This window comes from Streptomyces sp. 796.1 (assembly GCF_047525675.1).
GTDB lineage: Bacteria > Actinomycetota > Actinomycetes > Streptomycetales > Streptomycetaceae > Streptomyces.
In genome coordinates, this window is sequence record NZ_JBLIWA010000005.1 from 164,156 (window position 1) to 215,829 (window position 51,674).

The 51,674-nt window shown below is 73.8% G+C and carries 44 protein-coding genes; 9 read left to right on the top strand and 35 right to left on the bottom strand.

Annotated features, from left to right (window positions below; genetic code table 11):
- Window positions 1–156 precede the first annotated feature (156 nt).
- Complete coding sequence (locus ACMA1D_RS05755; RefSeq protein WP_414722766.1) at window positions 157–810, bottom strand: dienelactone hydrolase family protein; 654 nt, start codon at window positions 808–810, stop codon at window positions 157–159.
- A 498-nt stretch (window positions 811–1,308) separates the two neighbouring features.
- Between ACMA1D_RS05755 and ACMA1D_RS05760 the strand changes: the two genes are divergently transcribed.
- Window positions 1,309–2,817: an FUSC family protein gene (locus tag ACMA1D_RS05760; protein WP_414722767.1), complete on the top strand. Its 1,509-nt coding sequence runs from the start codon at window positions 1,309–1,311 to the stop codon at window positions 2,815–2,817.
- Window positions 2,818–3,023: 206 nt separating this feature from the next.
- Here the strand turns inward: ACMA1D_RS05760 and ACMA1D_RS05765 are convergent, their stop codons facing one another.
- Entirely contained in the window at window positions 3,024–3,413 is a 390-nt protein-coding gene (locus tag ACMA1D_RS05765; protein ID WP_414722768.1) for a YciI family protein, read from the bottom strand.
- A gap of 187 nt (window positions 3,414–3,600) precedes the next feature.
- Between ACMA1D_RS05765 and ACMA1D_RS05770 the strand changes: the two genes are divergently transcribed.
- A complete protein-coding gene (locus ACMA1D_RS05770) occupies window positions 3,601–4,713 on the top strand; it encodes a lactonase family protein (RefSeq protein ID WP_414722769.1) in 1,113 nt (370 codons plus the stop codon).
- A 466-nt stretch (window positions 4,714–5,179) separates the two neighbouring features.
- On the opposite strand, the gene ACMA1D_RS05775 is transcribed toward ACMA1D_RS05770, so the two are convergent.
- From ACMA1D_RS05775 to ACMA1D_RS05835, 13 genes are all read right to left on the bottom strand, one after another.
- On the bottom strand, window positions 5,180–6,151 hold the full coding sequence (locus ACMA1D_RS05775; protein ID WP_414722770.1) for a hypothetical protein: 972 nt from the start codon (window positions 6,149–6,151) through the stop codon (window positions 5,180–5,182).
- 178 nt (window positions 6,152–6,329) lie between these two features.
- Window positions 6,330–7,538: an N-acetylglucosamine kinase gene (locus ACMA1D_RS05780; protein ID WP_414722771.1), complete on the bottom strand. Its 1,209-nt coding sequence runs from the start codon at window positions 7,536–7,538 to the stop codon at window positions 6,330–6,332.
- 4 nt (window positions 7,539–7,542) lie between these two features.
- The gene (locus ACMA1D_RS05785; RefSeq protein WP_414722772.1) at window positions 7,543–8,358 is read right to left on the bottom strand and encodes a phospholipid scramblase-related protein; all 816 of its coding nucleotides are present in this window, start codon (window positions 8,356–8,358) and stop codon (window positions 7,543–7,545) included.
- A gap of 132 nt (window positions 8,359–8,490) precedes the next feature.
- The gene (locus ACMA1D_RS05790) at window positions 8,491–9,168 is read right to left on the bottom strand and encodes a uracil-DNA glycosylase (RefSeq protein ID WP_414722773.1); all 678 of its coding nucleotides are present in this window, start codon (window positions 9,166–9,168) and stop codon (window positions 8,491–8,493) included.
- Window positions 9,169–9,252: 84 nt separating this feature from the next.
- Window positions 9,253–9,546 (bottom strand): helix-turn-helix domain-containing protein, encoded by a 294-nt coding sequence (locus ACMA1D_RS05795; protein WP_414722774.1) that lies wholly within the window; start codon window positions 9,544–9,546, stop codon window positions 9,253–9,255.
- Between the two features lie 161 nt (window positions 9,547–9,707).
- The gene (locus ACMA1D_RS05800; RefSeq protein ID WP_414722775.1) at window positions 9,708–10,814 is read right to left on the bottom strand and encodes an NADH:flavin oxidoreductase/NADH oxidase; all 1,107 of its coding nucleotides are present in this window, start codon (window positions 10,812–10,814) and stop codon (window positions 9,708–9,710) included.
- A gap of 221 nt (window positions 10,815–11,035) precedes the next feature.
- Entirely contained in the window at window positions 11,036–12,208 is a 1,173-nt protein-coding gene (locus tag ACMA1D_RS05805) for a lysophospholipid acyltransferase family protein (RefSeq protein WP_414722776.1), read from the bottom strand.
- A complete protein-coding gene (locus ACMA1D_RS05810) occupies window positions 12,205–13,782 on the bottom strand; it encodes a lactate racemase domain-containing protein (protein WP_414722777.1) in 1,578 nt (525 codons plus the stop codon). Before ACMA1D_RS05810 ends, ACMA1D_RS05805 begins: the two co-directional genes overlap by 4 nt.
- Complete coding sequence (locus tag ACMA1D_RS05815) at window positions 13,779–16,097, bottom strand: HAD-IB family hydrolase (protein WP_414722778.1); 2,319 nt, start codon at window positions 16,095–16,097, stop codon at window positions 13,779–13,781. Before ACMA1D_RS05815 ends, ACMA1D_RS05810 begins: the two co-directional genes overlap by 4 nt.
- A 409-nt stretch (window positions 16,098–16,506) precedes the next feature.
- Window positions 16,507–17,742, bottom strand: a complete 1,236-nt coding sequence (larC, locus tag ACMA1D_RS05820; RefSeq protein WP_414722814.1) for a nickel pincer cofactor biosynthesis protein LarC — start codon at window positions 17,740–17,742, stop codon at window positions 16,507–16,509.
- Window positions 17,743–18,209: 467 nt separating this feature from the next.
- Window positions 18,210–18,935: a nickel pincer cofactor biosynthesis protein LarB gene (gene larB / locus ACMA1D_RS05825; protein ID WP_414722779.1), complete on the bottom strand. Its 726-nt coding sequence runs from the start codon at window positions 18,933–18,935 to the stop codon at window positions 18,210–18,212.
- Window positions 18,932–19,879, bottom strand: coding sequence for an asparagine synthase-related protein (locus ACMA1D_RS05830; RefSeq protein ID WP_414722780.1), 948 nt, complete (start codon window positions 19,877–19,879; stop codon window positions 18,932–18,934). The genes larB and ACMA1D_RS05830 overlap by 4 nt, the downstream gene beginning before the upstream one ends.
- 169 nt (window positions 19,880–20,048) lie before the next feature.
- Window positions 20,049–20,306 (bottom strand): acyl carrier protein, encoded by a 258-nt coding sequence (locus ACMA1D_RS05835; protein ID WP_414722781.1) that lies wholly within the window; start codon window positions 20,304–20,306, stop codon window positions 20,049–20,051.
- A gap of 355 nt (window positions 20,307–20,661) precedes the next feature.
- Here ACMA1D_RS05835 and ACMA1D_RS05840 point away from each other — a divergent pair, with 355 nt between their 5' ends.
- Entirely contained in the window at window positions 20,662–21,027 is a 366-nt protein-coding gene (locus ACMA1D_RS05840; RefSeq protein ID WP_414722782.1) for an ArsR/SmtB family transcription factor, read from the top strand.
- Between the two features lie 254 nt (window positions 21,028–21,281).
- Here the strand turns inward: ACMA1D_RS05840 and ACMA1D_RS05845 are convergent, their stop codons facing one another.
- Together ACMA1D_RS05845 and ACMA1D_RS05850 are read right to left on the bottom strand one after the other, a co-directional pair.
- A complete protein-coding gene (locus tag ACMA1D_RS05845) occupies window positions 21,282–22,652 on the bottom strand; it encodes an FAD-dependent oxidoreductase (protein ID WP_414722783.1) in 1,371 nt (456 codons plus the stop codon).
- Window positions 22,653–22,839: 187 nt separating this feature from the next.
- On the bottom strand, window positions 22,840–23,478 hold the full coding sequence (locus ACMA1D_RS05850; protein ID WP_414722784.1) for a TetR/AcrR family transcriptional regulator: 639 nt from the start codon (window positions 23,476–23,478) through the stop codon (window positions 22,840–22,842).
- A gap of 393 nt (window positions 23,479–23,871) precedes the next feature.
- Between ACMA1D_RS05850 and ACMA1D_RS05855 the strand changes: the two genes are divergently transcribed.
- Window positions 23,872–24,129, top strand: a complete 258-nt coding sequence (locus tag ACMA1D_RS05855; RefSeq protein WP_414722785.1) for a hypothetical protein — start codon at window positions 23,872–23,874, stop codon at window positions 24,127–24,129.
- Between the two features lie 226 nt (window positions 24,130–24,355).
- Here ACMA1D_RS05855 and ACMA1D_RS05860 read toward each other — a convergent pair whose 3' ends face one another.
- From ACMA1D_RS05860 to ACMA1D_RS05880, 5 genes are all read right to left on the bottom strand, one after another.
- A complete protein-coding gene (locus tag ACMA1D_RS05860; protein ID WP_414722786.1) occupies window positions 24,356–25,051 on the bottom strand; it encodes an HAD family hydrolase in 696 nt (231 codons plus the stop codon).
- Between the two features lie 391 nt (window positions 25,052–25,442).
- On the bottom strand, window positions 25,443–26,237 hold the full coding sequence (locus ACMA1D_RS05865; RefSeq protein WP_414722787.1) for an SAM-dependent methyltransferase: 795 nt from the start codon (window positions 26,235–26,237) through the stop codon (window positions 25,443–25,445).
- A 208-nt stretch (window positions 26,238–26,445) separates the two neighbouring features.
- A complete protein-coding gene (locus ACMA1D_RS05870) occupies window positions 26,446–27,513 on the bottom strand; it encodes a protein kinase family protein (protein WP_414722788.1) in 1,068 nt (355 codons plus the stop codon).
- Between the two features lie 260 nt (window positions 27,514–27,773).
- Window positions 27,774–28,055 carry a hypothetical protein gene (locus tag ACMA1D_RS05875; protein WP_349990160.1) on the bottom strand — a complete coding sequence of 94 codons (282 nt, stop codon included), beginning with the start codon at window positions 28,053–28,055 and terminating at the stop codon, window positions 27,774–27,776.
- A gap of 25 nt (window positions 28,056–28,080) precedes the next feature.
- Window positions 28,081–28,548, bottom strand: coding sequence for an ATP-binding protein (locus ACMA1D_RS05880; protein WP_414722789.1), 468 nt, complete (start codon window positions 28,546–28,548; stop codon window positions 28,081–28,083).
- A gap of 119 nt (window positions 28,549–28,667) precedes the next feature.
- Between ACMA1D_RS05880 and ACMA1D_RS05885 the strand changes: the two genes are divergently transcribed.
- Entirely contained in the window at window positions 28,668–29,543 is an 876-nt protein-coding gene (locus tag ACMA1D_RS05885; RefSeq protein ID WP_414722790.1) for a Scr1 family TA system antitoxin-like transcriptional regulator, read from the top strand.
- Window positions 29,544–29,794: 251 nt separating this feature from the next.
- A complete protein-coding gene (locus ACMA1D_RS05890; protein WP_414722791.1) occupies window positions 29,795–30,562 on the top strand; it encodes an SAM-dependent methyltransferase in 768 nt (255 codons plus the stop codon).
- A gap of 182 nt (window positions 30,563–30,744) precedes the next feature.
- Here the strand turns inward: ACMA1D_RS05890 and ACMA1D_RS05895 are convergent, their stop codons facing one another.
- Both ACMA1D_RS05895 and ACMA1D_RS05900 read right to left on the bottom strand, forming a co-directional pair.
- Window positions 30,745–31,398, bottom strand: coding sequence for a response regulator transcription factor (locus tag ACMA1D_RS05895; protein ID WP_414722792.1), 654 nt, complete (start codon window positions 31,396–31,398; stop codon window positions 30,745–30,747).
- A 179-nt stretch (window positions 31,399–31,577) separates the two neighbouring features.
- Window positions 31,578–33,248, bottom strand: a complete 1,671-nt coding sequence (locus tag ACMA1D_RS05900) for a sensor histidine kinase (RefSeq protein WP_414722815.1) — start codon at window positions 33,246–33,248, stop codon at window positions 31,578–31,580.
- A gap of 524 nt (window positions 33,249–33,772) precedes the next feature.
- Here ACMA1D_RS05900 and ACMA1D_RS05905 point away from each other — a divergent pair.
- A complete protein-coding gene (locus ACMA1D_RS05905; RefSeq protein WP_414722793.1) occupies window positions 33,773–34,549 on the top strand; it encodes a hypothetical protein in 777 nt (258 codons plus the stop codon).
- 5 nt (window positions 34,550–34,554) lie between these two features.
- Complete coding sequence (locus ACMA1D_RS05910) at window positions 34,555–35,757, top strand: hypothetical protein (RefSeq protein ID WP_414722794.1); 1,203 nt, start codon at window positions 34,555–34,557, stop codon at window positions 35,755–35,757.
- A 95-nt stretch (window positions 35,758–35,852) separates the two neighbouring features.
- Here ACMA1D_RS05910 and cas2 read toward each other — a convergent pair whose 3' ends face one another.
- The 10 genes from cas2 to ACMA1D_RS05960 form a co-directional block, all read right to left on the bottom strand.
- Window positions 35,853–36,116: a CRISPR-associated endonuclease Cas2 gene (cas2, locus tag ACMA1D_RS05915; protein WP_414722795.1), complete on the bottom strand. Its 264-nt coding sequence runs from the start codon at window positions 36,114–36,116 to the stop codon at window positions 35,853–35,855.
- A gap of 6 nt (window positions 36,117–36,122) precedes the next feature.
- The gene (gene cas1b / locus ACMA1D_RS05920; protein ID WP_414722796.1) at window positions 36,123–37,103 is read right to left on the bottom strand and encodes a type I-B CRISPR-associated endonuclease Cas1b; all 981 of its coding nucleotides are present in this window, start codon (window positions 37,101–37,103) and stop codon (window positions 36,123–36,125) included.
- Entirely contained in the window at window positions 37,103–37,624 is a 522-nt protein-coding gene (locus ACMA1D_RS05925) for a CRISPR-associated protein Cas4 (protein ID WP_414722797.1), read from the bottom strand. The genes cas1b and ACMA1D_RS05925 overlap by 1 nt, the downstream gene beginning before the upstream one ends.
- Window positions 37,621–40,044: a CRISPR-associated helicase Cas3' gene (cas3, locus tag ACMA1D_RS05930; protein WP_414722798.1), complete on the bottom strand. Its 2,424-nt coding sequence runs from the start codon at window positions 40,042–40,044 to the stop codon at window positions 37,621–37,623. Before cas3 ends, ACMA1D_RS05925 begins: the two co-directional genes overlap by 4 nt.
- On the bottom strand, window positions 40,026–40,721 hold the full coding sequence (gene cas5, locus ACMA1D_RS05935) for a CRISPR-associated protein Cas5 (protein WP_414722799.1): 696 nt from the start codon (window positions 40,719–40,721) through the stop codon (window positions 40,026–40,028). Before cas5 ends, cas3 begins: the two co-directional genes overlap by 19 nt.
- Entirely contained in the window at window positions 40,721–41,776 is a 1,056-nt protein-coding gene (gene cas7i, locus ACMA1D_RS05940; RefSeq protein ID WP_414722800.1) for a type I-B CRISPR-associated protein Cas7/Cst2/DevR, read from the bottom strand. Before cas7i ends, cas5 begins: the two co-directional genes overlap by 1 nt.
- Complete coding sequence (locus tag ACMA1D_RS05945) at window positions 41,776–43,194, bottom strand: hypothetical protein (protein ID WP_414722801.1); 1,419 nt, start codon at window positions 43,192–43,194, stop codon at window positions 41,776–41,778. The genes cas7i and ACMA1D_RS05945 overlap by 1 nt, the downstream gene beginning before the upstream one ends.
- Window positions 43,182–43,868, bottom strand: coding sequence for a CRISPR-associated endoribonuclease Cas6 (gene cas6 / locus ACMA1D_RS05950; protein ID WP_414722802.1), 687 nt, complete (start codon window positions 43,866–43,868; stop codon window positions 43,182–43,184). The genes ACMA1D_RS05945 and cas6 overlap by 13 nt, the downstream gene beginning before the upstream one ends.
- A 484-nt stretch (window positions 43,869–44,352) precedes the next feature.
- Window positions 44,353–45,213 (bottom strand): DUF3592 domain-containing protein, encoded by an 861-nt coding sequence (locus ACMA1D_RS05955; protein ID WP_414722803.1) that lies wholly within the window; start codon window positions 45,211–45,213, stop codon window positions 44,353–44,355.
- 316 nt (window positions 45,214–45,529) lie between these two features.
- Window positions 45,530–46,621: a hypothetical protein gene (locus tag ACMA1D_RS05960; RefSeq protein ID WP_414722804.1), complete on the bottom strand. Its 1,092-nt coding sequence runs from the start codon at window positions 46,619–46,621 to the stop codon at window positions 45,530–45,532.
- A 436-nt stretch (window positions 46,622–47,057) separates the two neighbouring features.
- On the opposite strand from ACMA1D_RS05960, the gene ACMA1D_RS05965 reads away from it, so the two are divergent.
- Entirely contained in the window at window positions 47,058–50,822 is a 3,765-nt protein-coding gene (locus ACMA1D_RS05965; protein WP_414722805.1) for a WD40 repeat domain-containing protein, read from the top strand.
- 114 nt (window positions 50,823–50,936) lie between these two features.
- On the opposite strand, the gene ACMA1D_RS05970 is transcribed toward ACMA1D_RS05965, so the two are convergent.
- Window positions 50,937–51,674 (bottom strand): glycoside hydrolase family 16 protein (locus ACMA1D_RS05970; RefSeq protein ID WP_414722806.1); only part of this gene is annotated, 738 nt, incomplete at its 5' end.

Sequence of the window (51,674 nt, forward strand, 5' to 3'; positions counted from 1 at the left end):
GGAGCTGGCCGCCGGGTTGGTTGCGCGGGCGCGCCGTCCGTGTCGGCCGCGGTACGTGCTGCCTGTCGTACGGGTCGGGCTAGCGCCGGCCGTCGTAGGGGGGCTATCCCGCGGCCCCTTCGCCGACCCCGGCCGCGTCCACCCGCCGCGCCCGACCTACGGCCCGCGCATCGCGAGGAACCAGTCCCGTGCCGCATCGGCCACCTCTTCGAGGGCCCCGGGCTCTTCGAAGAGGTGGCCGGCGCCCGGTACGACGTGGAGTCGGCACACGCCCGTGAGCTGCTGCGCCGCCGCCTCGTTGAGGCGCAGCACATGCCGGTCGGCGCCGCCGACGACGAGCAGAACCGGGGCCCGTACGCCGCCGAGCGCCGCACCGGCCAGGTCCGGGCGGCCCCCGCGGGAGACCACGGCGGCCACCTGGTCGGGGCGCTCGGCCGCCGCGGTGAGGGCCGCGGCGGCGCCGGTGCTCGCGCCGAACAGGCCCACGGGGAGCGCCGCCGTCTCCGGCCGGTCGCCCATCCGGTCCACGACCGCCGCCACCCGGCGGGCCAGCAGCGGGATGTCGAAGCGCAGCTCGCCGCCGGCGCGGTCCGCCCGTTCCTCGTCCGCGCTGAGCAGGTCGATGAGGACGGTGGCGAGGTCGGCCCGGCCCAGCACCGCGGCCACCGCGCGGTTGCGCGGGCTCCGCCGCGAGCTGCCGCTGCCGTGCGCGAAGACCACCACGCCGCGCGCCCCGGCCGGCAGCGCGAGGTCACCGGTCAGGGTGGTGCCTTCGACGTCGACGGTGATCGTCTCGCTGGTCGTCGCCATGGTGGGCTCCCGCGGCTCGTCGGGTTCCGGCCCCTTCTGCCGTACCGCTCCCTGTCGTACGGACCGGGGCCGGTGCGGCCGGTGGAGCCGGTCGGTTCGCATCCTGCGACGGTGCGTCGGAGCGGAGCCGGCTCGGCCCCGATCGCCGGCGGCCCTGACTGGCCCCGACCGGACACGCCCGTCGAGTACCCCTGGATGTCCGCACTACGACTGTTCGCGACCGCCCGCGGGCCGCTCCCCGGGCCGGGGCGCGACCGCAGACCGGGCCCGTACGGACCACTCGGTGGCGGACCTCCCGCGCGGGCGGAAGGTGGTGATCCATTGGCCCTTCCCGGATGGCCGGTAATAGGTCTTGACGATGCCATTGGCCCAGTGATTCGGGATCGTGTTGAGCCAACGGTCGTCCAGGTGTTCAGATGGGTGTGTCGATGGCGCTGCGGGTCTCCGCGGCGCCATTTCCATGTCATGGCGCATCGGCGCGGAAAGGGGCGGGGGAACTTGCTGAAGAAGGCGTTCGTGGCGCCGGACCCGGGGCGGCTGCGGCTACGGTTCGCGCTGCGGGCCGTGGTCGGCATCGGGCTCGCCGTGGCGGCGTGCGGGGCGGTGGGGCACTCGCTGGTCGCCGCGATCACCGGCGGTCTCGCCGCGCTCCTCGCCCTGTTCACGGTGACCGACGCGACGGTGCGCGGGCAGGCCGTGACCACCGCGCTGCTGCCCGTCGTCGGGCTGCCGGTGCTCGCCGTCGCGGCCCTGCTGCACGATCTGCCGCTCGGCCGTGACCTGGCCTTCCTGGCCATCGTCGGAGCCGGCGTCTACGCCCGTCGCTGGGGCCCGCGCGGCCACTCGCTGGGCGTCTTCGCGTTCATGATGTTCTTCGCGACGCAGTTCCTGCACACGGTGCCCGGGCAGCTCCCCGAGCTCTACGCCGCGGTCCTGCTGTCGCTGCTCGCCGCGTTCGCCGTCCGCTTCGGCCTGTGGTGTTACGAGCGGGGGCTGCCGCCGGCCGCCGTCCCGGCGCCGCCGACCGGCACCGGCCTGGCCCGCACTACCACCCGGCAGGCCATCCAGGCCACCGCCGGCAGCGCGTTCGCGCTCGCCACGGGGCAGGTGCTCTCGCACGAGCGCTGGTACTGGGCGGTCGGCGCCACCTGGTGGGTCTTCGTGAACACCGCGTCGCGCGGCGAAACGCTGGTCCGCAGCTTCCGGCGGGCGCTCGGCACCGTGATCGGCGTCGTCGTCGGACTGCTGGTCGCCGTGCCGCTGGACGGGGCCGCGGTGCCCACGGCCGCGCTGGTCGCCTGCTGCGTCTTCGGCATCTTCTACACCGCCGCCGTCTCGTACACCTGGATGATGCTGGCGGTCACGCTGATGGCCGGGCTGCTCTACGGCTCGCTCGGCGTGCTCGACCCCGACCTGCTCGTCCTGCGGGTGACCGAGACGACCGTGGGCGCACTCGGCGCGGCGCTGGCCGTGCTCCTCGTCCTGCCGGTGACCACCCACGCCACCACCGACGCCTGGATTCAGCGCGCGCTGCGCTGCGTGCACGCCTGCACCGCGGAGGCGGCGGCGCGGCTGGCCGGCTCCGCCACCGCCGACCCCGCGCCGCGGGTGGCCGAGCTCGAAGCGCTGCTCGGCCGGGTGCGGATGTCGCTGGCCCCGCTCGTGCACCCGCTCAGCCCGCTGCGCGCCCGCAAGGCCAGGGCCCGCCAGGTGCTCGCGCTGCTCGACGACTGCGCCCGCCAGGTGCGCGGCCTCGCCTCCATCGCCGCCGACCCGGAGGCGTCCCACGACGCCCGGCTCACCGCGGCCTGCCAGCGCGTCGAAGCCGCCGTCGAGGCCCTGACGGCGCCGGGGGAGCCGGGCGAACGGGCCACCGTGCTGTCGGCCGCGCCCCAGCCGCCCGCGGCCGAACCCGCCCTGGTCCACCTGCACGGCCTGGAACGGGCCCTGGCCGAACTGGCCACGCCACTGCGCAGTTCCCCCAGGGCGCCGCTCGCCGACGCCTGACACCCAGCCGGCCGGGCGGGGGCGAAAGCCTCCGACCCGGCCGCTTCGTTGTGGGCCGTCGTTGTGGGCCACTCCGTCTTGGCGGGGCGGCGGGACGCATGGTCCCTGTCGGCCGCGTCCCGGCCACCTCGCAGGCCGGTGCCCCGGAGAGACCGGCCCCTGTCCAGGCGAAGTCCAGCCGCTTTTCCGTGAGCGGTGGGGTGCGGTCAGCGCGGGAGGTCGGTGGGGAGTTCGTGCACCTCCACCGGGAAGTTGTGGGCGTCGCCGGGGCCCGGGGCCGCCGAGGCGCGGGCGGCGATCTCGACCGCGCGGTCGCGGTCCGCGACCTCCACCACCCAGTAGCCGGCCAGCAGGTTCGCCCGCTCGTCGTGCAGGCCGTCGGTGACCTGCGGCGGGCCGTCGTCCTTGGCCCGTACGGTGGTCACCAGCGCCGGGCCGCCCAGGCCCCGGGCCTCCACCAGCTCGCCCGATGCGGTCAGCTCCTCGTTGAGGGCCTCCATGTGATCGACCATCGCCTGGAACTGAGCCGGCGAGTACGCGGCGATCTCCTCGTCCCAGCGGGTGGCGCTGCCAAACAACTGCACCATGTACTGCATCGTTGACGCCTCCTCCAAGCCCGAGCACACTGCCCTCGGTGACTCATCCGCCTCGTCGCCCCTGCCCCCGTCCTACCGGAGGGTGCCGGGGCACGCACGCCCCTAGAGGCGGATGAGCGAACCGGGCACCATGGTCTAGACCTACTGCTACGGTCGGTCCCCACATCAGAGCCGAGGAAGGGGCGACATGGTGAGCGGCACCAACGACGAGAACAAGGTGGGCGACGGCGCGGCCAGCGGTGGCCAGCGGGCGTACATCGGTTCGTTCACATCGGCGGGCGGCTGGGGTGTCAGCGCCGCAACGGTCGAGCCGGACAGCGGCGCGCTGACCATCAAGTACTCGACGGACCTCGTGGAGAACCCGTCGTACCTGGCGATCCACGAGCACGGGGTGCTGTACGCGGTCAGCGAGACGCCCGAGGGCTACGCCGCCGCGTTCTCCCTCACCGACCCCGACCGGCCGACCCCGCTCGGCGTGCCGGCCCTGTCCGGCGGCGACGACCCGACGCACATTTCGCTCACGCCGCGCCACGCGCTCCTCGCCCACTACACCTCGGGCAGCGTCAGCGCCCTGCCGTTCATGAAGGACCCCGAGGGCCACGACCAGTGGTGCGGCCTCGCCCGTCCGACCGACGTGCAGCAGCACGAGGGGGCGGGCGCCGACCCCGAGCGGCAGGAGGGCCCGCACGCGCACGCGGTGCTGGTCGACCCGAGCGGACGCTGGGTGCTCGCCGTCGACCTCGGCGCGGACGCGGTGTTCAGCTACGCCTGGGACGAGGAGCGGGGCACGCTCCGCCCGCACCACACGACCCGGCTCGCCCCGGGGTCCGGCCCGCGCAGCCTGGCCTTCCACCCCGGCGGCCAGTGGGCGTACGTCACGGCCGAGCTCGACTCGACGGTCACCGTGTGCCGGTGGGACGCGGAAACGGGCACCCTGACGCCCGGCGCCACGATCAGCGTGCTGCCCGCCGTCGACGGCGATGACCAGCCGCGCAACTACCCGTCGGAGTTGGTCATCGCCCCCGACGGACGGCACGCCTGGGTCGCCAACCGGGGCCACGACACCATCGCCGTGCTCGGGCTGGACGAGACGGGCGAGCGGGTCGAGCTCAAGACCACCGTCGCCTGCGGCGGACGCTGGCCCCGGCACCTGACGGTCTCCCCGGCCGGGAACCGGCTGTACGTGGCCAACGAGCACTCCGGCAACGTGGCGTGGTTCGACGTCGACACCCAGACCGGGGTGCCGACCTGGGCCGGCTCGGTGGACGCCCCCGCCGCGTCCTGTGTGGTGCTCGCCTGACGGGCCCGCACGGGGTGCGGACGAACGCGTACCACGCACCACTCGCCGAGTTCGTCCCGCGCCCGGCGCCTCCTGGACTGCCGGTCGTACGGAGCGTCCCGGCTGATCGCAGGCCGCTGACCATGTGATTCGTCGTACGGCATGGGTCGTGGCGGTGAACCGCACGGCGGTCGGAGGCGACGACCAAGGGCTGGGGGCGAGGGCAAGACGCAAAGACCCGGGCCGGGTCGGTTCCCGAAATCCATCGGGGCCGACCCGGCCCGGGTCTTTCGCTGTACTGCCGCGCTTGCCGCACGGACCTGCCGCCACCTGCCGCGGTCTGCCGGCCAGGGGCGGTCCGGCCGGCCCCGAAGTCCCGCCAGACCCGCCGGTTCCCCGTCAGCCTCGGCCGGCGGTGCGGCCGGAGCCCTGACGTGTCCCGGGCAGCGTGCGGCCCGATACGGCCCGCGCGGGACGCCTGCCGTGGCTAGCGGTTCGGGGCGCCCGGGAGCGTGATGCCGAGCGCCGCGGCGTAGCCGGCGAGGGCGAGGCGACCCACGGCCGGGTAGGCGCCCAGCGGTTCGGCCGCGGCGCAGCCGGCCTCCTCGGCTGCCGTCTCGATGACCTCGGCCTGCACCTCGGGACCGATCAGGTACGGGGCCAACGCCAGCCGCTGCGAGCCCGCGCCGAGCAACTGCTCGGCCGTGCGGGCGACGGCGCCCTTCTCGTCGAGCGCCGCGGCCAGCACCGGTACCGCGAGGCGCGCCGAGAGCAGCATGCCCGTGATGCCCGCGGCCTGGACCGCCTCCGGGCCGCCGACCGTGGCCAGCACGATGCCGTCGGCCGCGGTGGCGACCGTGAACAGCCGGGCCCGGTCCGCACGGGCCAGGCCCGCCTCGGAGAGCCGGACGTGCAGGGCCTCGGCGAGCAGCGGGTGCGGGCCGAGTGGATCGGTGACCTGCGTGGCGCAACCGCTGTCGTCCACCGCCTGCCGGATCCGGGCGACCAGTTCGCTGTCCGGCCCCGCCACCAGCGGCACGACCACGGCGGCCGGGCCTGCGGCGTCGATCGCCGGCTGCGGCTGCGCGAACTCATCGGCGGCCGGGTCCGCGGACCCGGCACCCGGCTGCTCAGCGGCGGCCTGGGCCGCCGCGGCCAGCAGCGCCGTACGGTCCTGCGCGGCCTGCGCCAACACCGCGGCCAGCGGCGGGAACTCCGCGTCGGCGCTGCCCACGTAGCCCACCCGGGCATCGAGGCCGGGCAGCTCGGAGCGGGCGATGCTCACCACCTCGTCGACCAACGCACGCGTGGCGGCGTGGGGAGTTCCGGGCACGGCGAGCACCAGCGGCGGCGCACCGATGGGGGCCGCGGCTGGCTCCGGCCGCCGGTGCCGTCCGGACTGGCGCGGGCGTGGCATTCGTACGGGCAGGCCGGGCGCCGGCCCTGTGGGGGAACTCATGGCGCCGCATGTTAGCCGCTTCCCGACCGGCGCCGTTCGGCTGGGTGTAACTAGGTCGAATCCATCCCGTTTTATCCGGTGTTTTTGGTGAGGTATGACGCACCGTCCGCTACCGCACCCTGCCGACCGGAAGGTGCCGGTAGCGGTTCGTCGGCGCAGCGCCCGTACCCCACCGCGGCTACACCACCTGGAGCAGGGCGCCGTCCACCGGTAGCCGTAGCGCGTCCGCCGCCAGCGCCGATGCCACGCCGAGCGCCCCGGCCAGCGGGTCGCCGGCCGCCTCCACCACCGGCACGCCGGGCAGTTGCCGCGCCAACTGCGCGCGTACCGGGTCGAGCAGCACGGCTCCCATTCGGAACAGCCCACCGGTCAGCGCGATCGGCCGCTCAGCGGGGACAGGGCGGGTCTCGCCTGCGGCGTCCGCCGTGTGGTGTGCCCGGTCGGCGGGGCCTGCCGCCGGCAGGTCCTGGGGTGCACGGGCATCGTCCGTGGAGCGGTCGGCGGCGGTGTCCGGATGGGCCGCCCGCGCCGCGCGGGCGATGTGGTCGGCCGCCTCGTGCAGGATGCCGGCGGCCACCGGGCACGCGGTGGCGCAGCGGCCGACCTCGGGCGCGAAGGAGGCCAGCACGGCGGGCCGATCGGGGCGCGGGTACAACAGTCCGGGCAGTTCGGCGGGCGGCCCGAAGACCGCGGTGAGCCGCTCCAGCAGCGCGGCGGAGCCGCCCGCGCGCCCGTCGTGCGCCCGTAGTGCGGCTTCCAGGCCCGCCCGCCCGATCCACGCCCCGCTGCCGCAGTCGCCCAGCAGATGGCCCCAGCCGTCCACCCGTCGCCAGGAGGCGCGCGGGCCGTCGGTCGGCCCCGTGCCCAGCGCGATCAGTCCGGTGCCGGCGGCCACCACGGCGCCCGGCTGCTGGCCGAGCGCGCCTGCGTACGCCGTGACGCCGTCGGCCGCGAGGGCCAGGCGTTCCAGGCCGACGGCGGCGGCGAGCGCGTCGGGGAGGCGGGCCCGCAGGTCGTCGCCGAGGGTCGCCATGCCCGCCGCGCCGACACAGCCGGCGCTCACCCGCGCGGCGCCGGCCTCGCGGACCAGGCGTTCGACGGCGGGCAGCACCTGGCCGAGCAGGTCCGCCGCGTCGATGCCGCGCTCGCCGGTCCGTACCGGGCGCGGCGACTGCCAGGTCAGCGGGGTGCCGACGGGCCGGCCGCGGGGGTCGACGGGGCCGAGCGCGATGCGCAGGCCGGAGCCGCCGGAGTCGACGCCCAGAGCGAAGACGCCGGCCCGGGCGGCCGGCGCCGCGGGGGCCGGGGCGGGCCGGCCGGTCGGGGTCGGCGCGGCGGTGGCGCGGGCGGGGGCCGCCGGGCCGGTGGGGGGTGCGGTGGGCTCCATGGGCTCAGCCGAAGCCCCGGGCGTCCTGCTTGAGCGCGGTGTCCACGGTCAGCGCCGTCGCGATCACCAGGCTCAGCAGCGGGTCGGGGAGCTGCTCGTGGATCTGGAGGACGTAGTTGTCCGCGGTGGTGAACATCGTCTTGGCGACACCCTCCCAGGTCTTGGTGATCCGGGCGATCTCGCGGTCGTTGTGGTCGACGATGGCGAAGTTCCAGGCGCGCCAGTTCTCCGCCTTGATCGCGCCCACCTGCCGGCCGTCGGCCATGATGGCGAACCTGATCTTGCCGAAGACGTTCTGCTGGTGGATCTCGCCGACCGGCTGGCCGTTCGGGCGCTCGATGAGCACCTTGGACTTCAGGAACTTGGCCGGCCTGGTCATCACCAGGTGCGGCTGGCCGTATGCGTCACGGATTTCCAGCCGGTGGGTCATGAACTGGTCCAGGCTGGTGGCGAAGCGCGCGACCTTCTTCATGACGCTCTGGCCCACCTGCACCACCGACCCGAGGGTCTGGCCGTGCTGGTCGTAGACGCTGTACTCGTTGGTCAGCTCGATGAGCTTGACCTTCTGGTTCACCACCAGCACCGGCTCGGTGAAGAGCGTGCCGCCGCCCTGGGCCGTGGGCCCCACCTGGGCCTGCTGCTGGACCTGGCGCTGGATCTTCTCGGGCTGGGCCGGGACCGCCTGCTGGGCCGCGCCGGGACCGGCCTGCCCGGGATGGGTGTGCTGGGTCCACTGGTTGCCGTCCCACCAACGGAGCTGGTGGGGGGTGCCCTGCGGGTCGGCGTACCAGCCCGCGGGGGTCGGGGATTGCGTCGTCATGTCCTCGACACTATCGCCCGTACTGCGGAACGGAGACGGTCAGGATGGTCGAAATGCCACCGGCCCCGGCCCGTGGCCCCGAGGCCATGAGCTGGGGCCGCAGCCTCGGGCGTACCCACCGCGCGCCCCGGATCAGGGCAGTCGCCACTCCACGGGCTGGGCGCCCTGTTCCATCAGCAGGTCGTTGGCGCGGCTGAAGGGGCGCGAGCCGAAGAAGCCGCGATCGGCGGACATCGGCGAGGGGTGGGCCGACTCGATGGCCGGCAGGTGGCCGAGGAGCGGGCGCAGGTTGCGTGCGTCGCGCCCCCACAGGATCGACACCAGCGGCTTGCCGCGCCCCACCAGCGCCCGGATGGCCTGCTCGGTGACCTCTTCCCAGCCCTTGCCGCGGTGCGCCGCCGGCTTGCGCGGGGCGGTGGTCAGCGCCCTGTTGAGCAACAGCACGCCCTGCTGGGTCCAGGGCGTCAGGTCCCCGTTGGATGGCCGCGGGTGGCCGAGGTCGTGGTGCATCTCGCGGAAGATGTTGTCCAAACTGCCGGGCAGGGGGCGCACCTCGGGCGCGACCGAGAAGCTGAGCCCCACGGCGTGACCGGGCGTCGGATACGGGTCCTGCCCGACGATCAGCACCCGCACTTCGTCGAACGGCTGCTGGAACGCGCGCAGTACGTGCTGCCCCGCGGGGAGGTAGGTGCGCCCCGCGGCGATCTCGGTGCGCAGGAAGGTCCCCATCGCCGTGATGCGGTCGGCCACGGGCTCAAGTGCGTTGGCCCAGCCCGGTTCTACGATTTCGTTCAACGGTCGTCCAGCCACGACCGTCACTCTACTGGCCCACCGGCCCCCTCCCGACCGGCCGGTGATCACGCCTGCGTGGGGTGCGGCGTGCCGTACGGGTGCCTAGTCGCTGGTGTCGGTGGGGTGCGGGGGGAGTTCCAGGTCCGTCACCTCGCGCGCGGGGGTCGGGATGCTGCCCGGTGGCCAGCCCAGAACCTCCTCGAAGCGGCGGGCCGCGAAGGGCGTGGGCGGGACGTCGCGGTCGCTCTCGTGCGCCCTGATGGTCGACTGGCTCAACTGCGTGCGCCGTGCGAGGTCGCGTACGGCGAGGCCCTCTGCTTCCCGGAACGCGATGAGGGCCTTCGCCAGCCGCTCGGACGCTTCGTTCGTCGTTCTGTAGCCGTGCTCTTCACTCATGGCCAGAGCATGCCGCACCGCCTGCGCCCACCCGGCCCGCCGGGACGCCGCCGGCCGCCGGGTGCGGCGGGCGCGGGTGGGCGCCCGGCGGACCTCGGTCGGGCGGGGCGTCCCGGTGCGGGTGCGTGCGGTGTGCCTTGTCGGTGCGGTCAGGCGCGCGGTCAGACGGAGCGGTGGTACTGGTTGGGGACGCGCGGCGGGACGCCGAGCGTGCGGGCGGCGCGGTGCGCCCAGTACGGGTCACGCAGCAGTTCGCGGCCGAGCAGCACCGCGTCCGCCTCGCCGGACTGGAGGACCTTCTCGGCCTCGGCCGGGTCGGTGATCTTGCCGACGGCCCCGACCGGCAGTTCGGTCTCGGCCTTCACCCGCGCCGCGAACGGCACCTGGTAGTGCGGGCCGGCGGGGATGTGGACGTCCGCGGCGTTGCCGCCGGAGGACACGTCGAGCAGGTCCACGCCGTGCGCCTGGAGGTCGCGCGCGAAGCGCACCGTGTCGTCGACGGTCCAGCCGTGCTCGGTGTCGCCCTCGGCCGCGTTCTCCTGGAGCCAGTCGGTCGCCGAGATGCGGAAGAAGACCGGCAACTCCTGCGGCCACACCGCGCGCACCGCGTCCACCACCTGGAGCGCGAAGCGGGTGCGGTTCTCGTACGAGCCGCCGTACTCGTCCGTGCGGTGGTTGCTGTGCGGGGAGAGGAACTCGCCGATCAGGTAGCCGTGGGCGCCGTGCACCTCGATGACCTCGAAGCCGGCGGCGAGGGAGCGCCGTGCCGCGTCCGCGAACTCGCCCACGATCTGCTGTATCTGCTCGGTCGTCAGCTCGTCGGGCACCGGGTGGTCGCCGTCGAAGGCGATCGGGCTGGGGCCGAGCGGCTGCCACCCGTGCTGCGCGGGGTCGGTGATGGGCGCACCGCCCAGCCAGGGGCGGTCGGTGCTCGCCTTGCGGCCAGCGTGGGCAACCTGGATCGCGGGAGTGGTGCCCTGTTCCTTCAGGAAGGCGGTGATCCGGCGCAGCGCCGCCACCTGGGTGTCGTTCCAGATGCCGAGGTCTCCGGGGCTGATGCGTCCCTCGGGGGAGACCGCGGTGGCCTCGACCAGGATCAGCCCGGCGCCACCGGCCGCCCGCGCGGAGTAGTGCGCGTAGTGCCAGTCGTTGACCGTTCCGGCGTCCGGCCCCGCCGGAGCGGCGGAGTACTGGCACATCGGGGCCATCCAGATGCGGTTCGGGATGGTCAGCGACCGCAGGGTGTACGGCTCGAACAGGGCACTCACGGCGAACTCCACTTCATGGCGACGGATGCGGTGTTGTACGGCGACCATCGTAATACGTCGATCATCAAATTACGAGAGGTCTCGTACGAGCGTGTGCGCGCTGGTGTTTGGACCCTGCCGCCGCCCGTCCAGCCACCCTCCCCCGTCGCCATCGCTTTCCCCGTCGCCGTCGCGCCCGTCGCCGCTGCCGGCCCGGCCATGGCGGGTCCCCGCGCCGGCCGCTACGGCGGTGGCGCCCCCTCGGTCGGCGCGTGGTCGCTTCCCCCGTCCGGGGTCGGCCCTGGCTCCGGGGCCGGTGCTGGTGGAGCCGTGCGTGCCGGTCGAGGAGGGGTGCCGCCCCACACCCGACGCGGGCCCGGGCGGGGTGCCGGGCGGGTGGACTCCCACACCCGGCGCCAGCGGGCCGCCCGCCGCCCGTCGTCCGGTGGCGGCGCCGCGGGCGGGGTCGGGCGGGCGCCCGCCGCCTCGGCCGCCGCGCGCCGCGCCCCGTACCAGCCCTGCTCCGACTCCGCCCACAACGCGTTGACCTCCCGCATCATGCGATCGCGGAACGCGGGCGCGCCCTCGCCCGGCCGGGCCGTCAGCGGGCGGCCGAAGTGGACGCTGATCGGCGGGCCACCGCGCCGCGGCAGGCGCTCGCCCGGCGCCAGCGCCGCGAACGAGCCCCGCACCACGACCGGGACCGCCGGCACCCCGGTGTCCAGGCACAGCCGGGCGGCGCCCAACCGGAACCACCGCATCCAACCGTCCCGGGACCGCGAGCCCTCGGGGAAGAGCAGCACGCTCCAGCCGCAGCGGATCAACCGGGCGGCCAACTCGGCCCCGTGGCCCGGGCGTTCGGTGTCGCCGGCGGCCCGTCGGCGGGCCGCCTCGACCTCGCCGCGCCGGTCCACCGGGAACGCGTTGAACAGCAGCGCCGTCGCCGCGCCGGTCAGCCGCGAGGCGAAGAAGTGGTCGGCGGCGGCGCCCACCGTCGTCCGGGCCGCGACGGCGCCCGGCAGCGCCCCGAGAATCAGCGGCGTGTCGAGGTGGCTTGCGTGGTTGGACACGAACACCACCGGGCCGCGCAAGCCCGCCACCCGGTCGCGCCCCGTCACCGTCGGCCGGACGTGCGCCCACAACAGCGGCCCCAGCACCCCGGTGCGCAGCGCGTCCCGGACCAGCGCGGCCGGCGCCGACCGCGCCCAGGCGGTGCGGAAGGGCGCCGCCGAAGGCCGCGGCGGATGCTGCTCCGGAGGCAGCCCGCGCGGCAGCGGCGCCCGCCCGCGCCAGTCGCGCCCCTGCCGCAGCAGCGCCAGGTCCCGGAGCCACCCCGTACCGGGCCCGACCGCCCGGCCGCCGCCCCACCGCTCGACGAACCACCCGGCGGACCCCCGCCGCTGGCCGCCGGTCACGAGACCGCCGCCATCGTCAGCGGCGGGGCGTGCAGATAGGTGATCTCCGGGTGGCGACCCACCGTGTGCGAGGCCAACTCCAGGGCGTCGGCCAACGTGCTGGCCGCGCGGAACCCCAGCCGGGCGGCGACCGCCGGATCGGCCCCCACGAAGATCACGTCGCCCAGGTGCTCCAGCGCGTGCGCGCACCAGTACCACATGTAGAACGGATGGACCCCGTGGTAGGCGTAGCTGCGCCGGTACAGGTGCACGTACCACGGGTCGGTGGCGAACTGCTCCTCGAACTTGCTCTCCACCACCGCCGGATCGGTCGACCTGGACAGCACGTCCGCGTAGAAGTCGAGATAGCTCGGATGGTGCACGGTGTGGAACTCGTTCGGCAGCGGGTGGTAGAAGATCCCCACGCCGCCGCGCCGCACGATCGGCTTGTTCAGATACATGTTGAACAGGTAGCCGAGCCCCATCGAGGCCACCAGGATCGGGTTCATCACCGAGTTCACGTTGTACGGGCACAGGTACGGCACGCCGAAGACGCCCACGTCGGCCTGGCCCGACACCGGAGTGACCTGCTGGCGGTGCACCTGTCGCAGGGTCAGCGGGTGTACCGCGCTCGGTGCCCCGGCGGCCACGCTGGTCACCCCCCACGGCGCGGCCACCCGGTGGAAGGCCCGCCGGCGCAGGGCGGGCGCGAGCAGCCGGGTGCCGCGCCGCGCCGCCACGTACGCCGTCTGGTCCGCCGCGCTCCACTCCCACTCGCGCTTGCTGAGGAAGCCGAGCGGGGCCGGGAAGGCGTCGTTGTTCAGTGCCGTCTCCACCGTGAAGACCTTGACCTGACCGCCGATCAGATCGTGCATCCGGCCGTACGAGCGGTGCATGGCCGAATGGGCCGGGTCGTTGAAGGAGCGCGAGTGCTGGAGGGTGTCCACGTTGTGGTGGTGGCGCAGGCTGCGGTAGCTGGCGAGACCGACCGCCACCGACTTGGCGCCGCCGTTCATCGCCACCAGTGTGATGTTCACGTACACGATCAGATCGCTCTCCGCGGCCCGCCGGTTGATCTCCACGTCCTCGCCGTGCCCGGTGCGGCCGAGGTGCACCAGGTTGGCGTGGTCCTCCGCGTCGTGGTTGCGCAGGTGCTGCGGGAAGAACGAGCGGAACACCCGGTCACCCACCACATGGCGCAACTCGGCCGGCGTCATCCGCCGGTGCAGCGCGTTCGCCGCGAGCAACTCCACGTCGTCCACCCGGTGCCGGGCGGCCAACTCCAGTACGTGCTCGATGATCCGCTGCCGCACGTCCGGGCTGCGCATCGGCGGCAGCGGCAGCGACAGATCGTCGAAGACGATGGTCAGCCGCATGCCGGGACGCAACAGCGCGGGCAGCGGCTCGATGCCGTGCGGGTGGTGCAGAGCGCGGTCAATGGCCCCGTCCAGATCGCGGATGCCCGGCAGCGAGGTGGGCGGATACACCACCCGGCTCCCCTCGGGCAGCCGTTCCAGACGGAACCCCTCGCCCTCGCTCACCAGCAACGGCGGTGTGCGCCGGTCGACTTCGATGACCAACCCTGGCCTGCTCATGCCTCACTCCTCGGGGCCTCGTGGCGCGCGCCGGCCACGACCGCGTCGGCCAGCGCCTCCCAGCGGGTGCCCGGATGCGCGCCCCAGCGCACGACGGGCCAGTGGTGGCGGGCCGCGTACCGGTACAGCCGCAGCTCGGGGTTGACCGCGCAGGGCCGGCCGACCAAGGAGAGGAACGGCCGGTCGGAGTAGCTGTCGGCGTATCCGTACGAGCGGTGCAGCGAGAGACCCCGCTCGCGGGCGTACTCCCGCAGCCAGGCGGCGCGCGCCTCGCCGACCACCGGCGGCGCGGCCAGCCGGCCACTCAGCACCCCGCCCCGGCTCTCCAACCGGCAGCCGACGACCTCGTCGAACAGCGGTCGCAGCGGCTCGACGAGCACTTCGAGACTGCCGGTGACCAGCACCGTACGGTGCCCGGCGGCCCGGTGTTCGCGCACCCGCCGCACCGCGTCCGGCAGCACCCGCCGCAACAGCGCATCGGCCAGCGCCTCCCGCACCAGCGTGTGCAACTCCGCCTCGTCGGCCCCGCGGTAGCGGCGCAGGAAGGCCCGGACGAAGGCGGCCCGGTCGCCCCGGTCCGCGTGCAGATAGCGGGGCGCGGAGCGCAGCAGGTCGAGCAGTTCGACCGCGCGGGCGGGCAGCGGACCCGAGGCGAGGCGGGCCCACAGATAGGACTCGACCATGTCGGCGGCGACGACCGTGCCGTCCAGGTCGAAGACCGCGGCGACGTCCTCGCCCGACGGCAGCGCGCGCACCGGCCGCTGCCCGCCGCCGCGCCCGACCTCGGCGCGCCGCGCCATGGCGTCCCGCAGCCGCCGGGTGACCCCGGGGCAGTGCACCTCCTGGAGGTAGTCGCGCCAGTCGAGCTGCCGCGGGTCGAAGCCGTGCTCGGCGGCGCGCTGCGGGGGCAGTGCCCGGTGCAGCGCCAGCAACTCCCGGTCGTCGTAGCGCGCTTGGGCGCCGGTGTACGGCTGGTAGACCTTGAAGTAGTGGCGCTGCCTGGCGAGTTCACCGCGTCGCTGGTGCAGCCGCTCTTCCCTGGCCAGGGTGCGTTCGCCGGTCGGTAGCCACTCCAGGGCGCTGGCTGCGGCTGCGGTGGCCCGCTCGGCGAGACCGATGGCGACCCGTACCCGCCCGGCGTCGTGGAACTTCCACCGGGCGTGCCGCAGATGGCCGAACCCGGCCGGGTCGGGCAGCGGGTGACGGCGGAAGTAGGCGTCCAGGTGGTCGTGGAGCGCGCCGTAGGTCAGCGGGTTGCTGGTGCCCGAGCCGACGTGGAAGTAGTGCGGCGCACCGGGCGCGGCCGGTGCCGCCGCGGCGGCCAGCACGGCGTTGACCACCAGGTCCACCGGGATGACGTCGAGCACGGCGTCCTCGGCCCCCGGCAGGTCCCACATGGTGCCCGTGCCGTAGTCGATGATCAGCGGGTCGAGCATCTTGTGCCCGTCGATCCACCCCGGGTACGGGTGGCGCAGCGCGCTCTCCACGATCGCGGGTCGCAGCACCGTCAACGGCCGCCCGGCCCACAGCTCTTCGGTGGCCCGCTCGGCCAGCGCCTTGGTGAAGGTGTAGACGTCCGTCCAGCCGAGCGAGGTGGCCCGGGCCCGCCCGTACTCGACCAGCCGCCGCTCCACCCAGGCTGACCTGGCCGCCTCGGTCTGCGCCGCCACCACCTGGTTGCCGCACGGCCCGTGCGCCCGGCGGGCCTCGCGCAGCAGCCCGCGCAGCACCTCGGGGCGGCGCGAGTCACGTTCGACCTCGGCGCGGGTCCGCTCGGCGCTTGCCGTCTCCTGTCGCCAGTCGACCCGGTGCCCCAGCGGCTCCTCGCGCACCTGGCCGTGGCCGGGTGCGGAGACGAACGCGGTGGAGACGTACACCAGGTGCGGCGGGGCCGGTTGGCGGGCCAACCGCTCGCACAGCCCGGCGGCCCCGGTGACGTTGGAGCGGAACGCCTCGTCGATGGGCGGGTCGAAGGTGACCGCCGACGCGCAGTGGATCACCGTGTCGATGTCGTCGGGCAGCTCCGGCACGTCGGCGAGATCGCCTTCGACGACCTGCACCCGGCGCCCGGCTTCGGCGAGCGCCTCCGCACCGCCGGGCCTCTCGTGCCAGCGCCGGAACACGTCCTTGCGGAGCAGCCGCACCAGCCGGTCCCGAGCACCACACCCGCCCCGCCCGCGCATCAGCAGCGTGACGCGGGTGTCGGGATGGTCGGCGAGCAGCCGCTCCAACACGGCCTGCCCGATGAACCCGGTGGCCCCGGTGAGCAGGACGTGCGCCCCCTTGAGACTGGCGACGGTGTACGTACGCGGCATGACGTCCTTCCGGGGTGAGGGAGGGGAATGGCGGTGCGGAGGCGTTGGGCGGCGGAGCGCAAGGTGGTCGGGGGTGGGGAGTGCTGGGTGGTCGGGGTGGGGAGGTGCCGTGCGGCTGGGGCTGTGTGGGGGGCTGGGCTGTGTGGGGCCGGGCGGCTGGGGAGTGGCGGGGTTGGGCGAGGAGGAAGGGCGGGCGGTGTGGGGTGCCGGGTCGGCCGGTGCGGCGGTGAGCGGGTGGGCGGGGCGTGAGTGTGTGGGGACCGCGTACGGGGCCGGCGGGCGAGGCGGGTTAGTCGGGTCAGTCGGGTTGGGCCGCACCAGCGTGGGCACCCAGGTCGGACGGGCGAGCCGGGGCAGTCGGACGAGATGGGCCGGTAGGACCAACCGGGCGAGCCGGTTCGGGCCCGGTTCAGCCGGGGCCGGGGGGCTGGCGGGGTACGGCGCGGGCGGGGCGTTCGCGCAGGTAGCCGCTGACGGCCGCCGCGCACACCTGGCGCACCGGCCAGCCCAGCGCCCGCGCGGCCCGTTCGGCCTCGGCCAACTCCGGTTGTACGGTCAGCTCGCCGCCGGGCACCTCGGCGATCTTGACCGGCACCTGCTGTTCCCGTCCGGGCGGCCCGACCCGCACGGTGGCGGCCCGGCGCGGCAGCGTCGTACGTTCCTGGACGGACCAGCGCACGCCGAGCGTCGTGGTGTGCCGCAACAGGGCGTCGGCCACGGCCGGTCTGACCTCCGCCGCGCACAGCGCGGTCAGCAGCCTGCCGGGCCTGCCGTGCCGGCCGACGGTGCCGGTCGTCCAACAGTCCCAGGCGCCGGCCGCGCGCACCGCCTCCAGGACCGAGGGCCACAGCCGCGGGTCGAGGTCGTCCACGGTGCTCTCGACCACCACCACCTCGCCGTGCGCCGCAGCCTCCGGCGCGGCGCCGACGGCCCGACCGAGCACCACCCGGGTGATGTTGGGCCGGAGCGGGCAGTCCCGCCGCCCGCCACCGACGCCGACGGCCCGTACGGTCATCGCCGGCATCGGCCCGGGCTCGGCCAGCGCTGCGACCAGCGCGGCCCCGGTGGGCGTGGTGCGCTCGCCGGGCAACTCGCCGGCGGCCAGGGTGAGTCCGCGCCGGGCGGCGATGTCGAGCACGGCGGGCACCGGTACCGGCATCGTCCCGTGCGCGCCGGTCACCTGGCCGTGCCCGGCTGCCAGCGCGGAACAGGTCACCACCGCGCGCGGGGCGAGCAACCCGAGCTCCGCCAGGGCCGCCGCACAGCCGACGACGTCCGCCAGCGCGTCGTACGCACCGACCTCGTGGAAGTGCACCTGATCCGGGGTGGTGCCGTGGGCCGTGGCCTCGGCGGCGGCGAGGAGTTCGAAGACGCGCCGCGCGTACCGGGCGGCGGCCGGTTCCAGCGGGGCTGCGGCCAGCAGCGCGAGGACGTCCGACAGGTGCCGGCTGCGGTCAGCGACGGCCGGCCGCTCCACCTCCACGCGCAGACAGGCCAGCCCGCCGCGGCGGGCCCGCTCGGCGCGCACGGCGAGCCCCGGCACCTCCAGCGAGGCCACCGCTTCGGTGACCGTGTGCAGCGTGGCGCCCGCGTCCAGCAGGGCGGCCAGCAGCATGTCGCCCGCGACGCCGGCGGTGCAGTCCAGGTGCGCGGCGGCTACGTGCTGCGCCGCGGCGGACCCGTCCGCGCGCGGTGCCGGGGGCTCCGCCGTGTCGCACGGCTCGGGCGCGGGGGGCCCGGGGGCGGGCGCGGCGCCCTGGTGCGGCCGACGGGCAGGCGCGGGTGGCGGCGATGCCTGCGGCTGGGATGCTGACGGCTGCGACGTGGGTGGTTGTGGTGCGGACGACTGCGGTTCGGACGGTCGCGGCCCCGTCGCGTGTGGTTCTGCCGACTGTGGCGCTGCCGGCTGTGGTGCTGCCGGTTCGCCACCGTGCGGGCGCCGTCGCGCCGGGGTCTGCCTTGCTTCGGGCGTCTCACTCATCAGGTGTCTCTCCCAGCATGCTGTCGCGGCGCGCCGGGGCGGCCTGCGCCGCCGACGGGCCCCCGGACCTCCTGCGGCGACCGGGCCCACCGACCGCCCGGGCCCCGGGCCGCGCGCCGGCGCCGCGCCGCTCATGCACCGTGCACCGCACGGACGACCTTCGCCGCGTGCACGGCGGCGCCGAATCCGTTGTCGATGTTGACCACCGTCAGGCCAGGCGCGCAGGTGGCGAGCATCGCCCCGAGGGCGGCGAGACCGCCCGCCGCCACCCCGTACCCGACGCTCGTCGGTACCCCCACCACCGGCGCGCGCAGCAGCCCCGTGACCACGCTGGGCAGCGCCCCGTCCATGCCGGCCACGACCACGGCGCAGTCGGCCCGTTCAAGCCGCGGCAACTGGGCGAACAGCCGACCGATGCCGGCCACCCCCACGTCGTCCACGACGAAGGCGCCGACGCCGAGCGCGGCGAGCGTGGCCCGGCACTCCCCGGCCACCGGCAGGTCGCAGGTGCCCGCCGTGACCACGGCCACCGCGCCGCGCGGCGCGGGCAGCGGCCCCACCGTGACCGTCCGCGCCACCGGGTCCACCTGTACGGGGGCGGCGTCGAACGCGGTGGGCGCGGCGGCCAGCACCTCGGCCGGGCAGCGGGTGGCGAGGGCCGGCGCCGCGGGGTCGGCCCTCCGCAGTTCGGCCAGCAGCCGCAGCGTCTGCTCGACCGTCTTGCCCTGCGCGAACACCACCTCGGGCACCCCGGTCCGGCCCCGCCTGGCCACGTCGAGCCGGGCGAAGTCGGCCACCCGCAGCGTCTCCGTCCCCGTCGCCATGTCTGTCTCTGTCGCTGCCTCCGTCGCGCTCATGCCGGCCGCTCCCCGCGCGTCGCCGGGCGCCCGTCGGCCGGCCGGCGGGGTGTGGGGGCCGCGTCCGCGCCGCTCGGCCCGGACGCGGTGGCCACCGCACCGGCCCGATAGGCCGCCACCGCACCGTCCCGCAGCCGGGTCGCGACGGCCACCGCGCGCAGCACCTCGGCCCGGACGCCGGGATGGCGGTCGAGCCAGTGGTGGGCGGCGGGCCCGAGCTCGATGCGGAAGGCCGTGGCGAGGACGCGGACTCGCAGCGCGTCGACCGGGACGCCGTGCGCGGTCAGCGTCGCGCGCACCAACTCCTCGGCGCGTTCGACCCGGCCGAGCCGTGCCGGGGTCACCGGGACGCCGACGGCCACCCGGGAGGACAGACAGGGGGAGCCCGGTTTGTCCGCGACCGACAGGCCCCAGCGGGCGGCGACGCCCCGCACCTCCGCCTTGCCGAGGCCGGCATCGGCGAGCGGTTCCACGACGCCGAGTTCCGCCGCCGCGCGCAGCCCCGGGCGGTGTGCGGCCCGTCGGTCATCACGGTGGGTGCCGGTGGCGACGGCGCCGAATCCCCGTTCGGTCGCCACCTCCAAAACCCGGGACAACACCGTGTGCTTGCAGAAGTAGCAGCGGTTTCCGGTGTTCGCCCGATATCCGGGGACCGCCCACTCCGTGGTCGCCACCTCAAGCAACTCCACGCCGATCTCCGCTGCGGTACGGCGCGCCCCGTGCAGTTCGCTCCTGGCCAATGCGGGGGAGTCCGCGATCACCGCGAGCGTACGGGCCGCTCCCCACACCCGGGCGCCGGCGGCCAGTACGACGGCGGAATCGACACCGCCGGAAAATGCGACGGCCAGCGGTCCGCTCTCATTGACGGCCGCCAACAATGCGTATGACTCGGCGGTCTGATCGATGGGCTGTTCGCTCGTCCCGAACACCGTGCTCTGCCGCACCAGGAATCCGCGCCTTTCTGCTCGGAGGGGCCGGAGGCGTACGACGCGTCATGGCGCCCGGGCACGCTCGCCGGGGGCCGCGACCCCCGCGTCCGGTTCGTGAAGTGGTGGCGGGTTGACCCCTCCGGTGCTGGCCGGGGCGCGTCAACGCACCGCCGTGCACTGCCAGTTAGTTGCGCTGTCCGGTCTCGGCGAGATCGCGTCCGGCGTCGATCCACTCCGCGATCTGACCGAGCGTCACCTCTTGCGTGACGTGCTCGTCGCTCATCCGCAGCCCCGTCTTCTCGCCGAGTACCAGGGAGAATTCCAGGAGTGCGAGCGAGTCGAGTTCCAACTCGTCGATCGTGGTCTGCGGGCGTAGTGCGCTCCGATCCACATGGAACTGTTCGGACAGGATCTCGGTAATGATGCCCAGGGCGTCACTCATGGGTGTGCACTCCTCGCCTGGTGGTGCCTGCGCGGTTTCGTGGCGCTGTGCGCGCGGCCCCAAGTGTTCCGATGCGCAAGGGAAATGAACAAACCAGCGGAGGATGTTTCACTCATTTGCAGTCCAGGCCGCGGGAGATGGAGAACTGAAAAACACATCGAGTGACGTTCGCGCGCGCACCGGGACCGGGAAGGGAAACGGGCGGAAAAGGGGACCCTGAAGGGGCGGTGCCCGGTCGTGCCGAGAGCCTTTGCCGCCGGTGGTCCTTGTTGTACGATTTCCATCGTAGTACGTTGCATGTCGCACCACGGCGTGCTCGTACGGGTCGCCTTTCGGAGCAGTGTGAGGAGCAGCCGTGGCAGATCAGCAGGCCCCCACCCCGTCAGCGGGCCGGGAGCTCAAGCACCCGGAAGCCGCCGAGATCCGCCTCGAAGGCGTGCTGCACGCGCTGGCCGATCCGATGCGCCTGCGCATCGTGTGCGGTCTTGCCGCCGACGGCGGCGAGCTCGCGTGTTCGGTCTTCGACCTGCCGGTGAGCAAGTCCACCTGTACGCACCACTTCCGCGTACTGCGCGAGAGCGGGGTGATCCGGCAGTTCTACCGGGGCACCGCCAAGATGAGCGTGCTGCGCCACGCCGACCTCGCCGACCGCTTCCCCGGCCTGCTCGACTGCGTCCTGGCCGCGGCCAAGCGCCAGGAAGAGTGCCTGACCACGGCCTGACCCCCCGCTGCGGCGCGGCCCCGGCGGCCTGGTGACCGAACGGCGCGCCCCGGTGACGGACGAACCGGGGGCGCGGCCCCTGGGGCAGCGGCGCGATCTCCCGGGGCGATGGCGTGGCGCCGGGGCCAGGCGGCGCGCCGACCGACCGTCGCCGCGGTGCCGGTGGCGGGCACCGCGGGTGCGCACCGTGCCGGCGGTGGGCGCCGCTGGTCCGGGTGTGCTGGTTCTGGGTGTGCTGGCCCCGGCCCCCTGGTTCACCGCGCCGTGCGCGCCGCGCTCAACAGCCCCTCCCAGTCAGGGATCTTCACATTCGTACGGCCGAGCCGTCGGCCGAGTTCCGCTTCGGCCGCCTCGATGCGCAGCCAGCCGGGCCACTCCACCGGCTCCTGCCCCAGCCCCCGCAGGGCCGCCACCGGGTCCGCGGCCACGGTGCGCGAGGCCAGGTGCGCCGCGTCGGCCAGCAGGGCGTCCACGGTCTCCTTGGCGCACGAGCGGTTCGTGCCGATCACGCCGGTGGGCCCGCGCTTGATCCACCCCGCCACGTACTCGCCGAGCGAGGGCGCCCCGGCGCGCAGCACCCGGCCGGCCCGGTGCGGCACCGTACCCAGCGCGGGATCGAACGGCAGCCCGGGCAGTGGCACTCCGCGGTAGCCGACCGAGCGCAGCACCAGCCGCGCGTCGATGTCCTCGTACGTCCCGGTGCCCACCACCCGGCCCTGCCCGTCGGGCGCCGTGCGCTCGAAACGTACGGCGCGCACCCCGCCACCCACCTCGCCGGGCGCGCCCCCACGCTGCGCCAGGAGTGCCACGGGCCGCAGGAAGAACCGCAGGTGGATGCGGCGTGGCCGGTCGACGGGCGGCTGCTGCGCCCAGCCGCGCAGCACCTCCACATTGCGCCGGGCCACGGCCGGCAGTCCCGAGGGGTCCACGAACGCCGGATCGCGGGCGAGCTCGTCGGCCCGCACCCGCACCGCGGCCCCGGGCAGCGCGCCGAGTTCCCGCAACTCCTTGGTGGTGAACTTGGCCTGCGAAGGCCCGCGCCTGCCGACCATGTGGACGTCCCGCACCCGGCTGCGGCCGAGCGCGGCGAGCGCCGCGTCCGGTACGTCGGTGTCGCGCAGCTCGGCGGCGTCCCTGGCCAGCACCCGGGCCACGTCCACGGCCACGTTGCCCACCCCGATCACCACCGCCGACGGCGTGGCCAGCGGAAACTGGTCCGCCGCCGCATCCGGGTGGGCGCTGTACCAGGAGACGAAGTCGGTCGCCGACCAACTGCCGGGCAGCTCCTCGCCCGGCACCCCGAGCCGGCGGTCGGTCGCGGCGCCCACGCAGTACACCACCGCGTGGTAGAGCTCGTGCAACTGGCGCGGCGAGATCCCGGGCGAGCCCACCCGCACGTGACCGAGGAAGGTGACCCGGGGGTCCTCAAGCACGGTGCGCAGATTGCCCTGGAGCGACTTGATCTTCTCGTGGTCGGGCGCCACCCCGTACCGCACGAGACCGAACGGGCACGGCAGCCGGTCCAGTACGTGCACCACGACATCGGGGACCAGACGTTGCCGAAGCAGGGCCTGGGCGGTGTACACCCCGCTGGGGCCCGAACCGACGACGGCGACACGGAGCACGGCGGAACTCCTTCCCGCTGGGCCTCCCAGGATGGCACCGGGCCGGCCGCCGCGGGAGGCGCGTGTCCACACCGCGGTACGCCAGGAACGCGTCCGTGCGCCGGCGCCCCGACACGGTCCCGGGCGGAACCCGGAACTCCACGGACCCGCCCGCTCCGCCCACCCGGCTCCGGCCGCCGCGCTGGCCCTACCGCGCCGTGTCCGAGGCGTCGTCGCCCGCCGCCGGCGGTGGCGGATCGCCGAGCTCCCAGTCGAGGCCGTAGCGCTGGAAGAGCTCCGCGCGCAGCCGCGCCACCGGCATCGGCGCTCCGGGCAGCAGCACCGCGACGACGGCGCCCATCAGCAGCGCCCGCATCAGCCGGTAGTCCGTCTCGGGATCGTCGCTGCCGTACGCGGTCACCGTCTCCTGGAGCAGCTCGGCGAGCCGTTGCTGTTCGGGGCACTGGATGAAGCCCTCGGCCTGGAGGATGCCCGCCATGTGCGTGCGCATCAGCCGGGGGCGGTCCCTGGCCAGGCTGAGGATCGCGTCGATGGCCCGGGCCAGCAGCTCGCGGCCGGCGCCCTCGCCGGTGGGCCGGGGCGCGCGGTCCAACGCAGCCGCGAGTTCGGTGTGCATCAGACGGTGCACGGCGGACTGGAGGAGCTGCCGCTTGCCGGGGAAGTAGTACGACACCAGGCCACGTGCGGCGCCCGCCCGATCGGCGATGTCCGCCAGCGTGGTGGCCTCGTAACCGTGCTCGTCGACGAGGTCGACGGTTGCCTGGAGCAGCCGCTGTTGGGAACGTCGGCGCAACTCCTCATTGACCGATGCGCTGCGCGGGGACATGCTTAACTCCTGCGTTGACTGGCTCGAAGCCAATATACTCAGTGGGTCTCCGGTTGTCCGCCCCTTCTGAGCAGGGTGAACACCGGTCCGACCGTCGATTTCGGGCGACGCGGGGGATCGTCCGAAACCGACGGTCGCTAGTACCGGCCGTGACGCGCGTGACCGCTTATGCACCCAGGGCGACATTGACCTGGTGGCCGGCCGTGCGCGGGGCGCGACCACGGCGGCGGCCAGGCTGATGGTACGCACCGGTCGCACCGGCCTTCGGACCTCGCGAGGCTTCCCGGACCACCTACGTACGCGCACGTCACACGGGCTTCTCAGAGCGCGTGGGCCACATGTCTACCTGTGGGTAAGCGTTCTCGGCCGCCCGCGCAGGGGAAGGCTGAGCCCGTGAATGCATACGAATGGGATCGCACGACGATGGCCATGATCGCCTGCGCGCTCGCCAACGACAGCGACGGCGCGGGTGCCCTCCTGGAACCGATGGACGCCCATGACCTGCGTCACGTCGTCGTCAGGCTGGCCGCGATGGCGGCCGAGGCCCTGATCAGCGAGGCCGACCAGGCCGGGACCGGGCGGGAGGAGGTCATCGCCCGCTGGCAGGCCAGCATCCTCGCCCACGAGTCCCGGCGCGACGCGGCACCCTAGCCGGCCTGCGGTCCGGCACCTACCCCGGTCCTGCTCCTCGCCTCGGTGGGCGTCGGTGGGCGTGTGGGCGCGGGTGTGTTGGTGGATGTGGGGGAGGGGAGGTCCGGGTGCGGCCGGGTTGCGGGTGCGGGTGTTTGGGTGTGTGGGGTGTGTCGGCGTGGGGGCGGGTGCGGCCGGGCGCCGGGTGGGGAGGAGGGCGTGTCGGGCGGGCCCGGCCGCGGGGGGCTCAGTTGAGCAGGTCGAGCAGCGGGCGCAGGCTGTCGGGGCGCTCGGCCACCGGCAGCGGGTCGACGAAGTGCACCCGACAGCCGAGCGCCGCCGCCCCGCCGTCCGCCCGCCGGTTGTCGCCGACCATCACCGTCTCCGGCGCACAGCAACCAAGCGTCGCACAGGCCAACTGGAACAGCGCCGGGTCCGGCTTCTGGATGCCGTGCTCGAAGGAGAGCAGGTACGCGTCGACGTAGGTGTCGAGCCCGTGGGCGCGGAAGACCGGCCGCAGGTCCCACCCGATGTTGCTCACCACCCCGATCCGTACGCCGTGCTCGCGCAGCGCGGTCAACACCTCGGCGGCGTCCGGATACGGCGCCCAGGCGGACGGCTCCTTGTGTCGTGCGTACAGCGCCTCGTGCAGGTCCTCGTGGGGCAGCCTCACCTGTCGGGACTGGGCGAGGTACGCGGCACGGTGCCGGGCGCCGCTGAGGTCGCGGGTCCGCCACCCGTCGGCCAGGTGCGCGGGGACCTCCCGCGGGGGCGTGCCGCCCGGCTGGGCCCCCACCTCCTGTAACTCCGTGAGACAGCGGGCGAACTCCGCAGGCGCGAGCGGCTGGCCGACCGCGTCGGCCGCGGCCCGCAGCCACTGGTCGGCGGGTTCGGCGCGGAAGAGGGTGCCGGAGAAGTCGAAGAGCGTGCACTTGGGCGTCATGGCGCCATGATGCCCAGAAGCGGCACCCACGTGCCGGTCGCCACGGATGCGTGCGCGGCGCGCCCCGGCCGCCGGATTGCCCCGAAGCCTGTGCGCGCGGACGGCGCCGCACGCGCCCCACCGGAAGCCGCTGAACACCCCGACTCCCTTGTCCAGCAAGGGAGTCGGGGTACCTGACCGTGACCGGTGCCGCCACCCCAACCGCGGGCGGCGCGGTGCCAGGCGGTGGGCGGTTGCCTCCCTGACCCGTCCGTCGTTGCCCCCGTCCTTGCCTCCACGGGCTGGCGCGCGGTGCTCATCGGACGGCGCGCGTTGCTGAGGCCCGTGGGCGTCCGGCGCGGCTGCGGGGCACGGTCTGCTCCGTGCGGCTGTCGGGGCGGGGCGGTCGGCCCTACGGCTTGCTCGCCACACCCGCGTACATGTTGACGGTGTTGGCGTCGGCGACCGGCTCGCCCGGGTTGGGGCGCCAGTGGTGCATCGGGACGACGCCGGGGTCCAGCAGGTCCAACCCGGTGAACAGGTCCGTCACTTCGGCGTGCGAGCGCAGGTACATCGGGATGCCGCGGCGGGTGTAGGTGGCCGCGAGGTCGATGGACTCGGGGGCCAGGTCCGCGGTGGCCAGCGTGATGGCCAGATGGCTGCCGGGGGCCAGCGGCTCCATCAACTGTTGGATGAGGCCGCTGGCGTCCGCCACGAACTGGAGCACCGCGATGACGGTGAGCGCCACCGGGCGGCGCAGGTCCAGCGTCTCGTGCAGGTCGGGCGCGGCCAGTATCTTGTCGGGTTCGCGCATGTCGGCCTCGATGTACGCGGTGCGGCCCGCCGGCGTGCCGGTCAGCAGGGCGCGGGCGTGGGCCAGCACGATCGGGTCGTTGTCCACGTACACGACCCGCGCCGACGGCGTCACACCCTGCACCACCTGGTGCAGGTTGGGCGCGGTGGGGATGCCCGTACCGATGTCGAGGAACTGGTCGATGCCGGCCTCGGTCGCCAGCCAGTGGGCCATCCGGTGCATGACCGCACGGTTGATGTGCATGCTGGTCCGCAGCCCGGGCCAGGCTTCGAGCGCCGCGGCAGCCGCCGCCCGGTCGGCCTCGTAGTTGTCCTTGCCGCCGAGGATGAAGTCGTACACCCGCGCCGAATGCGCCCTGCTGAGGTCGATGCGCTCGGTGTTGTTGCCCGTCATGTCCGTCTGCCTTCCGGTGTCGTGCTGGTCGTGGGGGTGCCGGTGGGGCCCGCTCCCGGGCCCTTCCCCTCCTCGTCGGCCTCGTGGTCGTGCTGCGTGTGGTACCTGCGGCGTACGCGGGGACGAGTGCAGCGTGCCGCAGAGGTCGGCCGCTTGGGTACGGGTGTGCGGCAATGGCCGCCGCACGGGGCGGTGTTGGGTGGGTGCGTCACGGCAGCGGCGCCCGTTCGCTCAGGCGCGCGGCCGGGAACGGCGTCCGCTTGCTGACGGTGAGCAGGTCGCGCTGGAAGTCGTACATCAGCAGCGCGGCCGGGGCGAACCGGTCCAGCAGGTCGGCGTCCGCCGGTGCGAGCCCGGCCCGTAGCTGCTCCGTGGGCCAGGCCCGGAGGAACGCCGGGTAGTCCCATCCGAGCGGCGGTTCGGCCAGTACGTGGTAGCGCAGCAGGTGGCTGAGCGTGTCGTAGTGGTCGTACCCGAGGTGGTCGGTGAGGAAGGCGGTCTCGTCCGCGGCGAGGTCGAAGGAGGAGCTGAGGGCCAGGCCGAAGTCGGCGAAGTACAGCAACTCGCCGTCGGTGAGCACGTTGCGGAAGTGGGCGTCGAAGTGGACCAGCCCCTGGGAGCGCAGGAACGAGGCGCCGTGCACCAGCGCGTCCGCCACCCACGGGTGGGGCGAGCCGCCCGGCGCCGTGGCGTCCCGGCGGGCGGCCAGCCAGTCGGCGAGGGTGTGCGGCAGGTGTTCCAGGAACAGCACCAGGCTGGTGCGCGAGGCGCCGATCGCCTCCAGCCGGTCGCGGACCGCGGGGGAGCCGTCCCAGTGCGCCACGGCCCCGTCGACACCGCCGAACTCGTCGACGAAGCCGTCGGGCGGCGAGTCGGGCAGCACCCGCCAGTGGTAGGTCAACGGGAAGCCCGGATGGGCGCCGTCGAGCACCCACCGGGTGGTCAGGGTGTGCACCGCCAGCTCGCGCCAGGCGCCGAAGCCGGCCGAGCCGATCCCGTAGTGGTACCACGGCGGCAGCCGGAACAGGTTGGCCGTGGAGTGCGCGTGCTCGGGCCGTAGTTCCCGCTCCGTGAGCGGAATCCGCTTGACGAACACCGGAGTTCCGGCGACCTCCACCACCGCCGTCCTGCCCCCGATGCCCGAGTCGGGCACCGGGGCCGCGGCGAGCAACTTCCGCAGCCGCTGGTCACTGAGCGCGGCCAGCACACCGGCCGCGGTCCGCCGGGCGGCCAGCCGGGCGGCATGTCGATCGGCTGCGGCGGTGTTGTGGTGCATGCGGGACTCCAGGGGCGTACGAGCTGACGCCGCGGCGCGGCCCCACCATGATCCACACTGCGCTCCGCGAAGGGCGCGACGGGGTGACCGAACCGGCCCTGACCAGCGGCGGGGCCGAGGACGGCGGTCCGGGCCAAGCGTGCTGCGCGGCCGGCGGGTTGGGCCGGGCCCGGGCCTGCGCGCCGTGCGCGGCGCGCCTGGTGGGCCCGGTCTGCCTGGCGCGCCCAGGGTGTGGCGCGCGCGTGGTGCGGGCGGCGCGGTCACGGCTGTTGTGGCGGGGACCAGACGTGCGGCCAGCGCAGCCACCGCCCCGGATCGTGGGCCGCGCTGCTGGGCGGCGACCAGATGAGCGCCTCCGCTGGCAGCAGGATGCCGAGCTGCCCCCAGCCGGCGATGGCGGGGGAGGGGCCGCAGCCCGTGGGGTCGCCGACCGGGTAGGGCGCTTGGCCCAGGGCCTCCAACCGGGCCAGGGCGTCGTGCAGATCGCGTACGGCGCGTTCGATCTCGGTGGCGGGCATGTCAAGTCCGGGGTCGGGCAGCATGGGCGGTCCTCTCGCGCTGAGCAGGTTACAACTCGGCCCACACCTGGCGGTTGGCGCGGTCGACGTGGGTGCCACAGGCCCGGGACATGGCCGCAACGAGCAGTAGGCCGCGCCCCGTCTCGCGCAGTGTTCCCAGCGAGCCCCCGGTGCCATCCGGCGCACACCGGGGTCGGGGGACGCTCGTACCCGGCAGCCCCCACACGCTCAGTCGCACCGTGTCGCGGGTGCGTTGGATGTGGCACCACACCATGCGCAGGGGTCTGCCCCGGTGCCGGGCGCCGTGGTGGATCGCGTTCTCGACCAACTCGCCGATCAGCAGGGCCGCGCGCTCCCTCTGGTACTCGTCCATGCCCCAGTGGCGCAGGGCGTTCCGGGCGTGGCCCCGGGCGCTGGCCGCCCCCTCGGGGACGGCAGGCACCCAGCGCGCACAGCCCTCGGATCGGCGCCGCCGCCGCTCGTGGGGTGACTGCGGGGTGAACGTCTCGTCAGTCATGGGCACCACAATGCGTGTGAATCACACCGTGTGCAATTCACACAGTACGATTCGCGTTGCTCGGCGGCCGTTCGGCTGCCGTGTGACGGGGGCGAGTTGGGCATGCGAAGAGGTGCGTCGTGAGCAGGCCGCGGTCGGGTCCGACGGTGGAACACCGCGTACTCGCCGCCCGGTTGCGCCTGCTGCGGGAGGTCGCCGGCGTGTCGCTGGCCGAAGCCGCCGCCGTACTGGGCAAACACACCATGACCGTGCGCCGCATCGAATCCGCCGAGACCGCGCTGGACGTCGGCCAGATCGAGACGCTGTTGCGGCGGTACGGGGTGCCCCCGCGCGAGGTGGACCGGACGCTGGCCGCGGCCGTCGCCGCCAGCCGCCGCGGCTGGTGGCACCGGCACCGCGCGGCCCTCGCCCCCGGCCAACAGCGCTGGATCGGCATGGAGTCGGCCGCCGCGCTGATCCGCCTCTGGCACCCCACCCTCGTCCCCGACCTGCTGCGCACCCCGCGGTACGCGGCGGCCCTGCACGCCCTGCGGGCCCGCGCCCTCCCCCCGGACGGCCCGCGACCGGCGTCGACGGATGAAGTCGTCACCCTGCTGAGGGAACGTCAACAACGTTTGCGCGAACGCGGTGCCAGGCTGTGGGTGCTGCTCGGCGAAGCCGCCCTGCACACCACCGTCGGCGATGCGCAGGTGATGGCCGAGCAGCGGCGGGCGCTCGCCGAGGCCGCCGCGCGCGAGGGCTGCACCCTCCAGGTCATGCCGTTGGGCGCGCCGCCCCACCCGCTGAGCGAGGCCCCGCCGCTGCGGCTGTTGCGCATCCCGGTGCCCGAGATCGAGGACCACGCGGTGTGGCGGTCGCCCGGCGGCACCGAGGAGATCACCGACGTACCGGACGTCGTCGAAGCCCTGCGCCAGGCCCTGGACGCGGCCTGTGCGACGGCACCCCACCCCAGCACCCCGCTCCCCACCCACCCAGGAGAGGCAGCCACCCCATGACGACCGGCAACCCGCGCCGACCGGCCGCGCCACCCCGTCCGCCGGCCGCGCCCCACCCGGAAGCCGCGCCCCTCCCACCGGCCGGGACGGACCGTGCGGCGGGACGGGACGGATCACCCCAGGCAGCGGGCCCCACCCGGCCGGCGCCGCCCGCCGCAGGCCCGGTCGGCGATGTCCCCACCGCGGACGGTGGCGGCCCGACCCCGGGTGACGACCGCACCCCTGGCGGCGCGCCCGCAGCGCCGACCGGGGTGGACACCACAGTGCCGCACTCGGCCCGCGTCTGGGACTGCCTGCTGGGCGGGAAGAACCACTACGCCGTCGACCGCCGGGCGGCCGACGCCTTCGCTGCCGCCATCTCCAACGTCCGCGCCTACGCCAGGTCCGGCCGCGGGTTCCTGATCCGCAGCGTGCGTCATCTGGCCGGCCCGCTGGGGGTGCGGCAGTTCCTGGACGTCGGGGCCGGCCTGCCCACCGCGTACAACACCCACGAGGCGGCACAGGCCGTCGCCCCCGAGGCGCGGATCGTGTACGTGGACCACGACCCGATGGTCCTGATGCATGTGAACGCCCTCCTCAGCAGCGCCCCCGAGGGGGCGACCAGCTACGTCGAGGCCGATCTGCGCGACACCGAAACGGTGCTCGGGGCCGCCGCCCGCACCCTGGACCTGGGCCGGCCGGTCGCCCTGGTGCTCTCCGACGTCCTCGGCCACGTCGCCGACGACGCCGAGGCCAAGGCGGTCGTCCGCGCCCTGGTCGCGGGGCTGGCGCCCGGCAGCTATCTGGCCCTCAGCCACGCCGCCCCCGGCGACCCGGTGGCGGTGGCGGCCCAGGACGCCTACAACGCCAGCGGCGCGATCCCCTTCGTGCTCCGCGACCGGGAGCGGATCGCGGGCTTCTTCGACGGCCTCGACCTCGTCGAACCCGGCCTGGTCAGTTGGCCCAGGTGGCGCCCGGACGCCACCACCGAACAGCACGAGCACGTACCGGGGTACGCGGGGCTCGCCCGCATTCCCTAGCCGGGCGCCTTGTTGCCCGGGGTGGGACCGTTGGGTGGGACCTCGGGTGCCGCCCAGGGTGGGACCTCGGGGGCGGCGCCCAGGGTGGGACCGCCGGGGTGGCACCTCGTCATGTTGGCTGTGTCGGCGCGCCAGCCAGCCAACCGGTTGGCTGGCTGGCGGGGCGCGACGGTGGGTGTGACCTACACGCCAAGGCCCGCGTCGCGGGCCAACAGCGCTGCCTGGACGCGGTTCTCGCAGCCCAGCTTGGCCAGGATGCGGCTCACGTACGTCTTCACCGTGGCCTCGCTCATGTGCAGGCGCGCCCCCGCGTCCGCGTTGGACAGGCCCTCGCCGAGCAGGGCCAGCACCTCCTGCTCGCGGGGGGTGAGGGCGGCCAGCCGGCGTCGGGCCTGCTCGACGCGGCTGGCGTGGCGGCCGGTGGCCAGCGAGTCCACCACGTGCCGGGTGGCGCCCGGCGACAGGTAGGCGTCCCCGGCCGCCGCGGCGCGCACCGCGCCGATCAACTCCCCGGGCGCCGAGTCCTTGAGGAGGAACCCGGCGCTGCCCTCGGTCAGGGCCCGCAACACGTTCTGCTGCTCACCGAAGGTGGTGAGAATCAGGACGTTGGTCTGCGGTACGGCCTTGCGCAGTTCGGTCAGTGCCGTCAGGCCGTCCATGACCGGCATCTGGATGTCGAGCAGGACGACATCGACGCGTCCGGCCCTGGCCAGTTCGACGGCCTCCCGGCCGTTCCCCGCCTCCCCGACCACCTCGATGTCATCGGCCGAGGTGAGGATCATCTTGATGCCGGCCCGGATGAGGGGCTCGTCGTCGGTGACGAGGACCTTGATCACGACTCTCCTGCACTACCTCGGAGTGGACAACCCTACGGCCCCACATCATTGCCGATCACCGCACCGAACTGATCACCGCATCGGGTCGGAGCCCACCCGCACAGCACGCCCCCTGGCACACCCGCACGACACACCCACCCGCGGGCAGTGGCCCGTACCGGTACGTACCGGTACGGGTCTCACGTCTCGACCATGAAGGACCGCTTCTCGACCAGCACGCCGCCCTTGAAGCAGAAGCGGAACACCGGGTCCTTGCTCCAGGTGCTCGGCTCGCTCGACAACAGGGTCAGGCAGGTGGCGCCGGCCGGCTCGGGCGGCGCGCCCTTGTCCAGGTCGTCGGTGAGGAAGGTCTTGCCGTCCGGCAGTTGGTCGCGGACCTCGGCTTCGGACTGGCCCACCCGCACCGCGTCGTAGTCCTCACGGTCGATCATGGCCTTGTCTATGTCGTCCATCATCAACCACACGGCGATGCCGAGCCCCGCCAACAGCAAGAAGACGACCAGCGCCGCGATACCGCAGCCGATCGCCACACCACTGCTCCGTCTGTTCTTGCTCATCGCCTTCACCAGCTCCTTCGGCAGGCCGTGCCCGTCAATGACCGGGCCACCCTGACCGATGAGGGGCACCGGGGGCTGCCGCCGGAGGTCGCTGGTCGCGTCGACGAACGTCGCTGGTGGGACGGGTGCCGCGGGCGGCTGGGCCGTGCCGTCGGCCGGTGCGTACGGCAACACGCCCGCCAGCCGGAAGCCGCCGGCCGCGGTGGCGCTCGCGTGCAGCATGCCGCCGATGAGCCGGGTCCGCTCGCTCAACCCGGTCAGCCCCTGCCCACCACTCACCACGCTGTGCGGGGCGCCCGTCGAGGCGGGTACCGGGCCGTTCGCGACCTCCACGATCAGCGAGTCGGGCTCGTAGCGCAGCTCCACCGTGATCGCCGCGCCCGGGGCGTGCTTGTGGGCGTTGGTCAGGCCCTCCTGAGCCACCCGGTACGCCGCGTGGTCCACGGTGGACGCCAGCGGACACGGCGTACCGGTGCGCCGCAGCTCCACCTCGGTACCGGCCGCGCGGGAGGCCGCCACCAGGCCGTCGATGCCGGCCACCCCACGGGTCGCCGCCTCGCCTTCGGCGGCCGGCTCCGCGGACCAGGTGCCGTCCCGCAGCAGGCCCACCACCTCGCGCAACTCGTGCATGGCGGCCACCGATGCCTCGCGCAGGACGCGTACCGCCGCCCGCTGGTGGTCGGTCAGCTCGCGGTCCACCTCCAGCGCGCCGCTGTGCACCGACATCAGGACGAGTTGGTGGCCCAGGCTGTCGTGCATGTCCTGGGCGATGCGCTGCCGCTCCCGCATCCTGGCCTGTTCGGCGACCATGGTGCGCTCGCGCAGCATCTGGGCGTTGTACTCGCGGAGCGTGTCCACGAGCGTGCGACGCTGCGCCGAGTAGCGGCCGGCCAGCCCGGGCACCACCACGAACACCAGCAGGGCCAGGGCCGGGAAGATCCAGGCCGTCGGCGAGTGCGGGAGTTCGACGACGATCGACAGGACCAGGCCGAGCAGGTACGCGACGGCGAAGACGGCCGCCGCCCGGCCGACGCCGGCGATCCGCCGCCCCGCGGACCAGGCGGCGACGGGCACCAGCAGCCCGAGCCCGGGGAGCGCGGTCGAGACCGCGACGCTGAACAACAGCACCGTCGCTGGCAGCACCCGGCGCAGCGGCCCGGCGAACGCGGCCAGCAGGGCCACACCGACGATACGGAGCGTCCCGCTGGTGGAGAGGACCTCGGCGAGTACGGCAGCCAGCGCCAGGGCGACGCTCAGCAGCACCTCGCCCACGACCCGGCGCGGCGGCCACATCTCGCGCGCGGCGAGCTTCCGGGCGGGCCCCGTCAGCCGTCGGGCCCACCCACTCCACCCCACCGCGTTCCCCTGGGAAACCCACGTCCCGTACGCCACGCTTTTCACACGATTCACTCGACAACGTTAAGCGCATCCACCCGCCCACCACATCCACCGTCCGTCGCGACGCGCAGCGCCGAAAGTTGAGGGGTGACATGGCATGGGCGCCATGGGTGGGTGCGGTCCGTACTGGTGCGGGCCGGGCGCCTCGGGTGGGGCAGTCGCGCCGATCCTTCCGGGTGCGTGGTGCGTGGTGCGTGGTGCGTGGCGCCGGTGTGCCGGACTGGTTGGGTGCGCCGGGTCGGTCCGCCGCGCTGGGGGGGCGTGCGCGGGCCCGTCGGCAGCCCGTCCGTGCAACCCCGGCGCCGAGACGATCCCGTACGGAGCGGGGCCACTTGGGCCACCGGCGATTACGCTCACTGGCACCGCTGGGCCGGGGGCCCGAGCGGGTGTGCGCGGACGACGTACGGGGGGAGAGGCCGATGAGGGGCGAGCACGAGGCTGCCGTGGAGCGGGTGCTGACCATGGTGGACGCGTCGGCGGCCGTGGTGGCGCCGGACGAGCGGGACGACCTGTTGGCGGAGTTCGCCGAGGACCTGCGGGAGACCGGAGTGGTACCGGGTGTGGACGGCGCCTGGGACGACGACGCTGACGCCGGCATCGCGGACGCCCAGGTGTTCCTGGGCATCGGACTGACCCTGCTGGGCCAGATCGCGGTCAAGGTCGTCTCGGTCGCCACCGACCTGGCAGTGGAACACGGCGTACGGGAAGCCGCCAGCTATGTGGCCGGCCTGGTCCGCGGCGATCGCGCCGAGGACGAAGCGGACGCCGGGGGCGACGGAGACGGCGGGGATGGTGCGGGTGACGGGGGCGGTGGCAGCGCGGACGACGGGGCCCTGGCCGCGGGCGCAGGCGCGGGCGCAGACGTGGGCCAGGCCGGTTCCGGTGCCGGCCCGGACGGCCCGGTGAACGTCGCCGGCCCAGACGCAACCCGCGCCCCGGGCGAACCCAACGGTACGGGCGAACCCAACGGCACAGGCGAACCCAACGGTGTGGACGCCCCCACCACCCCCGCCGCAGGCACCGCAACCACCCCACCCCTCGCCCTGGACACCCCGACCGTGCGGGCGATCGCCACCGCCGTCGCCGACCGGCTGGCGCTGCCCGCCGACCTCGACCCGGAGACGCTCCGCCTCATCGTGCGCGTCCAGCTCGCGGCCTGGGCCCGGGCCGAGGGCCCCGGGCCCGGCGCACGGTAGGACCCGTGCCGGCGCCGGCCGACGGTCCGGGCGCGGCGTTCACCGCGGTGCGTACGGACCGGCTGCGGACCCTCCGGCGCGCGCACCGCATGTTGTGGGGCGTGGTGCTGGCCCCCTTCGTGCTGGTCGCCTGCGCCGTGGTGAGCATCGGGCACCTGGACGACCCGGGCACCCATCTCGGTCTCCTGCTGCTGATCGGTACGGTGGTGGCCGTCGTACCGCTGTTGTTCGTGTTCGGGCTGGCCGTGCAGAGCTGGGCCGAACGGTCCTACGTACACCGGCACAGCGGCGCCCGGCTGCGCGAGGTGGACTGGGCCGCCCCGGCCTGGAGCCGGGTGCGGGAGGTCTTCGTCGCGGCCGGGCTCGACCCGACCGGGCTCCGCGCGGTCACCGTCTGGGACCGCGGCAACCTGCGCACCCGGCACATCGCCCGCCCCACCTCGCACCGGCTCATGCGGCTCGGCGACCTGACCGTGCCCCACCAGCGGCTGCTGCTCACCGTCGGGGCCGTGCTCGGACTCACGGCCGGGGTGTTCTCCGAGCAACTCTCCACCGTCACCGACACGAAGGGCTTCGCCGGGTGCGTCTTCCTCGTGCTGGCCGTGCTCCTCCCGGTCGCCGTGCACAACGGCAGCCGACAGATCCAACTCAACCTGCGCAACCCCGACACCGTCCTGCTGATCCCCGCACACTGGCGCCCCAGGCTGCGTCGCGACCCGGCCGCCACCGTCCAACTCCTGCATGAGATCTCCCACATCCGCCACCAGGACCCCGGCAACCGCCGCCTGCTCGCCGTCTGCCCCGACGTCAGCCAGGCCCTGGCCTTCTTCGCCGCCGCCCCCGTGATGGCCATCGCGGGACCGCCGTGGCCGGTGCTGCTCGCCTTCGGCTGCGTGGCGGCGCTCGGGGTGCTGGCCGTACGACGTGCCGTACGACTGATCCCGGTCGTCCACGAGGTCCGCGCGGACGCGGAGGCGTGCCTGGACGCGACAGCCACCGGGCACATGCGGGAGTTTCTACGGGTCCTCCAACAGACGTCACCCACCTCGGTCAAGGCCCTCCGCATCGCCTCCCTGACCGGCGGCCCCACCCCGACCGCCCTGCGCCGGGAGCTGACACTGATCGCGGCGATGACGGGGGCCTATGTGCTGGCCGTCGGCGGGGTCGCGGTGGGCGCCCTGGTGGGGCTCGTGCCGGCGTCGGTGTAGGGGCCGTCTCCGACGGGGCGTAGGCCGCGGCCGGGCTGTTGCAAACCCTCCTGGACCCATCACAACCGCGATCTCCAACGATGCACCTGCACAGGTCAGAGGATGTCCACAGGTCCACCGAGCGCGACCCCGATGGTCACCGACTCGACCATGTCGGGCGAGCGGGCCGTGTAGGTGACGATGCTGTCGTACGTCGGATCGATCACGCTGCCCAGCGCTGTCATCAGTGCCCTGTACTGCGCTGCGGACAGTTCGCCCTGGAAGACGCTCCGCTGGGTCCAGTGCAGGTACTTGCGGCAGGTCTTCAGCACCTTCGGGTTACGTTCGGCGGCCGTGTCGTAAACGAGGATGACGAACACGGTCCCTCACCACCACGGTCGGAACGGCTTGTACGGCGTGTCTTCGAGGCAGAGCCGGACGACCTTCAGCGCTTCCAAATGGATCAGCTCCTCGTAGCTCACCTGGCGCTGCAAGCCGCGGTGGTGCACCTTGGTTGCGAGCTCTTCCCTCACCAGCGCGGCGATCTTCTTGCGGCCGTCCTTGCTGAGGGAGGCGCGGCCGACGTCGGTTTCGAAGTCGTTCTCCTTGAGGTGCTTCTGGCTTGCCGAGCGGCGCAGTAGGCGCTCGGCGAACAGCGGCTTGAACGGCTCGGCCAGGTCCAGTGCGAGGGTGTTTCTGCGGCGGTCGGTGTCCGCGTGGAGGAAGCCGATCGCCGGGTGGAGCGGGGTGCTGCGCAGGGCGGTCAGGACGCGTGCGTACGTCAGGGCGTTGAGGTAGCTGATGAAGGCGTTCCCCGCGTTCGTCGGTGGCCGCCGCGAGCGGCCGTTCATGCGGAGCCACGGCGGCAGCCGACTGTCGAGCACGGCCCAGGCCGTTCGCCGGAAGTTGCCTTCCACACCCATGATCGCGTCGTTGGAGCGGCATTCGGGCAGGGCGCCCTTCAGCGCCTCCAGCGCCGATTCGAGCAGGTCCGTGTCGAGTGCCCACCGCAGGTTCTCCGCGGTCGCCAGTACGAGGGAGCGGCCGATCGCGAGTCGTTGTTCCTCGTCCGCCGTGATCTCGACCTGACGTCGTACGACCGTCGCGGACGCCATGGACTCGGCGGGGCTGAAGTGCCCCGCGTGATTGCCGTAGTGGTCGAGGACGTGCACGGTGACGCCGTTGCGGCTGAGGAGCGACAGCGCCGAGGTGTTGACGTCGACGTGGTCGAAGACGACCAGATCGCGGATGTCGGTGATGGGGATGCGGACCGGACTGCCGTCCGGGCGCTCGATGCGGACGCTGTCGTCCTCACGGCGGATCCGGCAGGGTTCGGTCAGCCAATAGGTACGGCCGACGGCAGCCATCAGTCTCCCCAGCAGTAGTCGAGATAGGAACACCCACGGCACTTGCCGCGGAGCAGACGGTCGGGAGCCGTGGTCGCGACGATGACGGCCTGCGCCCTTGCCTCCGTGTCCGCGGCTTCGGCGCGGGCTTGGTCGTCCCAGACCACGTCCGTCGTACGGCGGATCAGTGGGTAGTGCACGACACCGCCCCGGACGGTGATGCCCCGGCGCTCAAGCAGCAGGCAGTAGTGCCGGACCTGGGCGCTGTGCGCGGGCGCCGGTGCCCGGGAGGACTTCGTCTCGTGGACTACGGCTCCGGCTGTCACCCAGTCGATCTTCGCCTCGCCGAGGTCGACGTCGCGACGCCGGGTGAAGGTGGTGTCGTCCACCGCCTTGCCGAAGGCGACCGCATCGCTTTGCTGCTCGGGCCGGTAGCCCCGGGCGTACAGCCAAAGCTGCCGTGGGCAGTGGACGAGGTACTTGATGTGCACACCGCCGACGGCGGTCTCGTCGTCGGCGGGCAGGTCGGGATCGAGGCTCACAGGATGGTCTCCTGGCTGGCCGGCGGGCGGAGGCCGAGCACGTTGTCGTACACGCCCTGACTGATGTGGACCTTCAGGTACGGGTCGTAGGTGCAGGCGAAGTCCGTCAACTGCCCCAGGCGCAGCGGGATCAAAAGCCGGGAGGCCAGGAGCGCGTCGCCCGACTTTCCCCTGGTCAGCGCCTGATAGGCGGCTCTGTCCTCGTGGTGGAGCACCTCGACGCTGTCGAACGCCTGGGTCAGGGCGTGGGCGAACTCGCTCCGGTCGTGGAACGGGTCGGTGAAGGTCAGAAACCTCGCGGCGAACTCGTCCCGCTGTCGACGAGCCTCCGCCGCCCACTCCTCGCCCCACGTGGTGTCGTACGCGCGTCTGAGTAGTTCGTCGATGTCCTGCTCGCTGAGCGTGGTCGCACCATCGGCGACAAGGCTCCGAAGCGCTTCCCACGAGGCGTCCATCGCGCCCTGGGGGTACGGGTTGGGCTTCTCGACCGGGTGGACACGGAAGTCCACGGGCCCCTCCGGATGCAGCCCGCGTCGGTTCACCCGGCCCGCGCGTTGGGCGATGGCCTCGACGGGGGCGCATTCCACGGCCCCGCGGTCGAAGTCGAGTTGCAGGGACACCTCCACCACCTGGGTGGCGACCACCAGCCCGCCCCGACGCGCCGAGTCACCCTCCCGGCGCTCGGGGTGGCGCCGCAGCAGGGCCTGCTCGATGGCGTCCCGGTCACCGTTCTTGAAGCGCGAGTGGAGCAGGAGAGCGGGACTGGGGTGGCCGGGGCTGGCCTCCCGCGCGTCCTGGGCGAGTTGCTCGAACAGGTCCTGGGCGCGGGCGACCGTGTTCGCCACGACGAGGACGCTGTGCCCCGCGCGGAGTTGCCCCCGCAACTGCTCGACGCTCTCCGGAGCATCCAGCGGACGTTCGTCCCGCACGAGGCGGTGCCGGACCGGGCTCGTGCCCGCCGGCGCGCGGTGCACGGTGACCGGCTGCTCGACGCTCTCCTCGATGATCTCGACCATGGGCTGAGCGAGCGTCGCCGACAACACGGCGAACCGGCTGCCGAGCCGCTCCCACAGCCGCATCGCCGCACAGAGCCGTCCGAAGGTGTCGGGCTCGTACGCGTGCAACTCGTCCAGGACGAAGAGGGCGTTCGCCTGTTCGAGCAGCACGGAGGAGTACGCCGGCCCGGCGATCGCCCCGCTGAGGAGCTGGTGCGGGGTGGCGACCCGGAGCCGATGGGTGAACAGGCGCATCGCGCCCGCCTGCGCCCGCGCCTTCCGTGCCTGGTCGGCCGTCGGTTCGGGGTGGGGGTTCGCGGCGGCACAGTCGTCTTCCAGCGCCTCGGCCAGGAGTGTTTGGGCGACGGTGCCGTGCAGCAGGCCGATGTCCGCACTCCGCTCGCCCGGCGCGGGGATCAGACTGTCGGCGAAGCGACGGCGGATCGCGTTGAGCGACGCCCGGTACGGAAGGGTCCACACCACTCGCGGGAGACCGGGCATCCTCGCCGTCTGACCAGCGGCCCAAGCGAGGCCGGCCTCGGTCTTGCCACTCCCGGTGGGGGCGACCAGCACCAGATGCCCCGAGGCCGTGGCGGCCCGACGCTGATGGAGATGGGGTTCGTACGGCATACGTGCCAGGTAGTCGGGGGCCAACGGCATGTGGGTCTGGAACGGGACGTGTGCGGAACCCGACCGGTCGGCCAGGGTGAGGGCGCCCTGCGCGAGGACCGCCAGCAACCCCCGATGGGATTTGACGGGCTGTCGCCAGGCGGTCAGCAGCTCCTCCAGCAGGTCCCGGGCGCGGTGCGCCAGCGGTGGATCGCCGGGGGACGTCGTGGGCGGGTCCGCCGCCAGGGCGCCGCAGAGCCACGCCAGCCACTCCCGGTGCAGGAAGCGCGGCACCTGCGGCACCGTCTCGCCCGTCCGTACGTCGGAACCGGTGCCGAACGCCTCGTTCCAGTCGGTCTCCTTGTTGTACTCCCGGCTCAGGGCCGGCTTACCTCCGTGACCCCCGCCGTCGCCGCTGAGCAGGGCACGATGGTGGGTGGCCACGAGCGTCGCCACCATCAGCCGGTCCTCCTCGGTCCACCCAGCGGCTTGGGCGAGCAGGTCGACGTAGGCGAGGGACAGCACCTCATGGCGCTCGCCCCACGGGACGCCTCCGATGTCCACCTGGCGCTGAAATCCCTCGGCGATCTTCCCGGCGTCGTGCAGGAGGGCGGCCCATCGGACGCGGGGCCAGAAGGCCGGCGCATCGGCGAGGACACCTGCGTCGGCCACCCGGCCCTGGATCGGGTCCACCGCGGCGTGGACCGTACGGGAGTGGGTGGTGAGCCGCTCCCGGTCGTGGGCCGGGGTGGACTTCGCCCGCAGGTCGCTGAGGGAGCCTCGCCGCGGTGGGCCCGTCACGGGTCGAGAAGCCACAGGGCTTGCCCCTTCTGCTGGTAGTCGACGTCCTCGTAGGCGTCGCGGACCGGGTGCCGCCCCGCGGGGCTGACGCACCACTGGTAATCCGTCCAACGGCTGGTCAGACGATCCGTCGACACGGATGCGGCCATGCGGTGCACCGTCGCGTACGGCACGTCGTGACCGCTGGTCGGCGCCAGGGCGGAACCCACGACCGCTTCCGTGGCCGGTACGAGGGCGACCTCGACGCGCTCCTGGAGGTGGACGAGATCCTGTGAGCGGCCCAGCCGAAGCCCCCACACGGGACGCCGGAACGCCCGGGCGATGCGTTCGCCGTCTGGGCCCGGCAGCCACACCGTGAGGTGTACGTCCGTGCGGAAGGGGCGCATGCGCAGGGTCATCCCGCCCTTGCCCGCACGGACCCGTCCCGAGACCGCAGGGTTGGCCCCGCCCGCGTCGATCGGGTGATACGTCTCGGCGTCCACCCCTTCGCCCTCCGACCAGGCAGCCATGCCGAAGGCCAGGGACTCGCGCGGCGCCCCGGTGGCCGCGGCGAGCAGGCCGCGCACCGTGGACGGCGGTGGCACCGGCAGCCCCCGGGTGAGCCCGGGGAACAACGGGTCCCGGAAGGACGCGACGGGCGCGTAGAACGTCAGCCTCCACGCCGCAAGCGGCTCGGCGCAGGACGCCCCCATCACTGGGCCGCGTCGTCGAACCAGGCGTCCCATGCGCCGTCGCGCATCTCCGACGCCAGAGTGAGCAGGGTCGTCCGCGGGTGGTCCACGACGACGGTGCCGTCGGCGATCTCCTGCGTGCACACCTTCTCGAAGTCCTCCCGCAGGTCGTCACGGAACCCGGGCCGCCACCCCACCCGGACCGGCGCCTCCCACTCCCCGCCCCACGCGGCCAACTCCTTGCGCAGCACATCGCCCCGTACGACCAGGCCGTTCTCGTCACCGGTGATCACGTGCGCGAGCGGATTGACGCCGCCCTTGAACGGCACCATGACGATCAGGGACGGGACCCGGTCCCCGTAGTGCAGCGCCTGCTTGGCACCCCCGCTGAGATGGGCGATCGCCTCCAGCAGCAGCGCGGCCCGCTGGCGGCGCTGCTCGACCGGCAGCCGTACGGCTCCCTGGCCTCGGAACGTCTCGGGGGTGGCGCCCAGCGCCGTGGCCTGGGCGATCTGGAGGGCCTGTTCCTGGCTGAGGTAGTTCGGGCGCCCCGCTCCGTCGGAGTTCGGCAGGGTGAACGTGCCGATCCGCGGCAGGTCGAGCAGGAACGGAGCGGCGAGGTCGGCGGTGTAGAACTCGTGCCCGTGCAGTACGGGCTCACTGACCCCGCGCGACATCACCCCGAAGTCCTCCGTCGGGTGCACCGGCGCCACCGACATCAGCGTGCCCAGCATGAACGGGCTGTCGCGGAGCGTCGTTGCGGCATCGTCCTTCTTCGCCCCCGCCCGCATGTACCCGAACAGGTCGTCATCGGCGTACGTGATCGGATCGGCGTCGGTATTGGCCTTCTGGGCCCGGTTCTGCGCCTTGCCCACCCGCGTCACGGGCGACGCCGGCACTCCCCGCTCCACCATCCCGTCCCGAATCCAGCGGCGCACGGCCTGGGCGGAGACGTAGGGATGGCGACGGCCGCGCACGGTCGCGTACTTCACCCGTCCCGTGGTGTCCTCACCCTTGCCGTTGTTGGGGGCGCCGGCCTCCACGGAAACCAGCATCCTGCCTGCCAGGTACGCCATTACGCTCCTCCGAAGTGGTACTCGTCATCCGCCGCCAGCACGGGCTGTTCCAGCAGCGCCTCGACCCGGGCCCGTTCCTGTGGGTCTTCAGGCGGATCAGATACCTCGATGCCGCGTTCACCGAGCACGCGCAGCACCTCGGCGCCCAGCAGCATGCGGTGTTCCCAGGCGCGAGACCGCTTCTCGATGAACGGCCGCCACGCCGCTGGATCGACCTCGACCTTGCGCCCGTCCAGCTTCAACCGGTACCCGGCCTGGTAGAGGAGCTGCCCGAGCCGGTAGCCACTGAGCCCGGCGTTCCGGTACTCCGCCAACCGGCCGCGCGGGCTGCCGCTGCCGTGCACGATCCAATCGGCGATCAACGTCGCCACTCCTGTCAGGTCCGGCTCCACGCCGTGTACCTCCTTCTCGTATCGGAAAGCGAGCCGGGTGAGGGCCGCGCGGTCCTCGCCAGTCCACCGGTCGGTGTCCCACAGCAACCGGTGGACCTGGAACACCAGGCAACGGCTGCGCCCGTCCTCGGCCTCGAAGACCAGGCGTGCCGCATCACCGGCCCCGTCGGCGGAGCTCTTGTCCTCGCGGCCTCGCTCGGCGAGCGCCAGTTCCAGCAGCCGCCACCCCCGGCGCAGGGCCCTGTTGCCGTCCACGGCCGCGAGGAAGCGCGGCACCGCCCGACGTGTCCGGGTCACGCGCAGCCACGGCTCCTGGTTGTCGTTCTTGAAGCTCCACAGGGTCGTGGCGGACAGGCCCGCGTCGACGGCGCGCAGCGCCCGGAGCGCGACCAGCTCCGGGCGAGCGTCCGCGCCCAGTCCGGAGAAGCCGACCTGCGCGATGCGCCTGGCCCGCCGCACGTTCCGCGCGGCGAACTCGTACTCGGCGGCCGGGGTTTCGCACGACAACACCGTCGCCGAACCCGCCGTGACCCACGCCCCGTACGGAAGCGCCCACATGGCGACCCGGCACCCCCGACACACGGGCCAGCCGCGCAACCCCGGCGGCAGGGAGTTCAGCGCCTTGTTGGTGTCGAAGAGCGGCAGCACCGACTTGGCCCACAGAACCGGTGTCGGGTCACCGCAGAAGGTGCACGGGGCAGGGGGCAGCGTCGCGTCGTCCGGCGCGAACATCGGCTCTAGCCCCGCCCTGAGGAGCGTCTTGTCGCGCGGCCTACCGGCATGTGTCGCCTTGGAGTTCGGGTAGAGCGCGAACAGGACCTTCCACCAGTCGTACGCCCTGTCCGTCTTCGCCGCGACGGCACAGTGCACCACATCGGTCAGTAGGGAGCGCACGACGCCGTCGAGGTCTGCCGACGTCACCTGCTCGGGTTGGTTCTTTCCCGCGATGACGGTCACGGCCCACGCCCCGGCGCGCTGCAACGGGTGCCCGGTCGCCGTCAGGGCGCCGCCGGTCACCGGATCCATCCGAAGCCCTGCACCGTGTCCAGACCGAGCCCCCAGGACCGAATGGCGTCCACGAATCGCGGATCGGCTTCCATCGCCACCCGCACCTGGGCACCGATCCGCGGGGCACCGCGTACCAGGAACCGCCTGCGCGGTCCTGCCTCCAGAACCCGCAGACCACGGGGGGCGGGGAGCCCCAACACGTCGGCCTTGTGCTGGAGGTTGTGTTCCAACCGGTCGATGTAGTGGCCCTCGCCGGGCAACAACTCGCGCCCCTCGTGGCGGAGTACGACCGGGGTTGCTGTTCTCAACTCGACGAGCCCTTCGACGGGGGTCGGCACGTCGACCTCGATGGTGAAGCCCTGGATGCGGAGACGGGCGGCCCCCCAAACGATCTCCGTCCGGAGCGCCAGCGCCGAGATCAGCGCTGCGGCGATCTCCGGCACCGGCGAGCCGAACCACACCGAGCCCTCGGGCGAGGTGGTGTAGACCCCCTTCTTGCGAGGAGCCCCTTTGAACTGCGGGCCGGCCACCCCAACCGGCTTGAGCGGATGACCGCCCCACCCTTCGTCGTGCAACGAGCGGGCGAGGGCCGGATCGTGCTCTTCCAACAGCCCGTAGACGACGCCACGTGCAGGCCGGTGCACGTCGTCCCAACTCAACTGGGAGGTGTCTGTGACGACGTCGACTCTCATGCGCATACGAAACCTACCGAAGGTGTGCGGATCTCCGTGCCGGATTGCCAACTGGCACGACGAGCAGGGTAGATAGGACAACCCGACCGATGACGATTTCTCGACGCTTGTCACCTGAACGGTTCTTGCGTGTTAAGAGACCAGACGAGGGCGATGACGATCTCCGCGCGGCGCGGAAGCCACCACAGCTCGGTCGGCGCGGTCTGAAGTCTGTTCCCCGGAGATGCCTCTGGACAAATCCTTGTGACCTGCGGGTCTGCGCTACCGACGGGTTGCCGCAGGCCGTGTGGAGTTGTTGCAGGGGGGTGCGTGCAGGTTGGTTGCGGGGGTGGGTGCCAGCGCCCAACCCTCCGATGTTCCGCCGCCACTTGGCCCCCCGCCAGGCGTGCCCCCCAGCGCCGGGCACCCGCTCGCCCCGGACGCCCTCGGCTATGACACCCGCGTCCGCGGGGCCTCGCCCACGGCGCGCGCGGCGCGGTGCACGTCACACCAGTGCCGCCCCCACGACGGCCGCCGCCGCTGTGACGACCAGCGCCGCGACGGTCAGCGCCAGATCAACCTGTTGGAAACGGTCATCCCTGGCGGGGTCCAAGGTGAAGACGGACGGGTCCTCGGGGACGTAGTGGACCACGAGCTCACGGCCCGGCACGCCGACCGGGTTCGCCGTGCCGGGCGGGCAGTAGGCGGTGACTGCGGCGCCCTCGCGGGTGGTGAACGCCACGACCGGGGTGAGGGTGGTGGAGGTGTGGCCGTCCTCGTCGGTGCTGACGTCCCTGAGCACCGCGACGATCCGGCCCTGCGCGGGGGCCATCGAGGCCAGCCTCGCGCGACGGCGGCGGGTCTGCCTGACACTGCCGGGCAGGTGGCAGGCGATCGCCACGGACCACGGGCCGCCGGAGCCGATCAGGGCCCACGGCCAGCCCCACTCGATTGCGGCGCCGGTCACCAGCCCGGCGTAGACCAGGAAGACCGCGAAGGTCGGCCAGCCGAGCCCACGGCCGCGCCGGCCGACGGTGCTACTGAGCCGAAAGGCGTGCGGCCTGCCGCGCGGGTACGAGACTCCGATCTCCCTGCCCCACCACGCCACGGTGATCGTCTCGCCGCGCTCGCCGTCGTTGGTGACGGTGACTTCCTCCCCGGTCCCGGGGTCGCGGTAGGAGACGACCACCGATATCCCCTCCCGCCGGGAGCTCCCGTGCCGGGGCTGTCGCACCTGCTCGATCCGCCCCGGGACGTGGACCGTGCGCTGGGCCCGGGTCGTCCCGGCCAGCGAGCGGCCGTAGCCGATCAACGCCATGGCGCCGAACACCGCACACCACAGCGTCAGATACCCGTGCCAACCCATGCGCCTTCCCTCCTGCCGCCTGAGGGACCGCCGCCCAACCGACGCTCCCATCGCCCCGCCGGTCCTGAGTGCGTCGCGAGAGGGGGCGGGGTGCCGATTCGCGTACGTCCGCCGTGCAGGACTGTGGGCCACACCACACGCGTACGGCCGCCGGCGGCCATCGACGGGCCAGGTGGGCCACCCCCGGTTCCCGCCGGGGTCCCCGCCCCCTGTCCCGTGCGGATGACTCCCAGCCCCCGCCGGGGCCGTATCCCGCCCCCGGTCCCCGCCCACGGGCGCGGGTCGCCGGCCGGCCGCACCGGGCGGATGCCGTGGGTCACCGCGCCGGGCCGCGGCGTACCACCGTGCCCCGCCAGTCGGCCTCCAGCCACGCCGTGCCGCCCGGGCCCGTCACGGTGACCCGGATGGTCAGCGCGCCCGCGGTGCGGTCAGCGGTGAGCCGCCAGTCGCGCGGGGCACCGCCGCCGAGGGCGGTCCTGGCCTCCTCGACCAGCGTTGGCAGGCGTTCGTAGGGCAGTGAGCGCAGGTCGAAGCGCGGGGTGTGCGCGGCGTCCGCAGCGAAGACCACCGAGAGCACGCGGTCCCGCACGACGACGCTGAGCGCCTGGTGGGACCCGCCGCCGCGGGGGAGTGAGTCGACGGCCCGGCGCAGTTCACCCCGGTCGAGGAGGGACCGGCCCGGGCCGAGGGTGACGGTGCTGGACAGCGACGTGACGACGGTGGTGGAGGGGGTGGTCGTCGTGGAGGTCGGGGCGGAGGCACGCGGCCCGGTGGCGCCGTGCCCGTCGAAGAGGGGGCCCCGGCAGGCCATGATCACGGCGGTCGCGCCGAGCAGCAGGCCGACGAGCGTCAGATAGCCGGCGGCGCGTGGTTCCGGGGGGTCGCTGGGCGCGGCCGGGCCGGGTGCCGACGGGATGTCAGCCCCGGCCGCCCGGTCCTCCCACTGCGGTGTCGGCCGCTTCACGATCCGCACCTGGTACGGCCGGTCCGGCGGGTACTGGACCACCACGACGTCGCGGGGCCGATAGTCGGCGAGGTCGACGACGTGGATGTGTTGCCTGATCTCGACGCGGTAGGCCGGCGCGTCGTCCGGCGCGACCGTGAGGTCGAAGCGGACCGGCACGTCGGTGTCCACGCCCCCGTCGGCCTTCCGGTCCTCGATCACCGCCAGTGCCGTGACCGGCGCAAGAGCGGCCTCCCGGGCGCGCCGCGGCGCCCCGGCCAGCAGGAGGAGCAGCCCGTAGGCGGCGGGCAGGGCCAGGCCCACGACGAACAGCGGCACGCTCTCGATGACACCGCCGCCGACGAGGGCGGCCAGCGACGCCCCGATCACGCCACCCGTCAGGAACCCACGCGCGAGGTCGGCGACGGCCGGCCGCGCCGGCGGCGCGCTCGCGGTGATCGTCATACGGGCGATTGTGCCGGTCCGTGATCGGCACGGACAGACCTCTGAGACACCTTCCTGGGCCGGACAGCGGGGCCGGTCCGCGGCGCGCGGTCGCCGGCGCCCGTCGCGGTGCCTGCCTGGTGCGGCGTCGGCAGTTCGGGCGGTGTGCGCCGGGCAATCCGCCCACCGGCGCGAGCGGACATGGCCGAGCCGGCGCCCGAAGCACCGGGCCGAAGACCGTGCTGGCGGGGCGGGTTGCGCGGGGCCAGGGTCCGGCGGGGCACGGGGTACGGCCCAACGCTACGGGAGCGGCACCGGCCACGGACGCCCCCAACGACCGTAGCGTGAGCACCCAGTTGCACAGCGCACCTGCGGTGCTTACCGTAAGCCCCGTTCATTGGGGACGGCGGCCCGGACAACGCGTCAGGGGTGGCCCGTTGGGACGAGTGGGGCGAGTGTGGGACGCAGTGAACGGCAGTTAAATCCCCACGACGGGCCCGTCGAGGCGTTCGCCGTGGCGCTGCGGACCCTGCGCGTCGGCGCCGGGAACCCGACCTACCGCGCGATGGCCCAACGCGCGGGCTACGCGGTGACGACCCTCTCGCAGGCGGCGGCCGGTGAGCGGCTGCCCTCGCTGCCGGTCACCCTCGCCTACGTACGCGCCTGCAAGGCCGACCCGGTCGAGTGGGAAGCGCGCTGGCACGCCGCCGAGAAGGCGACCCGGGAGGCGCGGCGGAATCCGGAGGGCGCCGAGGACGACGACGCCCCGTACCGTGGGTTGGCCCGCTTCGAAGTGTCCGACGCCGCGGTGTTCTTCGGCCGTGACGCGCTCACCGAGCGGCTGGCCGTACTCGCCGCCGAACACCGCTTCATCGCCGTCTTCGGCCCCTCGGGCAGCGGGAAGTCCTCGCTGCTGCGCGCGGGCCTGGTGCCCAGGCTGCGCGCCGGCGAGGGCTTCGGGGCGCCGGTGGCCGCGGTCCGCATCCTCACCCCGGGCGCCCACCCGCTGGCCACCCACGCCGAGCACCTGGAACCCGCCGCGGACGAGGGCGACACCTGGATCCTGGTCGACCAGTTCGAGGAGTTGTACACGCTGTGCGATGACCCGGACGAACGGGCCGCGTTCCTCGACAAGTTGCTGACCGCCCGCGCCCCGCAGCACCGGCTGCGCGTGGTGATCACCGTACGGGCGGACTTCCTCGACCAGTGCACCGCGCACCCGGAGCTGACCGCGGCGATGCAGGATGCCACCGCGCTGGTCGGCCCGATGAGCGACGTCGAACTGCGGGAGGCGATCACCAAGCCCGCCCGCAGCCGCGGCCTGGTCGTCCAACGCTCCCTGACCGACCGCATCCTGCACGAGGTGCAGGGCGAGCCCGGCGGACTGCCGCTCATGTCGCACGCCCTGTTGGAGACCTGGCGGCACCGCAAGGGCGCCGCGCTCAACGAGAGCGCCTACGAACTCGCCGGCGGACTGCACGGCGCCATCGCCCGTACCGCGGAGGGCGCGTACGGCGCGTTCACCCCGGCGCAGGCCGCGCTGGCCCGGCAGATCCTGCTCCGGATGGTCGCCCCGGGCCGCGGCACCGCTGCCACCCGGCGCCCCATCGACCGCACCGAACTCGACTTCGACGCCAAGCAGGACGCCGAAGCCGTCCTGGAGCGGCTGGCCGCAGCGCGGCTGCTCGTCATCGCCGGCGACACCGTCGAACTGGCCCACGAGGCCCTCATCACCGCCTGGCCCAGGCTGCGCCGCTGGGTGGAGGCCGAACGCGAGCGGATGCGGCTGCACCGGCGGCTGACCGAGGCCGCCCGCGCCTGGCAGGACCTGGACCAGGAGCCGGGCAGCCTGTACCGCGGCAGCCGGCTCGCCGCAGCGACCGAGGCGTTCCCCGCCGGCGCCCAGCGCGAACTGACCTCGCTCGAACGGACCTTCCTCGCCACCTCGGTGCGCTACCGGCGGCGCGCCGTGCGCCGCAGTCGGTCGGTCATCGCCGGTCTCGCCGTCCTCGCGCTGCTGGCCACCGGGGCCGCCGTGATCGCCGTCCAACAGCGCGGCACCGCACGCTCGGAGCGGGACACCGCCGTCTTCCACCAGCTCACCGCCGAGGCCGACGCGGTACGCGGCACCCAGACCTCGCTCGCCGCCCAACTCGACGTCACCGCCTACCGCAGGCGCCCGAGCGCCGAGCTGTACACCCGACTCCTCGGCGACGCCCACGGCCCGCTGTCCACCCCACTGTTCGGCCACACCGACTTCGTCCGGGCGATCGCCTACCGGCCCGACGGGCGCCTGCTGGCCAGCGCGAGCGAGGACCGGACGATCCGGCTGTGGGACACCGCTGCCCCCGGGCACGCGCGGGCGCTGGGCCGGCCGACGGTCACGCACGGCGACCGCGGCCCGCGCTCGCTGGCCTTCAGCCCCGACGGAAAACTGCTGGCCAGCGGCGGGCACGACAACACGGTGCGGCTGTGGGACGCGTCCGACCCGGCCCACATCACCCCGGTCGGCCCGGTGCTCACCGGCCACCAGGACGGCGTGATCTCGCTGGCCTTCTCGCCCGACGGCAAGGCCCTGGCCAGCGGCAGCGACGACGGGACCGTACGGCGCTGGGACGTCTCCCGGCCCGCCGCGGCCCGTCCGCTGGGCCGCCCGCTGGAGGCCGACACGGCCGACGGGGTGCGCGCCGTGGCCTTCAGCCCCGACGGAAGGACGCTGGCCACCACCGGCTTCGACAAGCGCATCCGGCTGTGGGACGTCACCGACCCCGCCCGCCCGACGCTGCGGGGCCGCCCGCTCGAAGGCCACCAGGAGCCGGTGTGGACGCTGGCCTTCAGCCCGGACGGACACACCCTGGCCAGCGCCGGCTACGACCGCACGGTGCAACTGTGGGACGTGACCGACCCGCAGCGCCCCCGCCGCAGGGGCGAGCCGCTGACCGGCCACGAGGACGCGATCTGGGCCGTCGCCTTCAGCCCCGACGGCGAGACGCTGGCCAGCGCCGGCCTCGATGACACGGTGCGGCTGTGGTACGTGAAGAACCCGGACCACCCCAAGTCGTTCGGCGGGCCGCTGACCGACCACACGGACGGCGTGTGGGCGGTCGCCTTCAGCTCCGACGGGCGCACCCTGGCCAGCGCCGGCCGGGACCAGACCGTACGGCTGTGGCGGCGCCCCGACACCCTGCTCACCGGGCACACCGAACCGGTCAACGCGGTCGCCTTCCATCCCAAGGGGCGGCTGCTGGCCAGCGCGGGCGAGGGGGGCGCCGTCCGGCTGTGGGACACCTCCAATCCGGCCCGCCCGCGCCGGCTTCCCACCCTCACGGGCCGGGACCCGGTGGCCGCCCTCGCCTTCAGCCCCGACGGCCGGCTGCTGGCCGCCGCCGGCGACGGGGGCACCGTACGGCTGTGGCGGGTGGTCGGCCCGAACCGGGTGCGGCCGGTGACCGGACCGCCCGTCGAGCACGGTGCCGACGTGGCCGCCGTCGCCTTCAGCCCCGACGGCCGCACGCTCGCCAGCGCCGGTGACGACGACGCCATCCGGCTGTGGGACCTCTCCGACCCGGACCGGCCGCGCGCCCTGGGCGGGCCGCTGACCGGTCACACCAACAAGATCGTCGCGCTGGCCTTCAGCCCCGACGGCCGGACGATCGCCAGCGGCGCCGAGGACAACACCGCCTGGCTGTGGGACGTCTCCCGGCCCACCAGGGGACACCGCCTCGTCGAGCTGCGCGTCGACTTCGACGGCTTCGTGACGGCCGTCGCCTTCAGCCCCGACGGCCGCACCGTGGCCACCGGCGGTGTCGACCGCAAGATCCGGCTGTGGAACGTCACCGACCCGGCCCACCCCAAGCCGTACGGACCCCCGCTCACCGGCCACCGGGACCCGGTACGGGCGCTGGCCTTCCGGCCGGACGGCCAGCAGTTGGCCAGCGGCTCGGGCGACGACACGGTCCGGCTGTGGGACACCCGTGACCCGGCCGCCGCCCGCCCGCTGGGCGACCCCGTCCGGGGCCACTACGACGTGGTGACCTCGCTCGCCTACCACCCCGACGGGACCGCCCTGGTCAGCGGCAGCTACGACGCCCGCACCCGGGTGTGGCTGCTCCCGGTCGACCAAGCCGTCGCCCGCACCTGCGCCGCCACCCGCGGCACCCTCACCCGGGCCGAGTGGCGCCGGCACGTCGAACAGGTGCCGTACCAGCCGCCCTGCCGGTGACGGCGGGCCCAGCAACCTGGCCCGCCGGGAGGCGGCGTCACGCACCGGGAGCGGAAGCGCGGGGCGTGGGCGGGGGAGCGGCGCCGGGCACATGCGATGAGCCCGGCCCGCACCCTACTTGACGGTCTGTCCGCGCTTGGACTTGTACGGGTACACCCTGGCCCAGTCCACCTCGTAGACCGCGCGCTGGAGGTCGGAGCCGTAGAAGTTGTCGAGCTGGATCGTCTGGTGCATGGAGGGCGCGCACTGGATGCACTTGCGGACGTCGTTGGCGCCGCCGGAGAAGCTGTACCACTGGACGCCGTCGACGAAGCCACGGACGTGGTCGGGGGTCCACTCGATCGCGATGTTGTGCCACTGCGACAGGTCCACGCCGCACTTCTGCGCGAACTTCTGCTGCACCGGAACGTCCGGGTCGTGCGGGTAGTGGATGAACGCCTCGGCGCACTCCTCACCCGGCGCGCCGTTCTCCAGGAAGTCGTACTCGCCGTCCTCGGGGTGCTCCTCCGAGTCGGGCCACAGGATCAGCAGCGGGTGGTACTGCCGGTCGTTGTTCTCGCCGATCCCCTGGGAGCGGACGCGGGCCTCCCAGCGGCCGTAGCGCTGCCCGTACCGCGAGGCGAGCCACCCGCTGTCGCCGTTCTCCTCGCCGGTCTGGCGCAGCACGCCGCCGAAGACCCGGGTGTTCTTGTCGCAGCGCTTGCCGTTCTTCGCGTGGCCAGGCCAGCACTTGTCCACCCCGCCGCCGGCCAGCTTCCAACGGTCCTGCTTCGGCACGGCCGGCTGCTTCGCGGAGCCGTAGTCGAACTCGTCCGACCACTGGGGGAGCGGTGCGCCCCAGCCGTTGCGGGC

Excerpts from the sequence above, each read along its gene's own strand:
- ACMA1D_RS05755 (WP_414722766.1), bottom strand. The coding sequence starts at position 810 with ATGGCGACGACCAGCGAGACGATCACCGTCGACGTCGAAGGCACCACC.
- ACMA1D_RS05765 (WP_414722768.1), bottom strand. The coding sequence starts at position 3,413 with ATGCAGTACATGGTGCAGTTGTTTGGCAGCGCCACCCGCTGGGACGAG.
- ACMA1D_RS05770 (WP_414722769.1), top strand. The coding sequence starts at position 3,601 with ATGGTGAGCGGCACCAACGACGAGAACAAGGTGGGCGACGGCGCGGCC.
- ACMA1D_RS05775 (WP_414722770.1), bottom strand. The coding sequence starts at position 6,151 with ATGAGTTCCCCCACAGGGCCGGCGCCCGGCCTGCCCGTACGAATGCCA.
- ACMA1D_RS05780 (WP_414722771.1), bottom strand. The coding sequence starts at position 7,538 with ATGGAGCCCACCGCACCCCCCACCGGCCCGGCGGCCCCCGCCCGCGCC.
- ACMA1D_RS05785 (WP_414722772.1), bottom strand. The coding sequence starts at position 8,358 with ATGACGACGCAATCCCCGACCCCCGCGGGCTGGTACGCCGACCCGCAG.
- ACMA1D_RS05795 (WP_414722774.1), bottom strand. The coding sequence starts at position 9,546 with ATGAGTGAAGAGCACGGCTACAGAACGACGAACGAAGCGTCCGAGCGG.
- ACMA1D_RS05810 (WP_414722777.1), bottom strand. The coding sequence starts at position 13,782 with ATGAGCAGGCCAGGGTTGGTCATCGAAGTCGACCGGCGCACACCGCCG.
- ACMA1D_RS05815 (WP_414722778.1), bottom strand. The coding sequence starts at position 16,097 with ATGCCGCGTACGTACACCGTCGCCAGTCTCAAGGGGGCGCACGTCCTG.
- larB (WP_414722779.1), bottom strand. The coding sequence starts at position 18,935 with ATGAGCGCGACGGAGGCAGCGACAGAGACAGACATGGCGACGGGGACG.
- ACMA1D_RS05835 (WP_414722781.1), bottom strand. The coding sequence starts at position 20,306 with ATGAGTGACGCCCTGGGCATCATTACCGAGATCCTGTCCGAACAGTTC.
- ACMA1D_RS05850 (WP_414722784.1), bottom strand. The coding sequence starts at position 23,478 with ATGTCCCCGCGCAGCGCATCGGTCAATGAGGAGTTGCGCCGACGTTCC.
- ACMA1D_RS05860 (WP_414722786.1), bottom strand. The coding sequence starts at position 25,051 with ATGACGCCCAAGTGCACGCTCTTCGACTTCTCCGGCACCCTCTTCCGC.
- ACMA1D_RS05865 (WP_414722787.1), bottom strand. The coding sequence starts at position 26,237 with ATGACGGGCAACAACACCGAGCGCATCGACCTCAGCAGGGCGCATTCG.
- ACMA1D_RS05870 (WP_414722788.1), bottom strand. The coding sequence starts at position 27,513 with ATGCACCACAACACCGCCGCAGCCGATCGACATGCCGCCCGGCTGGCC.
- ACMA1D_RS05875 (WP_349990160.1), bottom strand. The coding sequence starts at position 28,055 with ATGCTGCCCGACCCCGGACTTGACATGCCCGCCACCGAGATCGAACGC.
- ACMA1D_RS05880 (WP_414722789.1), bottom strand. The coding sequence starts at position 28,548 with ATGACTGACGAGACGTTCACCCCGCAGTCACCCCACGAGCGGCGGCGG.
- ACMA1D_RS05900 (WP_414722815.1), bottom strand. The coding sequence starts at position 33,248 with ATGTGGCCGCCGCGCCGGGTCGTGGGCGAGGTGCTGCTGAGCGTCGCC.
- ACMA1D_RS05905 (WP_414722793.1), top strand. The coding sequence starts at position 33,773 with ATGAGGGGCGAGCACGAGGCTGCCGTGGAGCGGGTGCTGACCATGGTG.
- cas1b (WP_414722796.1), bottom strand. The coding sequence starts at position 37,103 with ATGGCTGCCGTCGGCCGTACCTATTGGCTGACCGAACCCTGCCGGATC.
- cas5 (WP_414722799.1), bottom strand. The coding sequence starts at position 40,721 with ATGGGGGCGTCCTGCGCCGAGCCGCTTGCGGCGTGGAGGCTGACGTTC.
- cas7i (WP_414722800.1), bottom strand. The coding sequence starts at position 41,776 with ATGGCGTACCTGGCAGGCAGGATGCTGGTTTCCGTGGAGGCCGGCGCC.
- ACMA1D_RS05945 (WP_414722801.1), bottom strand. The coding sequence starts at position 43,194 with ATGGATCCGGTGACCGGCGGCGCCCTGACGGCGACCGGGCACCCGTTG.
- cas6 (WP_414722802.1), bottom strand. The coding sequence starts at position 43,868 with ATGAGAGTCGACGTCGTCACAGACACCTCCCAGTTGAGTTGGGACGAC.
- ACMA1D_RS05955 (WP_414722803.1), bottom strand. The coding sequence starts at position 45,213 with ATGGGTTGGCACGGGTATCTGACGCTGTGGTGTGCGGTGTTCGGCGCC.
- ACMA1D_RS05960 (WP_414722804.1), bottom strand. The coding sequence starts at position 46,621 with ATGACGATCACCGCGAGCGCGCCGCCGGCGCGGCCGGCCGTCGCCGAC.